32 protein-coding genes and 1 pseudogene are annotated in these 44,586 nt (G+C 59.9%); 8 read left to right on the top strand and 25 right to left on the bottom strand.

Annotation, left to right across the window (positions count from 1 at the left end):
• The 5 genes and pseudogenes from X744_RS143890 to X744_RS143870 all read right to left on the bottom strand — a co-directional run.
• Positions 1–1,207: pseudogene (locus tag X744_RS143890) on the bottom strand (OmpA family protein); the annotation flags it as partial.
• A gap of 7 nt (positions 1,208–1,214) precedes the next feature.
• A complete protein-coding gene (locus X744_RS143885) occupies positions 1,215–1,880 on the bottom strand; it encodes a hypothetical protein (protein ID WP_023762156.1) in 666 nt (221 codons plus the stop codon).
• 720 nt (positions 1,881–2,600) lie between these two features.
• Positions 2,601–3,281: a redoxin domain-containing protein gene (locus X744_RS143880; protein ID WP_023762157.1), complete on the bottom strand. Its 681-nt coding sequence runs from the start codon at positions 3,279–3,281 to the stop codon at positions 2,601–2,603.
• Positions 3,282–3,299: 18 nt separating this feature from the next.
• Complete coding sequence (locus X744_RS143875; protein WP_031261055.1) at positions 3,300–6,599, bottom strand: adenylate/guanylate cyclase domain-containing protein; 3,300 nt, start codon at positions 6,597–6,599, stop codon at positions 3,300–3,302.
• Between the two features lie 464 nt (positions 6,600–7,063).
• Positions 7,064–9,406 (bottom strand): mechanosensitive ion channel family protein, encoded by a 2,343-nt coding sequence (locus X744_RS143870; RefSeq protein WP_023762159.1) that lies wholly within the window; start codon positions 9,404–9,406, stop codon positions 7,064–7,066.
• Positions 9,407–9,659: 253 nt separating this feature from the next.
• Here X744_RS143870 and X744_RS143865 point away from each other — a divergent pair, with 253 nt between their 5' ends.
• Positions 9,660–9,902, top strand: a complete 243-nt coding sequence (locus tag X744_RS143865; protein WP_023762160.1) for a glycosyltransferase family A protein — start codon at positions 9,660–9,662, stop codon at positions 9,900–9,902.
• Between the two features lie 6 nt (positions 9,903–9,908).
• Positions 9,909–12,869, top strand: a complete 2,961-nt coding sequence (locus tag X744_RS143860; protein ID WP_023762161.1) for a trifunctional glycosyltransferase/class I SAM-dependent methyltransferase/polysaccharide deacetylase — start codon at positions 9,909–9,911, stop codon at positions 12,867–12,869.
• A gap of 75 nt (positions 12,870–12,944) precedes the next feature.
• Here the strand turns inward: X744_RS143860 and X744_RS143855 are convergent, their stop codons facing one another.
• The 3 genes from X744_RS143855 to X744_RS143845 form a co-directional block, all read right to left on the bottom strand.
• A complete protein-coding gene (locus tag X744_RS143855) occupies positions 12,945–14,330 on the bottom strand; it encodes a hypothetical protein (RefSeq protein ID WP_023762162.1) in 1,386 nt (461 codons plus the stop codon).
• Positions 14,330–14,854, bottom strand: a complete 525-nt coding sequence (locus X744_RS143850) for a GNAT family N-acetyltransferase (RefSeq protein ID WP_031261059.1) — start codon at positions 14,852–14,854, stop codon at positions 14,330–14,332. The genes X744_RS143855 and X744_RS143850 overlap by 1 nt, the downstream gene beginning before the upstream one ends.
• 74 nt (positions 14,855–14,928) lie before the next feature.
• Positions 14,929–15,753 (bottom strand): hypothetical protein, encoded by an 825-nt coding sequence (locus X744_RS143845; RefSeq protein WP_023762164.1) that lies wholly within the window; start codon positions 15,751–15,753, stop codon positions 14,929–14,931.
• A 204-nt stretch (positions 15,754–15,957) separates the two neighbouring features.
• Here X744_RS143845 and X744_RS143840 point away from each other — a divergent pair, with 204 nt between their 5' ends.
• Positions 15,958–17,373, top strand: coding sequence for an adenylate/guanylate cyclase domain-containing protein (locus X744_RS143840; protein ID WP_023762165.1), 1,416 nt, complete (start codon positions 15,958–15,960; stop codon positions 17,371–17,373).
• Positions 17,374–17,403: 30 nt separating this feature from the next.
• Here the strand turns inward: X744_RS143840 and X744_RS143835 are convergent, their stop codons facing one another.
• The 8 genes from X744_RS143835 to X744_RS143800 all read right to left on the bottom strand — a co-directional run bounded on the left by X744_RS143835 (position 17,404) and on the right by X744_RS143800 (position 28,310).
• Positions 17,404–17,883: a class I SAM-dependent methyltransferase gene (locus X744_RS143835; RefSeq protein WP_023762166.1), complete on the bottom strand. Its 480-nt coding sequence runs from the start codon at positions 17,881–17,883 to the stop codon at positions 17,404–17,406.
• Positions 17,884–18,057: 174 nt separating this feature from the next.
• A complete protein-coding gene (locus X744_RS143830; RefSeq protein ID WP_023762167.1) occupies positions 18,058–19,140 on the bottom strand; it encodes an ABC transporter permease in 1,083 nt (360 codons plus the stop codon).
• On the bottom strand, positions 19,137–20,135 hold the full coding sequence (locus X744_RS143825) for an ABC transporter permease (protein ID WP_031261060.1): 999 nt from the start codon (positions 20,133–20,135) through the stop codon (positions 19,137–19,139). Before X744_RS143825 ends, X744_RS143830 begins: the two co-directional genes overlap by 4 nt.
• 2 nt (positions 20,136–20,137) lie before the next feature.
• The gene (locus X744_RS143820) at positions 20,138–22,036 is read right to left on the bottom strand and encodes an ABC transporter substrate-binding protein (protein WP_023762169.1); all 1,899 of its coding nucleotides are present in this window, start codon (positions 22,034–22,036) and stop codon (positions 20,138–20,140) included.
• Complete coding sequence (locus tag X744_RS143815; RefSeq protein WP_023762170.1) at positions 22,033–23,928, bottom strand: ABC transporter ATP-binding protein; 1,896 nt, start codon at positions 23,926–23,928, stop codon at positions 22,033–22,035. Before X744_RS143815 ends, X744_RS143820 begins: the two co-directional genes overlap by 4 nt.
• A gap of 160 nt (positions 23,929–24,088) precedes the next feature.
• Positions 24,089–25,429 carry an adenylate/guanylate cyclase domain-containing protein gene (locus X744_RS143810; RefSeq protein WP_031261062.1) on the bottom strand — a complete coding sequence of 447 codons (1,341 nt, stop codon included), beginning with the start codon at positions 25,427–25,429 and terminating at the stop codon, positions 24,089–24,091.
• Between the two features lie 261 nt (positions 25,430–25,690).
• Positions 25,691–27,034 carry a nucleotide sugar dehydrogenase gene (locus X744_RS143805; RefSeq protein WP_023762172.1) on the bottom strand — a complete coding sequence of 448 codons (1,344 nt, stop codon included), beginning with the start codon at positions 27,032–27,034 and terminating at the stop codon, positions 25,691–25,693.
• Between the two features lie 115 nt (positions 27,035–27,149).
• Positions 27,150–28,310, bottom strand: coding sequence for a DUF3095 domain-containing protein (locus tag X744_RS143800; RefSeq protein ID WP_031261064.1), 1,161 nt, complete (start codon positions 28,308–28,310; stop codon positions 27,150–27,152).
• A 92-nt stretch (positions 28,311–28,402) separates the two neighbouring features.
• Between X744_RS143800 and X744_RS143795 the strand changes: the two genes are divergently transcribed.
• The gene (locus X744_RS143795; protein ID WP_023762174.1) at positions 28,403–29,491 is read left to right on the top strand and encodes a glycosyltransferase family 4 protein; all 1,089 of its coding nucleotides are present in this window, start codon (positions 28,403–28,405) and stop codon (positions 29,489–29,491) included.
• Positions 29,488–30,249: a polysaccharide deacetylase family protein gene (locus tag X744_RS143790; RefSeq protein ID WP_023762175.1), complete on the top strand. Its 762-nt coding sequence runs from the start codon at positions 29,488–29,490 to the stop codon at positions 30,247–30,249. Before X744_RS143795 ends, X744_RS143790 begins: the two co-directional genes overlap by 4 nt.
• A 1-nt stretch (position 30,250) precedes the next feature.
• Here X744_RS143790 and X744_RS143785 read toward each other — a convergent pair whose 3' ends face one another.
• From X744_RS143785 to X744_RS1000000174075, 4 genes are all read right to left on the bottom strand, one after another.
• Entirely contained in the window at positions 30,251–31,105 is an 855-nt protein-coding gene (locus X744_RS143785) for an MBL fold metallo-hydrolase (protein WP_023762176.1), read from the bottom strand.
• Between the two features lie 186 nt (positions 31,106–31,291).
• A complete protein-coding gene (locus X744_RS143780; protein ID WP_023762177.1) occupies positions 31,292–31,741 on the bottom strand; it encodes a cyclic nucleotide-binding domain-containing protein in 450 nt (149 codons plus the stop codon).
• An 83-nt stretch (positions 31,742–31,824) separates the two neighbouring features.
• A complete protein-coding gene (locus X744_RS143775) occupies positions 31,825–34,539 on the bottom strand; it encodes an ABC transporter ATP-binding protein (protein WP_023762178.1) in 2,715 nt (904 codons plus the stop codon).
• A gap of 17 nt (positions 34,540–34,556) precedes the next feature.
• Positions 34,557–34,820 carry a hypothetical protein gene (locus X744_RS1000000174075; RefSeq protein ID WP_156938620.1) on the bottom strand — a complete coding sequence of 88 codons (264 nt, stop codon included), beginning with the start codon at positions 34,818–34,820 and terminating at the stop codon, positions 34,557–34,559.
• Between the two features lie 83 nt (positions 34,821–34,903).
• On the opposite strand from X744_RS1000000174075, the gene X744_RS143770 reads away from it, so the two are divergent.
• Complete coding sequence (locus X744_RS143770; protein WP_084025676.1) at positions 34,904–35,575, top strand: SAM-dependent methyltransferase; 672 nt, start codon at positions 34,904–34,906, stop codon at positions 35,573–35,575.
• A 75-nt stretch (positions 35,576–35,650) separates the two neighbouring features.
• Here X744_RS143770 and X744_RS143765 read toward each other — a convergent pair whose 3' ends face one another.
• The 5 genes from X744_RS143765 to X744_RS143745 form a co-directional block, all read right to left on the bottom strand.
• Positions 35,651–37,585: a mechanosensitive ion channel domain-containing protein gene (locus X744_RS143765; protein ID WP_084025678.1), complete on the bottom strand. Its 1,935-nt coding sequence runs from the start codon at positions 37,583–37,585 to the stop codon at positions 35,651–35,653.
• Between the two features lie 192 nt (positions 37,586–37,777).
• Positions 37,778–39,007, bottom strand: coding sequence for an alpha/beta hydrolase (locus X744_RS143760; RefSeq protein WP_245266829.1), 1,230 nt, complete (start codon positions 39,005–39,007; stop codon positions 37,778–37,780).
• Between the two features lie 70 nt (positions 39,008–39,077).
• Positions 39,078–39,986, bottom strand: a complete 909-nt coding sequence (locus tag X744_RS143755) for a formylglycine-generating enzyme family protein (RefSeq protein ID WP_050589591.1) — start codon at positions 39,984–39,986, stop codon at positions 39,078–39,080.
• Positions 39,987–40,114: 128 nt separating this feature from the next.
• Positions 40,115–41,620, bottom strand: a complete 1,506-nt coding sequence (locus tag X744_RS143750; protein WP_023762183.1) for an arylsulfatase — start codon at positions 41,618–41,620, stop codon at positions 40,115–40,117.
• 71 nt (positions 41,621–41,691) lie between these two features.
• Entirely contained in the window at positions 41,692–42,765 is a 1,074-nt protein-coding gene (locus X744_RS143745; RefSeq protein WP_245266828.1) for a transporter, read from the bottom strand.
• Positions 42,766–42,898: 133 nt separating this feature from the next.
• Between X744_RS143745 and X744_RS1000000171125 the strand changes: the two genes are divergently transcribed.
• Together X744_RS1000000171125 and X744_RS1000000175500 are read left to right on the top strand one after the other, a co-directional pair.
• Positions 42,899–43,795: a helix-turn-helix domain-containing protein gene (locus X744_RS1000000171125; RefSeq protein WP_023762185.1), complete on the top strand. Its 897-nt coding sequence runs from the start codon at positions 42,899–42,901 to the stop codon at positions 43,793–43,795.
• A gap of 194 nt (positions 43,796–43,989) precedes the next feature.
• Positions 43,990–44,262 carry a hypothetical protein gene (locus X744_RS1000000175500; RefSeq protein WP_245266830.1) on the top strand — a complete coding sequence of 91 codons (273 nt, stop codon included), beginning with the start codon at positions 43,990–43,992 and terminating at the stop codon, positions 44,260–44,262.
• Positions 44,263–44,586 lie beyond the last annotated feature (324 nt).

A 44,586-nucleotide genomic window follows, 5' to 3' on the forward strand; every position in this document is an offset into this window, starting at 1 on the left:
GCGTTCCAGACAACAGCGACTGCGGGTCGGCGCCAAGCGGGTCTCTCAGGCCGGCAATATAGAATTGGCCGCCGCGCATCTTTTGTTCTGCAACGATGATGCCAGGCTGGGTCTCCAGTCGCGACACATAGGCCTGCCAGCGCTGCCCGGATTGCCAGGAAAGAAAGAACCAACCGCCTGCCGGAATCAAAATCAGCAGGGCTGCAGCCACCACCAGCCACGGAAATCCCTGGTTTGATTCCTCCTGCTTCAGTTCAACGCAGGTCTGCAACTGCGCTTCTATGCCGGCCAACTGCGTACTGTCGCCGTCAAACTGCTCTAAAGCCTGCGAGCATTCATCATGGATGCGAAGCAATACATCGCGAACGATTTCATGCAATTCCTCTGGCGGATTTCCTCGGATCACCGAAACCAGGGTCGCAAACGGTCCAACTTCCGACCAGAGACGAAGGTCGCCAAAACGAATTGTGTCCAGGCCGCTCTGCTCTTTCTCGTTAAATGAATCTTTCACAAAATCTTGAATTGCACTGAGCATCGAAGAAATAAGTTGAGGATCTTCGCTAGTTGCATTATCGGCAGTTACATGCGCTATCAAAAGCCCGGAATTGCGGTTAATGAGAAAGACATGCTCCACACGATAGATAAGAGAATGCTTCAGAACAACTTCTGAGAAGCTAGCTCCAGTTCTCCACGATTCAAATCTCCACTTGAGCCCATGCCAGGTAAAGATATGTCTCAAAGTTTCATTCAACGACTGAAAGGTCTGGTCGATCTTTTCCCCGATCGACTTGCGAATTGCCGGCAGAAACACTGGGTATAAAATATCCGTCAGCGTGCGCGGGCTCTTCTGGATTGACCGTTGCACAGCCCTTTCAACAGCTGGCGCAAGGGCCTCGCCGAGTTGCGCATGAGGCGCTCGTGCGGCCGCACTGGAAAGAACGTCGCCCACGGCTGCCGCGAGCTGCTCCGGTTCGTCCAGCAGATGGGTAACTCGTGAAAGCTCTGAAATTTCGCGGCTGACCAGCAACTGGCGCAGCGTTTCCATGCGAGGATCGGCGGTTGGAACTCCGTCGAAACGCGCGCGGTAGTCCGGATCAACATTCCGGGCAATTTCGATCAAAAGGCGAGCCAGAGCCTCGCGATCAATCTCTGTATCGTTCGAGGCTGTTCTTTGCGGAAGGGTGATCGGGTCGACGGTTGACGTCAAGGTCCCATCAACTCACTTTCCAGCTACGGTCCGAGTTGCTCTTGCTGCCGACCGGGTCCTGGTTCAGACATTTTGCAACCTCGACAAACAGGCCAGCCAGAAGATTTCGGTCGGTCTTGACGTTGCTGAGGTCGGCAAACATTTTCTCTATCAGCAACTGAACGCCTTCATTCTTCTGCTTGATTTCCTCACGCAGCAAATGATCGTTTCGATTTATCCGGTCCGCAACGTCGCGCTCAAGCTCGCTCAATTGGTCCGACAACGCGCGCACCTGCTTTTCAAGTGCCTGGTTTTGCTCGCGAAGATTCCGGTCAATCTCCTTGTCGGCATCGGCTCGTGAATCTTTTTCGTTCCGCAATTGCCCCGCAAGCGAATCGATCTGCTTCTTTGCATTTGACTCGTACATTTCGAGATTGCGCTTGGCTTCCGATTCGACATCCTTGAAGCGCTGCAAGACCCGTTCTTCAAGCTTGGAAAAGCGGCGGTCATAGTCCTGCATCTGGTTGCCGAACAGCAGATCGCGTATCTTGTCGACACCTACAGCGTCGCCCGAGGCCCCGCCCTCGCGAGCCTGGCCCACCACGAAGTTCAGCCCGTTTCCCTCTGCATTACCGATCAGGTTTCCGTCCACTTTATTTGCCGAAGAAGCGGCATTCGAAGATTCCTTAGCCATCCAGACGCCCCATTGACCAGAACAAAACTTGAAAACGCGAAATCATGTCAGACAAATACCAGGTCTGCAAGCCGGAATCCCTTGGCGCAATCCGATTCGTGCGTCCCTTGTTCGTCTTTTGGGCAATGCACAACCTACGATTGAGTTCGCTCTTGGTACCTATTTTTGACTACGGAAATAGCCGGCAAATCCAATTGACCACTCGGCAATCTACGCCGAAATGAGTAGTGATACGTTATATGAAATGAGGTCGATATGAATTGCGACTAACCTATAGCTTCATTGAAATTCTATGAGCGCTTGCCTTAAGGCCCGTCTTCAAGGCTTTTTCGCGTGGCTCTAATTCGCCCCGATCTTGACAGAGCTGTGCTGCAGTTCGGCACCCATCGCGCGACCGACGGTCTGTCGAGCTCTGAGCTTGTCGCCGAACTCCTGCGCTCTCTTGTAGTTATTGAAAAGTGGACCCAACCACGACGTTCGCGGCAACCCTTCTCTGTCACCGACCGACGGCTTGGCAGGCTAAGGAGTGCGGCTATCGAACCGGCTTCGGCAGCAGACATGGGTCGGCGGACCGTGCGGGAGCATGGCGTTCCTGCCACAGGCACCACAACGATGCTGCGTGCAGACCTCGGTGTCGAGGGCGATGCAAATGTCTATCGCATCATGCGGGGATAGACGCGATTGCGTGCGCATCGCCGCAACTTACTGCTGCAAGGGTCTCTATTGGGCGACTTGGGACACTGCTGACATCAATTCCTGCGGGTTTGGCGCTCCAAACATGTATCGCCCACCCTCTGGAACCTCCGTGAAGCTCCACCGGACGATCCCCTGCCGGTCCAGCAGGAACTGACCTATCAATTGTCCGTGTCCCGTTGCCATCATCTGCTCGTCGGCTTCGGTCACTTCGTAATTGTCCTTCTTGCCGAGGAATTCGCTGGCCGCAAAAGGATCCATGGGACCGGGCAACTCGCCTGGTAAGTCGACCCGCATATCCTTCGCCATTGCCATCGAGACCTTGTACGGCCAGTTCGTCTCGTTTTCGGTGAATTCGAGATTGGGCAGTCCAAAAGCACGATGTGAAGCGCGTTCAGGATCGGAGGCCGCAAGCAGATTTGGCATCGGGTGGTAGCGGAAATAGAGACGCGCCCGTTCGATCGGCGTGTTGACCACCGTCAGGCTCTGCACGCCCTTTTCACGCAGTTCCGGATCAAGCCGCGCCTGGGCGGCGATATGGCGTCGGCAAAACGCACAATGCAGACCTCGAAACAGGCCAACCAGGACCGGTTTATGTCCGCGAAAGTCGTCAAGCGCGATCTTGCCTTCCTGGGAAATGGCGTCGAGTACCACGTTTGGCGCCCGGTCGCCCGGTTGAAGCGGTACCAAGTCACTGCGCGCGGACATTTCAACCTCCAACCCCGGCTAATCGAGAAAAGGCAGCACCACAAGCGTCTCCGGGTCGAGCCCGTGCTGGGCGCATACACCCTGCGCCAAGGAAAAGTAGCGTTCGGCCTCGGCCAGATTGTCGAGGTCGAGATTAAGCGTTGCAAGACCATCATAGCACGGAAACAGCAGTTGGGGTTCGGCCGTTTCGCGGGCTACCTCCAGTGCTTCGTTGAACAAGCCAACCGCCAGTTCCGGACGGCCGTTGCACTGGTGGATCTGCCCAAGCACGATCAACGGCACCGGCAGGTGCTCGCGCTGGTCGAGTGCCCGGTCGATCTCGATGGCCTTCTCGGCAGCAGGCACGCCCTCCGTTGGACAGCGATCCGTGAAGGTACAACAAGCGACCGCCAAATTGGCGAGGAGGCGCGCCTGAAAGCCCAGATCACCAATATGGCGCGCCACTTCAAGACCGCGCCGACAGACCTCCATCGCCCGTGCCGGATCGATGGTCGTGTAAAGCACACCGAGATTGGTGTAGCCGCGGCAGGCCGCGCCCAGCAGACCGGCGGCTTCGGCCAATTCAATGCTACGCTCAACCTGACGCACGGCTTCACGGTTTCGCCCAAGACGAGCCAACGCCACAGCCTTGGTATTGAGTGCCTCGGCGGTCACAAGAGTGGCACCACGCCCCACCTCGGAGACATGTTCCGTCGTCAGGGTGCCTACGCAATCCAGCGCTGCGTCTGCCCATTTTGCCGCGAGAGCATGATCTCCGCTACGGAATGCCTGTCGGCCACGTTCTTGCCAGAGATGCGCCTGCTCGACCGGGGCATCCGCTCCATCGAGGAGCGCTGCCGCTTCAGCATAGCGGGATTCTGCGTGGTCCCGCTTGCCGACGTCCCAGAGCAGCCGGCCGATCTTACGCAAAACTCGCGCTGAAGCGACACGATCGCCTGACTCGCGGTATGCCTGCAACACCGTGTCGTAGTGGCTGTGCGCGATCTCGCGGTGGCCTGCCGGGCCGCTCAGATCGGCAATGCACTCTTGAATTGCCAGTTTGAGCGGTGTTTGCCCGACCGCGCCCAACGCAGTCAGGGCTCGCTCGTAGAGACGAAGGGCGTCATCGTTGGCGTATATCATTCGAGCGCGATCGCCCGCTGCCTGCAGGTAATGCGCACCCTTCTCCCGTTCGGCGCTCTGTGCGAAATGATGACCGAGCACTGTCAAATCCTCGAGTCGTTCCGGCTTGTCGCCGCACATTTGCTCCAAGGCAGCGCCGACCCGCCCGTGAATGTCGGTGCGGCGTTGCAGGAGCAGATTCTGGTAGATCACGTCCTGCAGCAACGTTTGCGTAAAGCGGTAGCTTTGCGACGAGACCGAGCCTGATCCGGCAACTTCCTCGATGATTTCCGCATCGCATAGTATTTCGCAGGCGGCTTCTAGCCGGCCGGGGTCGGCTGTCACGGTTTTCAGAAGTGTGGCATCGAAGCGCGGGCCGATTACCGCGGCTTCCTGGGCCAATCGGCGCACCTCTTGGGGCAGCCGGTCGACGCGAGCAAGCAACATTGCCTGGATAGTGGCGGGAATGCCGGTTGCGACTTCGCCTGCCACAGTCCGCCATCGCTGGCCCTCGCGCATCAGTACACCGCGATCGATAAGGCCGCGAACGATCTCCTCTAGAAAAAGGGGGTTGCCGCCCGCGCGCTCGAGGATTTGCTCGAGAAGCCCGCCTGCAGAGTTTACCCAGCTCTCGCCGAAAAGCGCCGCCAGCAGGCTGCGGCCGTCATTCCTGTTAAGCGGCGAAAGTCTCAGCGCTGTATGACTGACCCGACTTGAGTCGAGCTGGCCGCTGTCCGGCGCCGGACGATGGGTGACCAGCAACATCAACCGCGTGCGTTCCAACCTGTCCATCACGAAACGTAGCGCCTCAAGCGACACAGCGTCGGCCCAGTGCAGGTCTTCGACGACAATCAACAGCGGTGACAGCGCAAGCCGCCGTTCGATGATCGTGCGGACTGCGTAGAGAATTTGCCGCCGCAACTGCTCGGGCTCGACATGCTGCAACGTGGCTTCGGGGTCGCCAAGGCCAAGCACATGGTAGAGCAGAGGCATCAATCGCTTTGCCTCGTCGCCCTGCAGGCCGAGATCGGTAAGCAAGGCTGCGAGCTTCTCCCGCATTTCGTCCCCATTGTCGTTTTGCATCATCCCGGCAGCGCTGCGCACCACCGCGCCCAAGGCGCCAAATGATTGTTCGCCCAGTGGTGAGCAGGTGGCCTGCCGCACAGCGACGTTGCGAAAACGATCCTCATCGCCGACGCGGGCGACGAACTCCTTCACCAGCCGCGATTTCCCGATACCGGCTTCTCCGACGAGGCGGACAAGTTGGGCCGAGCCGCCACACGCCTGGTCAAGGCTCGCCAGCATTCTATTGAGCTCCGCACCACGACCTATCATCGGCGCGCTGAGGCCGAGTGCCTCGAGCCCACGCGCTGCACGCGGCGCCGCTAGCGGGGCATCGAGTCGATGGACGAGCACACTGCCAGCCTTGCCGCGAAGCACGACATCACCCAGCGGCTCGTAAGAGAAGGCATGCCGCGTCAGCCTGTGAGTGAGCTCGCCTACCAGCACCTCACCCGGCGCGGCGAGCGATTGCAGGCGTTGCGCCGTATTCACCGTGTCGCCGGTAACCGAATAGGATTTGGCGGTGCCGATGCCCAATCCGCCAGTAACAACCGGACCCGTGTTAATGCCGATGTGGAGTAACAGAGGCGAGCCGAAGTGGGAGGTGCCTTCGCCCAACCGCGCCGTGCGGGCGATCATGTCAAGAGCGGCGCGAAGCGCACGCTCCGGATCGTCCTCATGCGCGACCGGCGCACCGAACAAAGCGAGCAGTGCATCGCCGATGAATTTGTCGACGAAACCACCAAAGTTTCGGACGGCCGCGGTCAATTCCTTGAACAGTTCGTTCTGCAGCGCTTGCATGACCTCGGGGTCGAGTTGCTCACTGAGTGTCGTGAAGCCGCAAAGGTCGGCGAACAGGACCGTTACCGTCCGGCGATCGGCGTCAGAGACGGGATGCAGCCCTTCTTCGCGTTCGATGTTCGCAAGAAGCGACGGAGTCCGAGAAGGCGGCACAATGGTCTGGCTTGGTGTCGGAGCAGGCCGTTCGACGGCTTTTGCGGACGCACCGACGCTTGCCCCACATTTCGGACAGAACTCGAAATCAGGTGCGCAGGGATAGCCGCAACTGGCGCAAAGCACGGGCTGGCGCCTGCCACACCTCGGACAGAAAGCGTAACCGCTCTCAACCTCGAAACCGCAGCCTGAGCAGTCCATAGAACAAGACCTCGCTAGGGACCGTGACGGTGTGATCTAGCTACGCACTTCACGGCCAGGGTATTCACAAGGATGAACCGATCGCCGTCGACCAGCAAGCGGCAGTGCAAAATGGGCATCGAGCGATCGGTGCGGGTCCTGGGGCAGAGCGCTGCCGATCCGGACGGCGCCGTGGCCATCGTTTGCGAAAGTTTCCTCTTGCCACCTGCTAGCGTTGAGATGAGGAGACGCGTGATCAAGGCCACTCATCCTGACTTTCAATATCGACCGCCATAACGGCAAGATCGCTGCCGTACCGGCATATAGAGTTTGACGCAAAGGCCACGTCACTGCCGGCAGCTGTCAGAGTATAGTCGGGATCGGCGAGGCTCGTTACACTTTTTTCGGCTTAAACAGTTGAAGATAGAAGGCGATCCCTACCATGGGCGATGCGCGCAAAGCCGCCGGTAGGTGTCACAGTCTTCCTACTCCGTTGTGCTGGCTTTTTTCCTGCGCCGATTGGTGTGCGACTGCGCGACAGCCATTTGCAACTCGGGTGTGACCTCCAATGGCGCATTCTCTGCCTCATGTGGGGTCTGCAGCCCCTGGATGTGGACGGTCGGGAATGGGAGCTCGATGCCCTGTTCCTTGAAGACTTGGCGCAGGCGCACATAGAATTTGCGTTTCATACCGAAGGCGCCTCCCGGTCTGGTCATGGCCTTGACCCTCAACACGATGCCGTATTCGCCGAACTCCTGCACACCCTGCATCTTGATTGGGTCGAGCACCCAGTTTTTGAACTCCGGATCTTCCGCCAGTTCGAGGCCGATGCGCTTGATCAGCTTGCGAGCGAAGTCGATATCGGTGTCATAGCCAACGGTGATGTTGAATTTGTCGATAACCCAGTCACGGCTCTGGTTCTGGACTGCCCCGAGTTCACCGAAAGGTATCGTGAACAGCGGGCCACGATGGTGGCGCAGCTTCACCGAGCGCAGCGAAAAACTTTCCACCGTCCCCTTGTAATTGCCCGAGGAAATATATTCGCCGACACGAAACGCATCATCGAGCAGAAAAAACACGCCTGAAATGACGTCCTTGACGACGGTTTGTGCGCCAAAGCCCACCGCGACGCCGACGACGCCAGCGCCAGCGATCAGCGGGCCGATCTGGATACCCATGGAGGCGAGCATCATCAGCACCGCCATCACAACGATCAATGCGAGCAGCATGTTCTGGAGGATCGGCAAGAGCGTGTTCAGCCGCGCCTGCTGCGGATCGAGGATCGGGACGTCCTCGTCGCTGATCACAGGGTGCGGTATTTCGATGCCCAGCTTCCGTTCGATCAAAGCCTTGATGATCGACCAGCCGAAATCGGCTGCGAGGGCAATGACCACGACATTGATCAAGCCTCGCAAAATGAACATCGTCGTCGTATCGCTGTCGCGCATCGATTGCATGTTCAGACCCCAGACACCCGCGAGAAAGTAAGCCGCCGCCAGGATCAAAATCATCCGGATTCCGCGATCGATGACAGCGATCGTCACCGCCGGGATCGTAGGCCGGCCGACATCTTCCGAACCCGGCCGCAGGACGAAATTAACCCCGCGCTGTGTCAGCACGATTGCGAACGGCAGGAAGAATGCGGCGAAGGTAAACCAGAAGTATATATAGAGCCCGGCTACACGCTGCAGGAACAGGACGACGAAATAAGCAGTCAACAACCATGTCACTTCCGTGTGACCGCTGTGGCGCACACCGTCTCGCTGCGTTCTTGGCCGACGCCAGATGGCAAGCAGCAACAGCAGCAGCAGCACGAAATCGGCGCCCAGTGACAGGACCATCATTCCGTCCTGATCGATGCCGAGACCCGGCAAGAGGATAAACGCGGCGCCGAAAAAGGCGAAGACGCCGACGATCCGGGGCAGCCAATAGGACCAATGGTCCGCCACTACGTTGGTGATCGGCAAACCCCGAACCTCGACGGCGTTCTCGACGTTCATGAAGGAAGGGACGAGCATGGCCATGACGTACATGCGCACACCCCATGTGAGGACCGCCGCCATCAGGAATGTCAATACAATCTCGCGGATAAGCATCGGCCAGTCGAACAACATAAACGCGCCGGCGCTGCCCAGTGCGAAAGAGACAATCAGCATGCTGGAATAAAGCGCGCGACCACCAATCTTCTTGGCTCGCCCGATTGGCGTATCCTTCGGTTGCACGATAATCCAAAGACGAAATGGACGTGTGACTTTATACGTTGCCCAAGTGAGCGCCAGGCCGGCAGCAATGAACATCGCAATCAGCATAAATACGCTTGCGGACCCCTTGCTGGACATGTCCTGCATCGTCTCTGCGCGTACGCGCGCGAACTGGCCTGGCAGCAGGGGCAAGGTTCGCACGATTCGTTCGATATGGTGCCTGACCCGATCGAGCGTCGAGGATGCCATCGTATTCATCTGGCCCGGTGCGGCCACGGCGCCGGACGATGCGTCGGTCGGCGAAGCCCCTGCCTCGGCAGGCGTGCCCGTCGATCCGGCGTCCTGATTTCGTTGTTCAGCCACCCAGGCCTTCACTGTTGGATCGTCGAGAAGCTCGAACAGCTGTTTGACCCTTTCAGGCGGGACGGTCGCCGGCGCCTGCGCCTGTGCCTGGCCAGCCAACAAGAGGGCGATCCCAAAGACGAGCGGCCTGGCAACCAGGACCAGCATCGCCGTCAGGTACCCGAGACGCTGCGCCGGGCGCGCCAGGTTCGTGGCTCCCGATCGTCCAATCATGAGTGGCACCGTGCTGTTAACCTTCTGGTCAAAATCGACAAGCGACGACATTATGTCCGTTGTTGCCCTACCTTGGAGAAACAGATGTTGAGGTGCAAGACTTCATCGTTGCGAGCTAGACCGACGCCCGGCACCAGGATCCCAAGCCTATACCACGAGGGCATGAGCGCTTGCCATTCAGCCCTGTCTTCAAGCGTTTTTGCCTGCCCTAATTCGCCCCGATCTTGACAGAGCGGTGCTGCCATCCGATGCCGTCATCCGTTTTTGACATTCGCCGACTGTTGCCGAAGAAAACGAAAGCTCGATGATCCAGGACAATGCTACTGCGGCCGGTGTGGTCTCGATTTTCGATGCCGAGCAAACCATCGGCGCAACGCTTGCCAGCATCCGCCGGCAGACCTACCACGTACTGGGCATAGTCGCGGTAGAAGAGGGGTCGACGGACGGATCGGCGTTGAACAGCGTCCCTGACGACCGCTTCCTTTGGCAGGCAATCGCCGGCTATGTCTCCGGACTTTTGTTCTGCCTTCGAACCAGGCGCGGGTAAGACGGCGTGGCGCATAATCCTTTGGTTTCAATCGTGGTTCCTGCGCACAATGCGGAGGTGACGCTGGCGCGCGCACTCGATTGCCTTCTCGATCAGGAAATATTGGATTGGGAGGCAATCATCATCGACGACGCCTCCACGGACAGCACCCCTGCCATCATCGCCGGTTATGTGGAGCACGATGCCCGATTTCGGACGTTGAGGTCTTGCGCGTATAGCGCCGCCGGCGCGCGCAACAGCGGGATTTCGAGAGCGCGCGGCCACTGGCTCATGTTTCTGGATGCTGACGATTGGGTGGATGCCAGCTTCCTTGCAAAAATGCTGGCCGCACTGAAAACCGCGCCCGATGCAGTGGCCGCCTATTGCGGTTCTCGGCGCGTGATGCCCGATGGCGAACTCACTCCTTCGAGCATTTCAACGGAGGTTGCGATCCAGCCCTTCGAAACATTCGCCCGCCGGTGTGCCATTCGCACTCACGCGCTTCTGGTCGATCGGGAGGCAATTGTCGAGTTGGGCGGTTTCGATGTGTCGCTGCGCACCTGCGAGGACTGGGATCTGTGGCAGCGCCTCGCACGTCTAGGCAAAAATTGGGTGATGGTCGACGAGCCGCTCGCTTACTGTCGGATCAGCCCCAACGCGCTCTCCCGCAATTCGACACAGATGATGCTAGATGCGGAAATCGTGATCGCCCGCGGCTTTTCTGCTGATCCCAGGGTCAAACACCCAGCACCGGCACACGCCAATGGAGCGATCTCGGCGAACGGCAGCACCGCTTCCGAAGCACTCGCGTGGTTCGCGTTGTGGAACGCCGCGTCGGATTGCGGCCGCGGCTGGCACTCGATCAACCCGCAGTCCCTGCGCGCGCTCCCGGCAGGACGTAAGTGGGCGCGTGAGATCGCCACGGTGGTCTTCGATGGCCTTATGGTTGGAAGCCTTTCGGTGCCAGCGCAATTGGCTGCCAGTTGGGACAGGTTCGGCGGCTCCCTCACCGAGTTGATCATCGAACTCGGCAAGGTCTGGGACAATCCCGGCGCCGCTCGCCGCGTCCAGTATCACCTCGAGCAAATGCTTCTCGACGTCGACGATCTTGCCGCGCCGCGCAGACTGGCGCGGACACTCGGAATTCGTGTCGACGCTCGAAATCCGACCTCGATCGACCTTCCGGAAGGAATCGATCAAATCTACGCCTATCTGATGATCGATGGCCAGATCGAGGCTGTCGTGCAGTTCGGCGTACTCGGGACAGTGACCGGGGATCATTGGATTGAATTGATCCTGGATATCGTGCCCCCTGAGCGGCTTGTAGACAGTGCCGCAAGGCTTTCGAGACGATCGCCTGTACCGCAAAAGGGCGCTGGTGCCGACACGTCAAACGCGCTTGCAGCCGAGGCATTGTTGTCCGCAGCCGAACGTCGGCCCGATCCGGACAGCCACTTCGGCAAACTCGCCCAATTGGCCGCTGAAGCGCGGGAGCTGGTTCGATCAAGCGCCGAACCTGCACCACCTCCTGCAACGCCGCGCCGAGCACGGACCGCGGACAGGAGTGATCGCACGGCGTTCTGGGACAGCTATTTCGCGACCGAGGACCCGTGGAAGTACGGCTCGCTCTATGAGCAGGAAAAATATCAGCGGCAGCTCGAAATCCTGCCTGCTGGTCCCATCGGACGGGCGCTTGAGCTGGCCTGCGCGGAGGGCCACTTCACGCGGCAGCTGGCGCCGCGTGTGGGCCATCTGACTGCAACTGACATCTCCGCCATAGCCATCGAGCGGGCCCGTGCGCGATGCAGCGATCAGCCGAACATTGAATTCGGCGTACTGGATTTCTCCGCCGACGCGCTGCCGGATGGGATGGATCTGATCTTCTGTTCGGAGGTGCTCTACTACCTGGATGATCTCGCCGAGTTGCGGCGCATCGCCAAAAAATTCGCTGGGGCGTTGGCGCCTGGCGGCAGTTTCATCAGCGCACACGCATTCGTGCTGCGTGACAATCCTGAAAGGACGGGCTTCGACTGGAACACATTCGGTGCGCAAGCGATCTCGGAGACGCTGGCGGCGACCGAAGGCCTCGTCCTTGAGCAATCGATCCAGACCGAGCTCTACCGCATAGACCGCTTCCGCCGCCTGTCGCCGGACGATGTGGCGACGGAACCGGTGATCGATCATGTGCCAATCCGCGCGCCCATCGAAATCGGGGTCGCGCGAAATATCGTCTGGGGCGGGGCGCGGGCCTTGCGCCGCGACGTCGCGCGTAGCGAGCGGCGGCAGCGTATCCCTGTCCTGATGTATCACAGCATCGCCGATGATGGCCCGGCCGCGCTGGCCCGTTTTCGGCTCACGCCCGCCGCATTCGCCAGCCAGATGGCGTGGCTGCGCGCCAATGGTTTTCACGCGATTGGGTCCGAGCAGTTGGAACAGTCAATCGCCAACCGTCACCCTTTCGTTGGCCGCCCGGTGCTCATCACTTTCGACGACGGCTTCCAGAACTTTGCCGACCATGCCTGGCCGATCTTGCGCGCTAACGATCTGACCGCGGAAGTGTTCCTGGTGACGGATCTGGTGGGCGAAAGTGCAAAGTGGGACGCCGATATCGGTCCGCCGACGCGGCTTATGGACGCCGGGACGGTGCGACGCCTCTCCGCCGAAGGTGCGTTTTTCGGAAGCCATCTGGCGACGCATCGCGCGATCGATGGCCTGCCGAGCTGTGACCTGGCCGCCGAGCTCCTGCGCTCTCGTATGTTCATCGAACGTTGGACCGGTCGGCCAACCACGGCGTTCGCGGCACCCTTCTCCGTCACCGACCGACGGCTCGGACGGCTTGCCAAGGAGTGCGGCTATCGGATCGGCTTCGGCGGTAGACATGGGCCGGCGGACCTCGATTGCGATCCCATCGACCTTCCACGCATCGAGATTCGCGGGGATCGCTCGCTCGATGACTTTGTCGCCATTGTCGAGGCGGTGCTCGAATGAAGCGGTCGGTCGCTCACCGATAGTCGCCGTCGATTACCATTGTGCACCAACCTGGAAAGAGGCCTTAAGTGAGGCTCAGGTCCCCTTGATCACTGCTTGGCCGATCTTGCGCCATCGGGCGTTTTCGCGAACCAATCTCAGGTCGTCGGTCGTCTCGGCAAATGTGCGCGATCGGTATTGCCGGAGCAGGTCCGGGAAGAGCGCCCCTTCCGGCAGGCCGGCAAGCTGCTCGCGGACCGAGATCTTTTCATCGATGACCCGCATGCCCCAGGCATTTTCCCGAACCTGCAGCTCCGCAGCCAAATCGTGCTCTTCCGGCGCGTTTTCGTCCAGCGCAGCCAGCAGAATCGAGTGGAAAAGCGCTACATAGCCAATCTGTCTCAGGCCGCCCACAACCCGGACGCGCGGCAATATGGCAAGGACGAGGAACGTCAGGAACAAGTTCGGCAGCAGCACGCCGTCCAACAGCGCCTGCCTGAGATGCGGCCGCTCGAACGGGATGGAAAGACCATGCGGCCTGTCAGGCTCGATCAGACGCCCGTTCTCAAGGACCAGCTTGCGCACGCGCTCCTCGCGGATGCCCCAGAAATGGGCCGTGGCATTAGGCAGGAATCTGCCAAATGGGCTCGATTCGGCCTCTTGCATGGCACGTTCGAGACGCTGCCGCCTTGCGGGCTCAATGAGCAGCTTGGAAAGAAGGCTGCCGTCATGTTCTAGATGCCGCGCCATGGCAGAAGCGGCGAGCCGATCATCGATGAAAACCGGCAGGGCCATGCCGGAACGATCCCAATCGGCGACCAGATCCTCGTTGAGGGCTGTCAGCGCATCGGCGGCTGTTCCAAACACCTTGTCCTGGCTGGCAAGCAATGTGCCCAGCCAGCGGCTGGCATCCGTTTCATCGCCCACCGCTTCGAGCGCGCGCTTGTTGAGGGAGACGGGACCGGCCACGCAGGCGCTTTTGCGGCACAGTTTGTGGCGCCCCATGCCAAACAGGTTGACCTTGTCGTCACCGACATCCAGCCATCCTGGCCCCTCCCGGCCAATTGTCTCCATGGTCATCGTCGTTCCCATGAAACCGAAGAAGGCCGACAGCCCGTTTTCGACCGCGCCGAGCCAGGCAAGCAGGAGGGCATCGAAGGTAATCCTGTCCATCAGAAGCAGGCAGTGCAGGCCGGACTGAATCACCGGTCTGTCCTCGAACTCGTCGAGGGCCTTACCGATCTCTTCAGGCTGCATGATCACGCCAAGGCGCTGATGCAGGACTTCGCGCAGGATCGAGCGGGCAGCGATCGCCGGGGCCGATGCAGGCCTTGCCACCGGCCGCCACAGATGGCGGGCGTAATCGGAAACCGGCGCATTCCAGTTCTGCTCGATGTCACGCACGACTTCCGGGCAGAGTAGCGACAGCACAGCCAGAATTTCCACCGGAGGCGTAGCGGTTGGGTCAAAGACGGCAGTCATCAGAACCGCAGCCGGGCCATGCTCAGGAGGTCGTGGTACTGCCCGTCGGTAAAACCGGCCTTCACATGCCGGCCTTCGACCTCGAAACCGTGGCTTGTATAGAGGCGAATGGCTGGTTCGTTGTCGGCATAGACGGTCAACTCGACCCGCTTCAGGGCCCGCCAGTTGTCGGCCACGTCAAGCAGCGCGCCAAGTATGGCAGAGCCGATGCCCTTGCCGACAAAGGCATCGTCAAGGCCGATATTGATCTCGCCGATATGCGAACGGCGCGGCGAACCCTGCACGACCAGGCTGCCATGGCCGACGACCTTGCCGTCCAACTCCGCAACGATCCAGGTGGTTTCCTGGCCGGACTTGGCGATGCGTCGCTCTACCTGCTCGACCATCTCGAAGGGCATCCTGAGCGTGCCCCAGCGGAAGCCCGGCATGTTGAAGATAGCGCAAAGCGCCTCAGCATCGCTTGGCCGGACGGATCGGAGCTGCGGCTGGATTTTGTCGGAAGATGGCGAGGTCGTACTGGTCATGGCGTTCCCGGCGAAGGCAATCGGCCCGGCACGATGCACCGGACGTCATCTGGAAATCCAGCCTTCTCTGCAACCTATGATGCCGATTGCGAGCCAAAATACCGGGAGGCGGCGTAGAGTTTGAAGGCGCCGCTGATCCCGATCCAGCCGAAAAGGGCGAGCCAGAACAATGTCCCGGTCGCCGTCCAGTCGATCCGGTGCACCGCCGCGTCGGTGATGACGAGGCCAAGGATGGCAAGCAGGCCAACCAGAAACTGCGCCAAGCCGAGCACCAGCAGTTCCTCGGGCGGCGCGCTTTTCCAGACGAGATATGTGCCGCCCGCACCGGCGAGGAAGATGGCGCTGTAGACCTGAGCGTGGAAGGCATCGACCGGCCAGGGCCAGATGCTGTTGAATGTCAGGGGAAACAGCAACAGGCCGACGCCATAGAGCCCGAGGACCGCCGATTCCATCCGCATGTAGCCGCGCCATGCGGGGTTTAAGATCGCGCCTTTTGCAGAAGGACGGGCCCTTGCCCGCCACAGGAACAGCCCGGATACCGCGACCGAAGCAAGATAGACCAAAAACCAGAGCCAGGGCGCTTTGCGCTCGAAGTTGAAATAGCCGAGATTGATGAACGAAGCCACCGAGACGATGACGGTGAAGATGAAGGCCATGACGAGCACGAGCCTGCCGGGCGACCAGCGATTCCAGAACAGCAGCGCCGCCATCACGACCATTTCGGCGGTGTAGAAGCCGCCGAGAAAGCGGGCATTGAACGGCGTGACGGCCCAAGGCCAGCGCGGCTTGACCAGCACAGGCGCAAAAAACAGGCCAGCGCCCACGATCAGGACGATGATGACCGCCGCGGAGAACAGGCGCAGGGCCGCGGGAAATGGCGGGTTGTTGGATGTCGGCATGGGAGAAAGCCCCAAAGATGAATGCCCGTGAACCACCATAGTGCCGCTTGCCGCCGATGAAAATCCGCCGAATGGAAATTGAACTGCCACCAGGGCTTATCCATTCGATAGCCGTACGGTCCGTTTCGAAGTAAGATTGAGCACTTGGACCAAAGACCGGTCCGGTCAACACGCCCCGAGGGCGCATTTTCCGGAGCCTGCACGATGAACGAAGCTCAGGATCTGTTCTCGCTTCTGCGGCAATCGACCGATGTCGATCCACTGGCAATCGACGCGATCAAGCGGACCATCTCGGAGGGCAAGGACCGCGAACTTTGCCGCATCAATGCGCCAGCCTTCGCCAGCAAGCATGGCCTCGACGAGGAGCGGACCATAGGCGCCTTTCTCCACGCGGCGCGGGTGGGCATCTTCGACATTTCCTGGAATGTTCTGTGCCCCGGCTGTGGCGGCGTGCTCGACACCAACGCCACGCTGAAAACCCTGCAGAAGGACGAATACACCTGCGCGCTGTGCTCCGAGGGCTATTCGCCGACCCTCGACGAGATGGTCGAGGTGACATTCACCGTGAGTCCCCGCGTGCGCAGGATTGCCGCCCACAATCCACACGAACTGCCGATGGTGGAATATTTCAGCCAGATCTACTGGGCGTCCGGCGTTGATCTGCCGGAAGAAGATTTCGCGAAGACGATCGAAGCGTTCTCGCTGGAGGATATAGAACTTGCGCCCGGTGAAAAGGCGGTTCTGCCCATACAGCTTCCGTCCGAATTCATCATCGTCTTCGAGCCGGTCACCCATTCAGCGCAGTTCATCGACGTGAAGGGCGAACCGACAAAGGAGCGCCGAAGCCTCTCTTTGGTCTTCGACCGCGACCATGTCCAAAACCAGACGCTGGAGATGCAGCCCGGCCCGTTGCGCATTTCGCTGGAAAACAGGACCGACACCCGCGTGCTGCCGACGGTCTTCATCGCTGGCCAGGCATTGCATGATTTGCTGGGCAAACGCCGGCCCTTCCTCACCGCCAAGCGCCTGCTCACCAACCAGACGTTTCGCGATCTCTATCGCACGGATACGCTCGACATCAACCAGCGCCTGAAGATCACCAGCCTGACCTTCCTGTTCACCGACCTGCGCGGATCGACCGCGCTTTACGAGCGGGTGGGCGACCTTTCCGCCTTCGATCTCGTGCGCGCGCATTTCCAGGTTCTGCACGAGATCGTCGCCGCGGAGGCAGGCGCGGTGGTGAAGACGATCGGTGATGCAGTGATGGCGACCTTCGCGACGCCTGATCGTGCGATTGCCGCTGCCCTCAGGATGCGCGATGCCATGCGTGCACTCAACGACCAGAGCGGGCGCGAGGATCTGCTGCTCAAGATCGGCATCCATGCCGGCCCCTGCATCGCCGTGTCCATGAACGAGCGACAGGACTATTTCGGCCAGACGGTCAACATTGCTTCGCGGGTCCAGAACCTTGCCAACGCACAGGCGATCTTCGCCACCCGTGCGGTGGTCGACGACAATCTCACCGCCGATCTGTTGCGCAGGAACGCGCTGACGCCCGTGCCTCACGAAGTCTCGCTGCGCGGCATCGAGCGAGAGATAGCAGTATATACGATCCCCTGAAGATTGGGCCCCTGGGTCCGTCTCCGCCCTTCACACGCGTCTAGCGATAAAATAGCGATCGGCGGGTACCGAAGGGGGCGGCGGGAGGCGTTGCAACTGTGGGTGATCGAGCGGCGTGCCACTGACCGCGATGCCGCCGACGCGAAGCAGGCGGGCGGTCAGATCGGGAAGCCAGGTAGAAGTCACTGCATCGCGATCTTCATAGCCGGTGCCAAGGTCGGCATGAACCAGAGCGGCGTCGATGCCAATGAACCTGCTCGCCGTCTCGCGTATTTCGCCGAGCACGAGGTTCTCAGCTTCGGGAATTGAGCTGGAGTGGGCGGCGAGTGCGCGGTCGAATGCCACGATCCGGCGCCCGGGCAGGCGCTCGCGCAGATGGTGGAACGTCCGTCCATTGCCGAGGCCGAGCTCGATCACGGGGCCCTCGATCTTCGCCACCTCCGCGCAGACTTGATCGAGAATGTCGCGCTGTGCGGTCATCCTGCGGATGAAACTCTCGAGGCGACTCATATGCGTTTGCGTGTCCTGAACCAGCTCAAGAGATCGGCAATGCCCGCGATTAAACCCCGATCGAGCCTCGTCGCATATAGAGGCCAACGATGAACACTGCAACAACCGAACAGGCTGCCGACGAGGATCGTAACGGGTCGACTTGGCGGCCCGGCGCGCGGCGGAATAGCGATGTCATTTGTATGGGTCTGCGGCGTCCCGCAAGCCGTCGCCGAGGAAGTTGAACGCCAAGATGACGAGAATGACGGGGAGCATCGGCAAAAGCAGCCATGGATAGAACGCGATGACGCTAACGCTGCGCGCCTCGGTTAGCAGGATGCCCCAGCTGGTTGTCGGCGGCCGCAGGCCGAGCCCGAGGAAGCTCAGCGCCGTCTCGCCCAGGATCATGCCGGGTATGGAGATCGTCGCCGTCGCGATCAGATGCGACATGAAGCCGGGAATGAGGTGCCGCCGGATAATGCGGCTGCTGTTGGCGCCCATCAATTGCGCTGCCAGGACGTAATCCTCCTCGCGCAAGGCCAGAAGCTTTGAACGCACGGCCCGCGCCAGTCCGGTCCAGTGGAGCAGCCCGAGGATGACGGTGATGCCGAAGTAGATCAGGATCGGACTCCAGGTTATCGGCATGATCGCCGCCAGGGCCAGCCATAGCGGAATACTGGGGATCGATTGCAGAACTTCGATTATCCGTTGAACNATACGTGCGCCATAGATGATGCGCGAGAGCACATCGCGCCCCAGCCTGTCAGTGCCGGCCAGAAAGAGCTGGCCGTTTTCAGCAGGGCAGACAAAATGCCTGTCACCTTCGATCAGGCCCCAGAACCGGTAACTGTCGCCCTTGCAGAAGAAACGGATCCGCTGAACATCATCCGGTTTCTCGATGTAGTTCCGCTTGAGCGTATCCATGTCCAGCGTCATCTGGCGGCCATAGACGAACGGCCCGACGAGTTGGCCGTTGTGGAACAGGTGCACCCGCTGCGGCGGCGAATAGATGTAGTCCATGTTGCGCGTGTGCAGATTGTAGGGCGCCAGGAACTCGCAGATCAGTATCCCGAAATAGAGCGCTGCCAGGAATATGCCGGATACAAGCGCAAGCCGGTGCCGTCGGAATTTCCACCACATCAGGCGCAACTGCGACGCCTGAAAGACCTTCGACTGCTCCGCCGTCATCGCCTCGACCGATTGCAGATCAAAGGGCGCGATGGAAACGTAGTGTTGCAGTGGGGCACCCGGAGCGGGCAGCGGCGATTGCGTGTTCATTTTGTGCTGCCGCCCTGCAAACGAATTCGCGGATCAAGGAGCGCAAGCGCCAAGTCGGAAATCAGGACACCGATGACCGTCAGGAAGGCGAGGAACATCAGGAACGACCCTGCCAGATACATATCCTGGCTTTGCAGCGCTCTGATCAGCATCGGCCCGGTCGTTTCCAAAGACAGCACTATCGCGGTGATTTCGGCACCGGAGATGATGGCCGGCAGGATAGAGCCGATGTCGGAAATGAAGAAATTGAGCGCCATGCGCAGCGGATATTTGACGAGCGCCCTGAAGGGATGAAGGCCTTTGGCGCGCGCGGTCACGACATATTGCTTGTGAAGCTCATCGAGCAGATTGGCGCGCAGCCGCCGGATCATGCTTGCCGTGCCGCCAGTGCCGATGATCAAGACTGGGATCCAGAGATGGGCGAGGATCGACTTTGCCTTGTCCCAGCTCATCGGCTCACTGAGATATTGCGGGTCCATGAGGTGGCCGATGGAGGTGCCGAACCAGATATTGGCGAAATACATCAGGATCAGCGCCAGCATGAAATTCGGAATGGCAAGGCCGAGAAGGCCGAAGAGAGTAAGGCCATAGTCGCCCCAACTGTATTGATGCGTGGCGGAGTACATGCCGATCGGAAAGGCGATGAGCCAGGTGAATATGATCGTGACGAAGGAAACCAGCACGGTCAGCCACATTCGGTCCCCGACGACGTCGCGAACCGGCAACTCATACTCGAAGGAATAGCCGAAATCGCCGTGCAGCATCCCGCCGACCCAGTAGAAGTAGCGAATGACCGGCGGCTGGTCGAAACCATATTCCTTCCGCATCATTTGGATGCGATCGGAATCCACCGCTTCGCCCTGAGCCCGAAGCTCGGAGACATAGCTGTCGAAATAGTCGCCTGGGGGAAGTTCGATGATCGTGAACACCAGCGCCGATATGATCAGCAGCGTTGGAACCATCACAGCGATGCGCCAGACAATATATCGAAACACGCTCAGGACTCTCCAAGCCAGAATGTATCCGGCATGTAGACACCGAAATAGGCGGTCGGGTCATAGCCGTAGAGCGCCTTGTCAGGCAGATTGCGCAGTCGTGAGGACGCCAGAACCGGCTGATGTGTTCCGTTCACCGTGCCGATCGAAAACACCTGATCGGTGTAGATCGATAGCATTGAATTCCAGATTTCGGCGCGCTCCGCGGCATCGGTCGATGCGTTCCAGCGTTTGAGTAAAGCCACCAACTCGACCACTTCAGGAAGATCGGGCGCCTCACCCATCTTGCCATGGGACAGATAGTAAGCACCCCAAAGCGGCCATTGCAGCTGGTCGTCGATGGTGGGGGCCAACTGGTACGGGTTCATGTCGGGGGTCGGCACGCCATTGTCGATGCCCGACCATATCGACATCATGATCTGGCCGCCAAGCGCGCGGCTGCGGAAGATGTCGCGCTGAGAAGTCCGTACGAACAGGGCGATGCCAATCTGGCGCCAGTGATCGGTGATGAGTTCGAGCGCGTCGGTTTCCAACGTGCTTTCGCCGGCCGTTTCCACTATGATCTGCGCCGGGCGTCCATCGGGAAGTATCCGCAGGCCATCAGCGTCGCGCGCCTGAAGCCCGACCTCGTCGAGCAGGGCGTTGGCCTGGTCGGGATCATGGGCGACCCAGGCCTTCGCGAATTCCGGCCGGTAGAGCGGGCTCTCCGGCAGGACCGTATCTGCACTTTCCTGTGCCAATCCGTAGAACACGGCCAGATTGATCTCGCGCCTGTCCACAGCGAGCGACAGTGCGCGGCGCACGCGCACGTCACGAAAAAGGCCACGCCACACCTGATCGGCACAATTCAGATTGGGCAGCAGCGCCAGCCGCGAACCCTGAGTGCGTTTCCAGAGATGCATCTTCACCGGATAGCGCTTCTCCGTATCCTTCAGGAAGGAGTAATCGGCGAAGTCAATTCCCATGGCTTGCAGGTCGCTCTCGCCCGCACCGGTCTTGGCGGAAATGATGGCCGACGAGCTGACGTTCAAGACAATCCGGTCAACATAGGGCAGTTGCCGGCCATTCTCGTCTGTCCGATGGAAGAACGGGTTTCGCTCGAAGATGAACTGCTCAGCCGGCGGTTTGGTCCGGTTCTGCCAGGGATCGAGCGTCGGCAGTTCCGGGTTCTCCGGGCGATACTGCCGCGACATGCGGATATGCAGGAGCGTCCATTTCTGGACCCGGTTCTCCGTCATGAGGCCGGCGAGCCGGAATGGATCCTGGTATTTCTTGTGGAACTGCTTGAGATAGGCGGCCGGCAGGACAAGCGATAGCGGCGAGGCGGCAGCGAGCTTGGGCAGGAAGTCGGGATTTGGCGCCTCCCAACTGTAGCGGACCGTCAACGGGTCGACGATCTCGAAACGTGGCGGCTTGCCATCCGCCAGCAGGCCCGGGGCAAGGCCGCCTTGCGAAAGCTCATCGTTCAGCCAGACATCTTCCCAGCAATAGCGAAAGTCCTCCGGCGTCAACAGGCTGCCGTCAGACCATTTATGTCCTTCCCGCATCTTGAAAGTGAAGACGCGATCATGGACTACGTCGAAACTTTCGAGAATGTCGGGTTGCATGTTAAGCTTTTCGTCATAGCCGACCAGGCGAGCATACCCATAGATCGTCATCATCCGGATGTCTTTCTGGCTGCCGATGATCGTGCGCAGCGTGCCGCCATACTGGCCGGGCTGCCGGCCCATCGCAGCGAGATTCAACACGCGCGGGCTCTTGGGCAGGCGCTCAGTGAGTCCCGGCAGCGCCCTGGCCTTCAGCTGCGGCAGAAAAAATTCCGGCTCCAGGTCGCCTGCGTGCAACGTGCCCGGCAGAAATGCCGAAGTCATGAGCCCAAGGACGGTGCGCCGGCTGATCAAGGGCGTAGCTCGCTGACATCGGCCGAACGTCGGGCCAGCACGAGGTGGCCGCCGCCAAGATCGAGCGGCGACAGCATACCCTCGTCGCCCTCGTCGCGGAATTGCGGTCCCCATGCGCTGGTGTCGGAGGCGCCGCTGAGCTTCAACGTCTTGAAATCCATCGGTCTGTCGAGATCGGGAAAAGGCACCGCGGCGACCAGTGAGCGCGTGTAGGGGTGGACCGGTTTCCTAAGCAGAATTTCGCGCGGGGCAAGCTCGACTATACGCCCGCCGCACATCACTGCGATGCGGTCTGCCATGTAGTCCACCACCGCCAGGTTGTGGGATATGAATAGGTAGGTCAGGCCCAGTTCCTTCTGCAGGTCCTTCAAGAGGTTCAGGATCTGCGCCTGGACAGAGACATCGAGCGCCGAAACCGGCTCGTCGCAGATCAGGAGTTCAGGCCCCAGCGCCAACGCGCGCGCGATGCCGATACGCTGACGCTGCCCGCCGGAGAAACTGTGCGGATAACGCTTGATGAAGCGCGGATCGAGCCCGATTGCCTGCATAAGGCTCTTGACCGTGGCTAGTCGGGATGCGGCATTGCCCCGTTGATGGATTTCCAACGGCTCGCTCAAGATGTTCTCCACCGTCATGCGAGGTGAAAGCGACGAAACCGGATCCTGGAAGACCATTTGGATTTTCGCTCGCAGCAGGCGCAGGGCGTCTCCCTTGCCTTCCAAGACGTCGATCGGTCCATCGCGGCCGTTGAAGATCACAGAGCCGCCGCTAGGGGTGACAGCCCGCATGAGGATCTTGCTGACGGTGGTTTTGCCGGAGCCGCTTTCGCCGACCAGACCCAGGCACTCACCCCGCCTGATATCGAAGCTCACGCCATCTACGGCGCGAACAGAGGTTTGATGATCGCCGCCGAACCATCCGGACTTGCGGATGGTGAAGGTCTTTTCCAGATCCCTGACCGATAGCAGGATGTCGTCCGGCCCCTTCGATGCCGGCGCCGTCTGTTTGCCGAGCAGGTTCCCGACATTCACAGGCACCTCGCGGAGCGCCTTTAGCCTTTCACCAGGCTTCAGGTCGAAATGCGGAACGGCTGCCATCAGGCCCCTCAGGTAAGGGTGACCTGGCCGGCGGAATATCGCCTCGACAGGTCCCGCTTCCATGATCTCGCCATGGTAGATAACCACAACCTCGTCGGCGACATTGGCGACCACGCCGAGGTCGTGCGTGATCAGCAGCATCGCCATGTTCAGCTTGCTCTGAAGCCCGCGCAGCAATTGCAGGATTTGCGCCTGGATGGTGACGTCCAACGCCGTCGTCGGCTCGTCGGCGATCAACAGGGCGGGCCGGCAGATAAGCGCCATGGCGATCATGGCGCGCTGACGCAGTCCTCCCGAAAGTTCAAACGGATACATGTCATAGGCGCGCTTGGGATTAGGAAAGCCGACAAGGCTGAGCATTTCCTCGGTCCGCGCCTTGCGCTCTGCCCGAGGCAGGGGCGTATGAATCTGCAGGGATTCGCTAACCTGGTTGCCGATCGTGTGCAGCGGCGACAGCGATATCATCGGCTCCTGAAAAATCTTGCCGATGCGGCTGCCTCTCAACGCCCGGATTTCGGGTCCATCACGCGGCATCTGCAGGATATCCTGCGTCGTGCCAGGCTTTTCAGGATCGGAAAATAGGATACGGCCACGAACATGGGCTGTGTTCGGCAAAATGCCCATCACTGCCTGGCTAAGAACCGATTTTCCGGAACCGGACTCGCCCACAAGCGCGGTAACCTTGCCGGGCAGGACGCGAAGATTTGCACGCCTGACGGCATGCAACGGTCCCCCGACAATGGCAAAAGAGATGCCAACATCTTCGACCCGCAGTAGATCAACACCCGAATTCATTCTCACACCAGCCCCACCCTGGCGGCCTGCCGAGCGGCAGGCCCAGAAAGCGAGACTAGCGCATTACCAGCCTAGAGCAACTTGGATTCGAAGCGGTCGCCAGTGGCGAATCCGGCGACCGGACCGGTTACCAAAGGTGTTCGGATCAGATTGGGGCGAGCTACTGGAGCTTCCTCGGGTCGCCCGCCGACAGCCGAGCGGCATCGCGATGAAGCAGCATGACCTGCTCGGCCTCCGATCTCCGGTCGTAAGTCGGCTCCAGCGCACGGTCTTCATCGAGTGCGAGAGCGCCCGACAGATCGGGTGAAAGCACCGTCAGCTTCTGCTTGACCCCCGCCAGTTCCTCGTTGCCGAGCGTTAGCCAGCTGTTAGCGCCGCAATAGCCGGCGAAGTCCTTGCTGGCGAGAACGCAGTGCGGATATTTCTTGGTCAGGGTCTGGAGGCGCTGGACCTCGTTTACTGCCGAGCCGAAGACAGAGAATGTGAGCCGGTCGGTAAGCCCGACATTGCCGAACATCACGTTGCCGACATGCAGGCCGATGCCAAATTTTATGTCGGCCAACCCCTGTTCCTTCCTTCGCAGATTGAGATCGATCATGCGCGCAGTGGCTTTGTGCGCTGCCGCCAGAGCAGACTGGCAGGCGATCTCGGACTGCGAGCGATGCCTTTCGCAAGGGTAGACGGCAATGAAGCCATCCCCTATGAAACTCATGATCTGCCCGCCTTTGCGATTGAAAGGTGCAGCAATGGCATCGAAAAACTGGTTCAGAGTATCGATGTAGATTTCGCGGCCGGAAGTTTCGGCAAGCCTTGTCGACCCGCGCATATCGGCCATGACCAGCGCGGCTCGGATTGTGTCGCCCTCGCCGCGCTTGATCTGGCCGTCCAGCACGCGTCTGCCGGCGTCGCCGCCTAGATAAGTGGTCATCATGTTGTCGGCCAGCTTGGTGAGCACCGCCATTTTGGTTGCGATGGCGAGATGGTTTTGGATACGCAGCAGCGCCGAAATCATGCTGTCGGTGAAACCTGAAGCACTGTCGGTAGACCAGGACCCGATCATGCCCTGACTGGTATTGCCGTTAAAAGGATGGACGAAAGCAATGTAATCGGTCACGCCCATAAGCCTGAGTTCATCGAAAACAGGAAATTCCGACGGGACCGACGGGTCGAGCCGACGCCGCAGATGGTCGAGCTTGTTGCTGAGCAGATGGTAGTATGGGCTGGTCAGGAATCTGTCAGAATGGACACCGTCCTTTTTGCGGAAGCCTTCCACTTCCATGCCTTGGCCGCGAACCCAGGTGAAGCCAAGCGCGTCATAGAGCGGATGAAGCATCGAAAAGCTCAAATGCACCCGCTTCAGCGGCAGGCCGGCAGCAGCCAGCCGTTCGCAAAACCCCTTTACCAATGTTTCCAGCTCGTTGCCCGCCAGCGCCGACTGAGTCAGCCAATCGGCAACCTTATCCATGAGAATTGTGGAAATTTCTGCTTGCGCCGTACTCATACCACCTCGAAACCCGTCGAAGACGGAGCCATTATCCTTCGATCCGCCATAACACAGTCCGCCAGCGACCCAAAGATACCCCAAAGTCAACGAGGCCGGCTTCGGCGGCAGAACGGCGAAAGAATTTCCCGAATGACCGTCCTTGCAACCAAGGAACAGGCTTAACTGCATTCATGTCTTGTGGCGTTATGTGGCGAAGCTGCGGGCGGAGTGCAATCACGATCCTGACATCGCCCAGAAAATTCGCCGGCTGGGGCGCAGTCAGGCCTTCACCACCGTCTCTCGGACGAGCCCGAGACGGCCAAAAACATTGCGTGTGTCGACGATCAGAAGGGCGTGATCAGCGATTGTCTGATAGTCGATCGCGTCATGGTCGGTTGCAACGACGACAGCATCGAAATCCTTCAAGGCCGCCTCGGTCAATTCGACCGAGCGGCGCCCCTTGATCGCCATATGCTCCCTTGTGGTCGGGATCTCGGGAACATGCGGATCGTGGAATTCCGCCTTGCCGCCCCATTCCTCGATGAGTTCAATGAGCCGCAATGAGGGGCTTTCGCGTATGTCGGGCACATTCTTCTTATAGGCGAGCCCGATGATGAGAATGCGCGAGCGGCTGAGCGCCTTGCCGCAGCGCCGGTCCAGCGCTTTCGCCAGTTCATCGACCACATGACGCGGCATGGCAGTGTTGATCTCTGCCGCCAGCTCGATGAAGCGGGTCGGCAGTTCGTATTCGCGCGCCTTCCACGTCAGGTAGAAGGGATCGATCGGAACGCAGTGCCCGCCCAATCCGGGGCCAGGATAGAAAGGCATGTAGCCGAAGGGCTTGCTCTTGGCCGCCTCGATCACCTCCCAGATGTCGATGCCCATCGCGCCGAGCACGACCTTCAATTCGTTGACGAGGGCTATGTTGACCGAACGGAAGATGTTTTCCGTCAGCTTGACTGCCTCGGCGGTCGCCGTGGTGGAAACCGGAACGACGGTTTTGACCACGCCTTGGTAGAAAGCCTGCACGAGCGTCGCCGCTTCAACGCCGTCACCTGCCACGACCTTCGGGATCGTCGCGACTTCAAAGCTGCGGTTGCCGGGATCCTCGCGTTCGGGCGAGAAGCCGAGGAAGAAGTCTATCCTCGACTGCAAGCCGGTTTCTTCCAGCATGGGCTTGATCACGTCGTCGGTGGTGCCGGGATAGGTAGTAGATTCCAGCACGATGAGGTGGCCGAGACGCAGATACTTTGCGATGGTGCCAGTGGTGTTCCTGACAAAGGAGAGGTCCGGCTCACGGTTTTTCGTCAGCGGTGTCGGAACGCAGATGATGATGATATCGCAGACGGACAGTTCGGCAAAATCCGCGGTGGCGCGGAACCGTCCACTCGCCACGTGGCCTGCAAGGGCTGTCGACGTCACCGCCTCGATGTAGGATTGGCCGCTGTTCAGGCTCTCGACTTTCTGGGCTTCGATGTCGAAGCCGAAAACCGGGAAGCCGGCGCGTGCGACCGCAATTGCCAGCGGCAACCCGACATAGCCCAATCCGATCACGCCGACTTGCGCGGCGTGCGTCGAGATACGGTTCAGCAGACGGTCATATGCCGATCGTGAAGCGTCCAAAAATCTGCTTCCCCGTTAATTCGGATAGGCTGGCCGTTCCCATGGCGCGGCTTACCATGGTCCCAGGAACCATGGCCGAGGCATATTGCGGAAAAAGGATTCCCGCAAGCCGTCATCAGACCGGCAACTTTGCCTTCAAGCTTGCGGCAGCCATCGCATAGCCGCCGGCGGCACCATCTATGAAATGAACGTGATCGCGCTGCAGAGGCGAGGCGACGAGGCATGTCATCAAGGCCGATTTCTGGCGGTGTAGGCCATAGTTGCAGATGCCCGCCTCTTCCGCCTGTTTCAGCCGGTTCTCGATCCGTTGCAACACATCAGCGTCAACGTCGATGGTCATCTTCAAGCCGTCATCGAATTTCCGGAAATCCGAATTGCTGGCCACGTCGCGTTTGTAGATTTTCGGATCGAAACTGCCGATCGTCCAGCCATATCTATCGGTGACGGCCGTAAGCGTCATCAGGAACACTATCCACACCTTCGACAACCACCGCCGTCCCGCCGGCGCCGTGGCTCGCGCCTCGATATCCAGGCCGGCGGGCAGCAAACTGTAGTCCGGTCCGTTCACCGGCACCGGGTGGCCATCGCGTTCCTGCCTGCGGGCAAGGGCGATGATGTCGGATGCCAGATACTGAAAACCGCGCAAGTCGCGCGACGCCCCCGGTATGGCTATGATCGAGACGATTTCGCCATGCCGGGTCTCGATCGGGTTCCAGCGGCAGGAGAGGCCGGTCAGATCCGGTCGCGCGCCGGCTGGCGCAGGATCGACACGGTAGCGCCCCGCTTTCATCTCGGCTTCCGCCCAACTGCCGCCACCGCCGGCGAACATGGCATAGAAGACCGCATCGGAGGCTTGGAACCTTGCCACCCGAACGTCGAGGCCTTGGGCTCGAATATCCTTTATCGGCACGATTGCGGCTCGCAAGGTCAGGTCCAGTTCGTCCGCCACCCATCTTTGGACAGCCGCCAGCGCGTTGCGGGTGATCTCCAGCGCCGAGCCGGGAAACGCGACGAGCGCGCCGTCGCCGCCGAAGACAAAGGGCAGATCTTGCCGACCCAGCGCATTGAGCAGCGCCGAAATGACGCTGGCGCCGGCCATATTGACTGTTTTGTAGCGTCCAGCCTCGATCGCCTTGGTCGAGCCGACAATGTCGGCGGTGGCCAGCGCCCAGCCATCGGGGAGAGGCCGATAGTTGTCGATATCGGCAACGCTTTCGAACTTTGCGAAGACCGGCAGAGAAGCGACAAACGGGTCGGACGCGGCAGCTGTTTCCATGAGCATCAGATAGCACATTCCACTGCTTGAAGGTGAAGTCGATCATGCTTCGAAATTGACTTGCGCATGCTTTCCGATGATAGGGTCGCGCGATGCGAATTGCCTTCTACGCGCCGCTGAAGTCGCCCAATCATCCCGTCGCCTCCGGCGACCGCCAGATGGCACGGATGCTGGTCAAGGCGCTGGAGCATGGAGGCCACAGCGTCGAACTGGCATCCGAATTGCGCTTCTATCTACGCGAACCGGAGCCGAAAAGTTTCGATGCGCTCAAGATAGAGGCCCGAGGGGAAGCCGCGCGGCTGACCAGGCTTTGGGATCGTGACGGCAAGCCCGATCTATGGTTCTGCTATCATCCCTATTATAAAGCGCCCGACCTGATCGGGCCCGAGCTGGCGTCGACCTTTGCTATCCCATATGTGACAGCGGAAGCTTCCTATTCGAGGCGGCGCAATGCCGGTTTGTGGGCCGATACGCAAGCGTTGGTGGTGCGAGCCGTCGAGCAGGCGGCGCTGAACATCTGCTTCACGCAAAGGGATCGTCAGGGACTGGCAGATGCGATACCCGACGTCGCTCTTGATATGCTGTCGCCCTTCATCGACACATCGGTATTCCGGGAAATGCCGGGACGAGGTTGTCCGACGCGCCTCGTCACCGTTGCCATGATGCGCCCGGGCGACAAAGTCGAAAGCTATCGCATGCTGGCGCAAGCGCTCGGCGTGATCGGCCACCTGCCCTGGACCATGTCGGTCGTCGGCGACGGGCCCGCCCGTGACGAGGTCAAGGCGCAATTCGCCGGCTTGCCCGCCGACCGTATCGAATGGCTTGGCGCGATTGAGCCAGCCGCCGTGCCGGATGTCCTCTATGGTGGAGGAATTTACGTCTGGCCGGGTTTCGGCGAGGCCTATGGCGTTGCCTATCTTGAAGCACAGGCCGCCGGGCTTCCGGTGGTGGCTCAGGACATCGCCGGCGTGCCGGAAGTCGTGCGAGATGGCCAGACCGGGTTTCTCACCCCGCCGAGCGATGTGGCGGCGTTCGCTTCTGCCATTGAAAGGCTTCTGGCCCGTAACGACGAAAGAACCATCATGGCCGCAGAAGCCAGACGTTTCATCCTCGAAGAACGTTCCCTCGGCGTTGCAGCGGCGCGTCTGGCCGAACTTCTTCCGAAGGTCTCCGTTTCATGACATCCGATCGGATCTGGCAGCCCTTGGTGGAAGAACTGGCGGGCCGGCAGCGGGCGGGTCGTAAGGCAGAGTTCTGGCTGCGCGACGATGATGCCGTGGATCCGACACCTTCGCTTGATCGGCTGCTCGACCTCACCGGCGAGTTCGCGGTTCCGGTCACTCTGGCCGTCATTCCGGCCCTCACCGACGAGAAGCTTGTCGCCCGGCTTGACGAGGCGCCGCAAACCACGGTCGCCATCCATGGCTGGCTGCATCGAAATCATGCGCCCGAGGGTCAGAAAAAGCAGGAACTCGGCGCCCATCGGCCACGCGAGGCGGTGCTCGATGAACTGGCTGGCGGGCTGTCGCACGTAACCGGCCTGCACGGCGCGCGCACCATTCCGATGCTGGTGCCCCCCTGGAACAGGATCGACGCCGGCCTGGTATCCGACCTAGGATCGATAGGATTTGCGGCATTGTCGGTCTATGGGCCGCCGAAACCGGCCTCACTGGCGGTCATCAACAGCAATGTCGACATCATGGATTGGCATGGCACGCGCGGCTGCCGCGATCATGGCTTATTGGTCCAGGCTATCATCGCGCACTTGCAGCATGCATTCGACGACGAACCGGTCGGCCTGCTCACCCACCATCTCGTACATGATGAATCGGCCTGGCTTTTCCTCGAACGGCTGTTCACAGTCACTGCACAGACTGACCCCTGCGCATGGCTTCCAATCAGGACATTGATCGGGCGCAGCGCCGGCAAAGGAAAATAGCTCAGCGCTTTTTGTGCAATGAGACTGGAAATTCGAGCGTCTGGCCATCCCGCGCGGCAAAAGCGCCGGCAAACCTGTCTTTGGCCAGTTTCTCGATCTCATCCAGTTCCTCGTCGGTGCGTGTCGCATCGTGGTGAAACAGCGCAAGCCCTCGCGCACCGGCCGCCTCACAGAGTTTGACGCCCTGTTGCCATGTCGAGTGCCCGTTACCGCGGCGTCGTTCCATTTCCTCCTCGGTGTAGGTGCAGTCGTAGATGACGAGGTCGGCATCTTCGATGAGGCCGAGCACCGTGCGATCGAGTTTGTCCGGCTCGTGCTCAGTGTCTGTGATCACTGCCACGACGCGGCCGCCCCATTCGACCCGATAGCCGATACAGCCGCCTGGGTGAACAAGACTGCCGGTTCGGACCACCACCCCTTCGCGCGGCCGAAGCACGTCTCCGGGCATGAAATCGCGGCAGTCGAGGCTTGCCTTGCAGACATCCAGTTTCACCGGAAACCACGGCGGCCGCATGAACTCATCGACCATCTGCCGGGTCGTCATGCGTCCTGCAAGATGCCCGGACCAAATCGTAACCTTGACGCCCCGGTCGTAGATCGGCGCGAAGAAGGGCAGCCCGATGATGTGATCGTAGTGGCAATGGGTGAAAAGCAGGTCGAAATCGGCCACTCCCGACTTCCGAAGCGCCCCGCCGGCAGGCCGCAGGCCAGAGCCCGCGTCGAACAGAAGCGTATGCTTACCACATCGCAACTCAATGCAGCTTGTGTTGCCGCCATAGCGAGAGAATTCTGGCCCCGATACCGGAATGCTGCCGCGCACACCCCAAAACCTGACCAGGAAAACGTCGTCGTCCATGGTAGTCCCTTCGCGGTTCCCGTCGCTCATCGTAGCCAAACAACTGCTGCTAGAGCAATTCCAGGAACAGTGTGAACCAGTTTTCCGTCCGAATTTGCGTCCAAACAAGAGGCGAGACTGGTTTCCTCCAGTGACCTCAAGAGGCCAGTGCTATCACGACGGGGAGGATCGACCGCACGTCATTCGCTATTTGGCGCTTCGTGCGTCGATCAGATCCGCAGTGGTGTGGCTCAGGCGATCGGCAAGAACCCGCAATATCTCAATGGTCATTTCCGGCGACTCCTTCATAAGCCTCAGGAAATGTTCCTTGCTGATTCTTAAGGCTTCCAGCTGACTTGCCGCTCTGACGGTGGCAGTGCGGGAGCTGTTGCACAGTATGGCGATCTCGCCAACAATCGAATTTGGCACCATTTCGGCAACTTTTATCGGTCCGCTGTCGGAATCGACCAGAATATCTGCCCTGCCCGAAAGGATGACATAGGCGGCATCTCCCTCGTCGCCCTGCCGGAAAAGGACCTGGCCGGCGCTGTAGCTCACGCGATCGGATGTGAACGCAAGCAATTTGAGCTTTGTCAACTCGATGCCAGAAAACAAGGGAACGCGTTGCAGCATTCCAACTTCATCCTTGAGCAGCATTGTCGCAAACCTCAAAATTCGCGCTTGCCAGACTAGAGCAACGGGCGCCCAGATGGAATTAATTCCGTCTTCGGGACATCGCTCTACGACACCAGTTCCTTGAAGATACCGTTCTCTGCCAAAAGTGTCTCGTGTGTTCCGTCTTCCACCAATTGACCCGAGTCGAAGACGATAACGCGATCGAACATCATCGCCATTGACGGATTCGTAACGACCCACACAATTGCCGGCGAATGGCCGTCGCGTCTGGCTTCCTCGAGCACGTTTCGCAGCACCCTATCCTGCATGCGTTGGTCGAGCGCCGATAGTGGCCGGTTGAGAATGAGAAAATCGGGACGCTTGAGCAAGGCTCGGGCAACATCGAGCTTCTGTCGCTGTCCACCGGTCAGCCGCCTGCCGCCGGAGCCGACGTTGAAGTCCAGGCCAACATCCAGAAGTTCGGCATAAAGCCCCAGCTCGTCAAGAATGTCATAGAGGATGGAGCGTATGCGGTCCGGCGCGTCGGGATGATTGTTGCCCACACGCCCGAACAGGACATTATCCATGACGGTGGCCGCGGCAATGTATCTGGCAGGGTCATACCGTTCGACCGCAGTTTGCAGTTCGGGCGGCAGGTTTTCATAGAACCGGTTGCGGGCAGCGACGATCTTGCTCATCAGCTCATCGCTCAGCAGGCCGAAGCGGTGCCGAGGCTCGATGTAGGCAAAACTCAAGGTGACGATCATGGCACGGTCGTTCTCCGAAACCGCCTCGTAGGGACGATTCTTGAGCCGTTGCAGCAAGGTTTCGTACGCGGGTATCTCGTCGGCGCTCATGAAGGCGAGCTGCTGGAAGAACTGGTGATCGGGTGGCAGGTCGGCAAATAGCTCAATCGCCTGTTGGGCGATTTCCATGCCCATTTCGTAGAGCGTTCGGTCGAGGCCGGCTTGTCTCAGCACAGAAGCAAAATAGGGATTGGCGGCAAGAGCCCTGTCGGCCAGTTCGGGGCCGGCGGCAGCGCCGAAGAGCAGGTTTTGGCCGATCGTTGCTTCCTTGTTGTAGGCGCCCGGTTCGAAAGGAACCACCAGTCCGCTCAGCCCTTCCTGGTCCAGCCGGGTTCGCAGCGCCGCACGCAGTTCGACGATCCGCCTGGCAAGCTCAGTGTGACGCGCGAGGTCGGCCGAAGAGCGCAAACCAAGATCCAGAATATCGCGCGACAGAACAACCGCGTCGAGCACCCGGCGCACGGCTTCAAAGAGGTCGTGCGGGCCGGTAGCGCCAGCGGAAGCATAGTTGATCCAGTCGCTGTGGATATCAAAATCCGGATTGCCCGACCGGCGCGCCTCGTGGATGTTCCAGCGATGCTGGTCCGCCGCGACACCGTCATAAGACGCCGATGTCAGCGGCGCATGCTTCAACCCGTAGAGCAGGTTATCGCGAAGGCTTGCCTGGAACAGGAAAACATCCGACGAGGCATAGGACATGCGCCGGCCGGTCACTGCTTCGGGGAGTTCAAGCAGGTCGTCTGCGCCCGAAGCGACTCTTCCGCTGTCCGGCCAGTTCAGCCGCGCGAAAGCTTCTGCAAGCGCCTCCGCTCCACCTGTTGCGGTACTGACCAGCGCCACCGTCTCACCCGGCTTGACCTGGAGGGAGACACGGTTGAGGAGCATCGCACCGCCATCGTCTGCTATGGACAGACCGATCGCCGACAGGGGGTTGGTCATCGGTTCGGGATCGTCGATCGTCAATGCCCCGATTTTCGGCGCGATGAGACTCTCGACGGTGAACTGTTCAACCACCTGTTGATATTTGACCTGGACATCCTGCCGATCCTGATCCCAGTCGATCAGTTCCTTCATCGGTCCGGGCAGGTCCTTGTAGGCGCCGATCACGGCCACGAGCTGGCCGACGTCCAGTCGCCCCTGGATGACCAGATACCCGCCGATCATGTAGAACAGAAAGGGCGTGAGCTGCGCGAGAAAATTGTTGAGGAACTTCACCATGAATTTCCATTGGTAAAGATCGAAGCGGATCTTGAAGATGAGCCCGAGCCGGGCAGCTATGTCGGCGCGCTCGTAGTTTGATGTGTCGTGGACGTGAACCGCGCCGATGCCGTCGACGATTTCGCCAACCCGGCCCGAAAGCGCGCGCGCCGTCAACTGCCGTTGGCGCCCGAGCACGATCAGCCGCCGCCGCATTCGCGGGATGAGCACGATCTGGATCACCACGATCACGACCGCTATCATTCCGAGCCAGACGTTCTGGATCATGATGAACAGCATGGACGTCAGCGCCTGGCCGCCGAGCAGTACCGGCTGCAGGAAGGCATCGCCGATGAAGCCGCCCAGCGGCTCCACCTCGTCCTTCACCATGGTCGCCACTTCGGCGGATTTCACCCGCTTGAAGTAGACCGGCGGAAACCGCAGCACACGATCGACCAGATCGAAGCGGATACGCCGCAGCATACGTTCGCCGAGGCGGCCCTTGTAGGTGTTGATGTACAGTTTGAACAGGCCGTTGATGACGACCAGCAAGAGGAACACAAGGCTCAGGGCAAACAGCGTCTCCTTGCGGTCGAGCTGAAAACCGGAGAAGAACTGGACCTCTCCAATGAACGGCACGTTATAGTGTAGCCTCATGAATGGCTGGGTCGCGCCCGGTTGCTCGAAACCCTTGCCTTGGATCGGGCCGTTGACGATCAGCTTCGGCAGGTCGAAGGACATGAAATACGGGATCATCGAAAGCAGGACGATCATCAATATCCAGAGCTGCTGCTTCTTGGTGTGCGTCCAGATATAGCGGGCTAGGCTGGGTTCCATATGAGACTGTGGATCCTTCATTTGGAAGGATGCGGGATGGAGACGCACCTGCTGGCGAATGGGATATCGGCAATTTCTTCGTTGCCAACGACAATCTCAGGGCTGCAGTGCAGGGAGATTGTCCTGCGCTCAGACGGTTCGCGGCTTCCGTAGGGTTTTGGCGAATAGGCGAGCACGAGGCTGCAGCTGCGCGGCTGGTACTGGCGGATTAACCCCGATGGTCCGGACAGACGCAGCCGGCTCTCTCCGGCATCGGGCAATGGCGAAGCGGCTTGCAGCATGATCACGTCCGCGGAACGAACAGCCTTGCGGGAGGCAAGATTGCGTTGTGTCGCCCGAAATCCCAACATACAAGACGAATATGATGGATGTCACGCAACCGCGCAATGCCGGCATGGACTGGCACGAACAAGCCCTGGACCTGACGCGGGGAATTGCCGCCTATGTCAACGACCCTCTCGTTGCCGGACTGGCGCGCGTCATCAGCAAGCATCCGAAGGCCGATATCGCCAACGCCTTCAACCACAAGCAGGTCGCCTGCAAGATGTGGGCGCTCGATAGGCTGTTCGAAAGCTGCGGCGGCCAGTTCGGGCGCATATGGGTTCTGGGTGGATGGTACGGCGTATTGCCCGCAATGCTTTTCAACGACGCTCGCTTCGACATCGTGGCGATCGACAGCATCGACATCGATCCCGAAGTCGCGCCGGTCGCCGGGACTCTCAACCGGGACGCCGGCGACCGGTTCCGGGCGCTGACGGCAGATATGTACGCGCTCGACTATGCGGCCGGGCGGCCGGACCTGACGGTCAATACGAGCTGCGAACACATAGCCGATCTGCGCGCCTGGCTTGCTCTGCTTCCGCGGGGCACGAATGTACTGCTGCAATCGAACGACTATTTCAGCGAGCCGACACACATCAACTGCGTGGCTTCGCTGGCAGCCTTCGAAGCAATGGCGGCGCTACGGGAGGTGCGGTTCTCCGGCGAATTGCCGACAAAAAATTATACGCGCTTCATGCTGATTGGATCTGTTTAATGCAAGACGCGGATTGAAGGCAATCCGATCCGATGCATGTCAGCACGCCGCATATCGAGCGCCCCAGTCTTACCTCTATGCTCCGGGATTAGATGTCAGTGGCTTTGAGACGGCCTTAATGCCGTTATCCTGAAATGCCTGGTGCACGGCGAGCAAAACGGCGCGGCGGATCATGAAGTTCTTGCCGGCTTTCGCCTTGAATTTGGCCCGGATGACCAGCGTACCGTCCTCAACCTCGCCAATTCCCTGACTCTTGAACGGCTCGAGCAGATCTCCAGCAAGTTCCGGGTTGGCCGAAATATCCTGGCCGATCTTCTTGAAAATCTTTCGGACTTTTTCGACGTCGGTGTCGAATGCAACGCGAAAGGTCAGTTTCTCGATCATCCAGTCGCGGCTGAAATTCTGGATCTTGCCAATCGCGCCATAGGGAATTGTCGCCAAGGCACCGCGCTGATGGCGCAGGGAAACCGATCGGACCGAGATTTTCTCTACCGTCCCCTTGGCGCCTGACGTTTCGATATATTCGCCGAAGCGGAATGCATCGTCGATCAGGAAAAACAGCCCAGAGACCAGGTCTTTCACCAGCGTCTGCGAGCCGAAGCCGATGGCCAGCCCGAACACGCTCAAGCCGGCGATCAGCGGCCAGACATTGATCCCGATCGACACCAGGATCGAGAGCAGCGCCAAGGCGAGAATGCTCGATTTGCCGACCGCGCTGAGCAGCGGCACCAGCGTGCCCAGCCGTGAATGCGGCACACCCAGTACCTCCTCGTCACCACCTACGGCGGGCAATTCCGCGCGCAAGGCGCGAGCCGTCCCGGTGCCGACCACGTTCCACAGAAACGCCGCCATCAACATGATCAGCGCCACACCGGCTGCGCCCTTGGCGACCTCTCGCAGATCTATGCCGAACCCGGCAGCCAGCGGTGTCGCCCAAAGCGTTCCCAGCATGGCAATCGAGATAGCCACGACGGTGAAGCGGGCGGTCTGTCGCCCTGCCGCTGCCAAGATCGAGATATCAGGAGACTCCAACCCGCGCTGCGCCCAGTTCCCGATCATTGCGTCGAGGTGCGGCGCGGCGAGAAACATCAACGCGGTCAGCAGAACGGCCGGCCCACGAAGCGATGCTCCCAGCGTCAGCGCGGCCTGTGCGCTGAGAAAGGTGATTATCAGGAACGCGATCACGATTGCCGGCCACATTTTGGCGAGACGGGTGCGCCAGCGGCTTCTGGGGCGCGGACCGGCGACGGCGGCTGCCATTGTGCGTCTGTGCCGCCATACCGCCCATGCAAACAGAAGGTAGATCGGAATTCCCAAGCCTGTTCGCAGCAGATCCTCCAGGGCCGGCCCGACGCTCCAGAGCCGCAACGTCGCGAGCAGCGCAACGACGATGATTGCCAAACCAATGCCAAGCGAGAGGTCGCGCACGAGCGCCGACAGATGGACGGAGCGCTTTGCGAACTCGGTTCGCCGCGATGCCATCAAGAGCGACCTGACGGCGGCGAGGATGATGGAGCCGAGCACGGTCACCACCGTCCAAAGACGAAGGGTTTGCAAAGGCACGCCAGAACCGGCCAGCAGCCGCGCAGCAATGAAACCGATCACCAATGCCGCCACGGTAGCCGTCGCGCCCGCGAAGAATCTGCGCCATGCGCCACTTTTGGCGGCGCTCGCCTTCTTGAACCGCCGGGCGAGCAGGATGAACACGGCCGCGACAAGCGCAACAATCAAGGCAATCTCGAAAAGGAGCACGAGGAGAGATGTACCCCCGGCCGCGAGCGAGGCCCTCAGGTTTTCGAGCTCGACGGGGACGCCGCTCAAAGCGGCAAACCGCGCGAACAGTCCGGAGACGAAACGCTCGGCGAGCTGTTCGAAGCCCCAAATCAAAGAAACAACGTCCGTCTCCGCCGTCGTGTCCACAATTTCTCCCCCCTTCAGCGCCTCGGAAGCCAGTTCCGGCGGTCGGTCGTCGGCTGCTGTCTCGCCATCCAGCGCCCGACCGTCGAACAATTCAAGCTTTTCTGTCCGGCCCTTGCCCCGCGCGGGGTCCGATGGCAATCAGGCAGGCTCAACCGATTTGACATTGCCTTCGGTTTCCACGAGGCAGCTTCTCTTCTTGCCGCCTGCATCGAACTCAACCTGCTAGGTTTTGGAATCGAGCTTGCTCGGCGCGGCGAACGTGCGTCGGTTCTCCAGTACGGATCACTCGGTGGTCGCATCGCCCTTCAGTATCGTCTCCAGTTCGTCGGGCGCGGGTTTGTCCGCTTTCCCCTCCACGGCCGTAATGGGAGCACCGACCGTCGTTGCCGCGACGTTGCCGACCGTGTCGATGGTGCCGGCAATCACTATGCCCAACCCGTCGCCAAGGCCCACTCTCGAGTCTGTCAGCGTTTGTCCGGAAGCCAATTGTGTCCCCAGCAGCTTCACGATTTCCGGACTTTCAGCGAATTTGCTATGGTTCAGGCGGTCGTTCGTCTTCACGTTGGTCAGGTCGATAACTGTTATTCCGGCTGCCTGCAGCTTTGATTTGTACGGCTCAGCCGATGGATCAACCTGTCCCACCCGGTCGACATTGCCTGAAATCAGACGCGAAACAGCAAGTGCCCGGTCGTCCCGCGAAACGATGATTGTAAACTTCGGCTTCTTCGGACCCAGTTCGGTCCACTCCCGCCCGAAGACATCCACATCGAGGTCGGGAGATGCAAGAATTACATTTTTGATCTTAGGAGAAACCTGCCCGTCCTGCAGGGCCATTTGCCTCAGCGATTCCATGGCAAGCCATGTTCCCATTGAGTGGGCCATGACGGTAACATCCGTGACACTGCGGTCATCGGCCAAAGCCTTTAGCGTTCGCTCGAATGCGGTGCGAGAGAAATTGGTGCTTTCCTTGTCGTAATTGTAGCCGAGGACGCTCGCGCGCGATGGCCACGTAAAAAGGACAGGCGCGACCTTTGCTCCCGAGTCGTGAATGAATTGCGCGAAGCGAAAAACCGAATCCTCATAGCGGTTGTTGAAACCATGTACGAATACGAGAACATGGCCGTTCGAATTGTGAGAATGCAGCCAATCTCGAGCTTCGGGGATAGAAAGGCCCTTGGCGGCAACAACGGCGAATTCCTTTTGGGGATTCGGCGGCAGCTTTTTCGGCCACTCGACCGTGCCGGATGCACGGTTCGGTGGAATTGAAATGGTCAGGTCGGTCAAGGAAAGTGCCGGGCTGCGCTCGCCTGTAAACAGCGTCGCCGGGTCGCCGGAAGGTTTGCGGCTGGTCGCAACCAGCATTGTCACATCCGATGCCGCCGGCGACACCAGGTTCGCGGAAATCGGCGTGAGAACGCCTTCCGGCCCTCCGCCGCACGCCGTCAGCGTAAGCAGAAACAGAGCTGAAATACTTCCCTTACCCCTCCGCTTAATTGACTGAGACGGCGCCATCATTCCCCTTTTGCGTCCCGTCGGCTCACTCTCGGCGCGATGGTGCTTGTCAATCATCGGGCAAGCTTCTTCACGCCGAACGCGTGATGCAGCGGAAGCCGAGGTGGCAAGTGGACGTGTCTACAGGCTGTGCCATGCGCGCGGCCGGGCGGTAACGCCGACAGTAGCTAGGCGCGCATAGGAAAGACCCACCCTTGGTAACCTTGCGCGGAATCCTCATGTCGGGCGTAGCCGGATCGTAGCTCGCCTCGCGCAAGCCACCGCGCGGATTGGTCATCGTGCAACAGGGACTCTCGATGCGGCTGTGCTCCTGGTACCAGTCAGTCGTCCACTGCCAGACATTGCCGGCCATGTCGTAGAGCCCATAGCCGTTTGCCGCAAATGAGCCGACGGGAGCAGTCCATTCGTAGCCGTCCTCGCAATTGTTGCGAAACGGGAACTCGCCCTGATACGTGTTGGCCATATGTTGACCACCTGGGGTGAGTTCGTCGCCCCATACGAACTCGGCGCCATCCAGTCCGCCGCGAGCGGCAGACTCCCATTCGGCCTCCGTCGGCAGCACCTTTCCGGCCCAGTTCGCATAGGCTTGAGCATCCTCAAAGGCGATGTGGACTACGGGGTGATCGTCGAGACCCTTGATCGAACTCGCGGGTCCGCGTGGATGGCGCCAATTGGCGCCCTTCACATAGGCCCACCACTGGTAATGGTTGCTTCGATCGGTGCCAGGTGGCGGCCGGACGAATATCGCCGATGCGGGGGCAAGCATCTCCGCCGGCGCGCTGGGATAGTCGGCTGCATTAGCAGGACGCTCGGCCAGCGTGGCATACCCCGTCTCGGCGACGAACTTCGTAAAATCCCTATTTGTGACAGCCGTCACATCCATCCAGAAACCATTCACCACGACGCGGTGAGCCGGGGCTTCTTCCGGATAGTGGTGGTCCGAACCCATCAGGAATTCCCCACCGGGGACCCGCACCATATTTTGGAATGGCGGGCTGTGCCCAGGAACGGAACGGACTCGATCCAAATCCCCTGTAAATAGCACAGCCGCGCCCGCCTCATTCATGACTTTGTTCCATTGGAACTCCGGACTTCGATCTGGCGCAGCTAGTCTCCGAGCTCATTGAACAACGACGACGAATCGGCGGCGATCGGCGGCGCGCCGAAGGTTAGCTTGATCGCTTCCATCATCAGCAGTGGCGGCGCCATTTGTTTGGCGAGATCCACGATTTTCCCTTTCAATTCCTTGACCTTATCGGGATTCTTATCGGCCAGATTCGTCTTCTCGGACTTGTCAGCGGCAAGATCGAACAGTTCGATTCGCTCCAACACGCCGGCCGACCATACAAGCTTCATATCGCCTTCACGGATTGCGCCGCCGGTCGGGTCGACATTGTAGACCAGGTCGCTGCGGGGCGAAGGCTTCGCTTCGCTGATCGTTTCCCAGACATCCATGCCATCGAGCGGCTTGTTCTTGGTCATTTTCGCTCCGGCAACCCCGGCGAGAGTCGGATAGATGTCCGAGACATGTATCATGCCGTTCACATCACCCGCCTTTACCTTGCCCGGCCAGTTCACCAGGCCGCAGACGCGGGTGCCGCCCTCATAAAGTGTGCCTTTGCCACTGCGGTACGGCCCATTGTCGGCCGGAAGGCTGTTGCCGACCTTCGATTCACCCGCAAACATCGCATCCCGCACGCCGCCATTGTCGCTCTGAAAGATGACGATGGTATTGTCGCGCATCTTCTTCTTCTCAAGCGCGGCAACAACCCGGCCGATCTCGTCGTCCATGACGGAGACCATGGCGGAATAGAGCCGGCGTTGCTCGTCGGCGACATGAGCATATTTTTTGATGTACTCTTCGGGTGCTTGGAACGGCGCATGCGGCGCGGTGAATGCCAGATACAAGAATAGCGGCGCCTTGCCGTCATGCTTCTCGATAACCTTGGCGGCTTCCTTGCCGAACAAGGTATTATCGAAGCCAGGCTCCTGCAGCGGCTTGTTGTTGCGGTACCAGTCCATCACGCCATGCGAAGCGTGCTTGAAATGATCGATTTCGCCGACCAGGGCGCCGTAGAACGAATCGAATCCGCGCTGGCGCGGCCAGTATTCGGTCTTTGCGTGACCAAGATGCCACTTGCCGACCATCGCGGTCTTGTATCCTGCGTCCTTGAGCATCTGGGGTAGGAGATACTCATCGGTGGCAAGACCGTAGCTGCCACCCGACGGGATAACGCCCATCTGCAGCCCGTAGCGTAACGGATAGCGTCCCGTCATCAGCGCAGCGCGGGTGGGTGTGCACATCGGCTGGGCATAGAATTGTTCCAGCCGCGCGCCTTCGGCCGCGAGCTTGTCGATGTTGGGCGTCTTGATGTCCGAGCCGTGGAAACCCACGTCCTTCCAGCCCTGATCATCGGAAATGATGTAGACGATGTTGGGGGCTGCCGGCTCGGCCGCCGCAGGCTGAACCCCAGCAAGGCCGGCGAGGGCGCCCGAAAGGCCGACCGGAGCGGCAAACCGCGAAACGACAGCCGCCGTGCCGGCCATCAATGCATCGCGCCGCGTGATTTTGGAGCTGATACCGGTTTCCGGCAAGTCCTGATCGTTATTCACTTTTTAGCCCTCCCTTGATCTGTCGGCGCTGGCTTGGCTTGGACCGACCGAACGTGCGCGCCCTCTTCCGGTCAGTGCCCAGCCACCCAAAGCGGCATGGCAATCGTCAGGAAGACCGAGTCGCCTTCCAGACGATTCTTGGCATCGAACTCGTGGTAATATTTGATCCGGGTCGAGACTGGCAGCTTGCCAACCTGAAAGTTATAGCCCGCGGTGGCTCCGATCGCCGCCACTTCGCCTCTAAACCCGCCAAGCACCGGGGGGACTCCGGACCCGCTATCATCGGTCAGCTGGTTGTAATAGTAGCCAACCAAGCCAACGTCGAAGGCTTTGCTGAAGTGCTGGTCGATCGTTCCCTCGAAGTGGAAATCCGTGCCGTTCTTGTAGTGGGTCGCCGTATCCTCGCCGTTGAAGGTGATGCCGGTTGCCGCCGAGAGTTCAAGGCCTGTAGCGGAGTTCAGCCACGTGCCCGATGCGTAGATGTCGGCGGCCCAGTGGTTGAACGAGAGATTGGCGATGTCTCCCTCATGGTAATCCCCCACCGGCACGTTCACGCTCACTCCGGTCTGCCAGTGAAAGTCTCCGTTGTGCCAGCCGACGAAAGTTCCAAGCACCGGATCGCCAAATGTCGTGATGCTGTCGGATGCCGACAACGGGCTCGGAACAATTCTGCCCGTGATATCGGGGCCGCCGATCGGCACGGTCGCCGTGAACGCCAAATTGCCGCCCATGACCTGCCAGGGAGTAACCCAAAGTGCGGTCGAGAGGTTTATAAGGGCTTTCGCATCGACGTCGGCCACCAGCCTTCCGCCGAGATCCAGATTGGCCTTTGCGTTTCCGGAATAGATGTAGAAATCGTTCTGGAAGAAGACGCCTGGCGGCGGGGTGAAGCCCGCCATGGGGCCGCGCGAGCCGAGCAGATAGAAGCTCGCGCCGCCTTCCGCTGCGTGGACGCTCGGAACTATCGCCAAGCTGGCCAGCACCGTGACCGCGCCTAGGAAGGCTTTGGGTCCGCAGCGGGTCATAGTCCCGGCACTGGTGCTCAATATTCTAAGCGCACCCTGCCGAAATTCTCTGTCCATATTCCCCCACCAGCCGTGTCTCGGCAGTATTCCCGCGCAATTGATTTCGCGCAATTTGAACATACGCTATACCTAATAGAATGGTCCTGCTATCCACTTTGCGCAAAGGACGTACATTTTGACATCCTGGCCATCATCGCCTTCACACAGGGATGTGCAGCTTGGCCCAGACCAGCTTGCCAATGCAGCCTCAGGAATGCTGGTGAAGGTCGATAGGCTCTCGGCCGGGGGCCTGCCTTCGCGCATCCGGCAAATCCAGTCCCACGGCAAGTGGGCAATCGATTTGGCCGAATTCAACTGCGCCTTGCGGGCCAGTGGCGAGCTGGATCGCGGCTCCGTGGTGATTTTGGCTGTCGAGCGCGCCTGCGATTCGACAATCTGTGGCATTCCGCTCGAAGACCACATGATCGTGACAATCCCCGCCGGCACGACAGTGACGGCAAGCGTCCAGCCCGGTCTCAGCTATGCGGGCGCCGTTGTTCCGGCGGCGAAATGGGCGGAAATCCAGGCGGGTGCCACGGGAGTGATCGTCGAGCAAGCGGCAGACCACCCCAGCGCCGTTCGGCTGACTCCCAACTATGCACGAACCATTCGGGGTCAGATCGAGTTATTGGCAGACCGCTTCGCGACGGCCGCAAGCGCTGGGGTTCAAATGGAGGACCCTCCCGTCGCATTCGTAGAATATTTGGGGTCACTTGCCGAAGCTCGTGCGGTCGCGGACGATCGCGACCCCGGTATCGACCGTTCTGCCCGTCGGCATCTTCGCCAAGCATCGGCCGCCGAGGACTTCGTTCACGCCCACATTCGGGAAGACATGCCGATCATTCGGTTGTGCAGGGAAGTCGGGGTCAGCCGTCGACAATTGGAGTATGCTTTTCGTACCACCTTCGCCGTGAGTCCGCTCGAATTCATCAGGGCGCTCCGTCTCAATGAAGCCAGGCGGCAACTGGCGACTGCGCGTGCGAATGGCCTAACTGTCACAAAGGTGGCGATGGACCTTGGGATCACCCATTTCGGCCGTTTTGCAGCGAGCTATCGCTTGCTCTTCGGCGAGTCCCCCAAAGAAACATTCTTTCGTGCCGGCAGGTCGTGACCGGCGCGAGTTGAGCCGTGTCATCATGGATCAGCTCAATCGGATTTGCGCAATTCGGATAGTAGTTGCACGCGAAAATTAGTATCTTCTAAAGGAGAGATGCTTCTGACTCGTAATCCGCTCAGGGACAGGGAAGTTGAACAATGACAAGAATTAGCTTGAGATTGACCGGTGCTGCCGGGATCGTCGTCGCTATGATGTTTGCAGGCTTGGTCGACACGGTTGCACCTTTCGCCTCCTTCGTTGGCGACGCGCAGGCGAGAGTTGGTCATCCGCTCACGCCTGGCAGCGCCGCGGGGGTCGCAAGGCGTACCACACGCCGAGTGATCCGTCGTTCGACCATCTATGTGTCAAGGCTCCCGGCGGCATGCGTGAAAACCTCGGTCAATGGCACCGTAATATGGCACTGCGGCAGTACGTATTATCAGGCCTATAGCGGACGCTACGTCGTCGTCCACATACAGTGAATTGAGACAGAGAATCGGTTTCCGAAGCTCCGTTGTCCTGCCTTAGGTTCCAGGGCTACGAACTCGGGTTAACGGGTTCCTTCGGAGCCTTCGCCGGCGCGTAGGCTGACGGAGCATAAAACGAAAAACCCGCCTGAGCGGCGGGTCACTGGCGCAAATCAGCACCATGGACGAATATCTACCATAGCTGAGGGCACAGAGTCAAGAAAAAATTCCTATCGCAAAAAGCTACCGGCAGACGGGAACTAGACTAGTTTCCGTCCATAAACGCGCCTATTTTGCAGCTTTTGCAAGCACTTAACCTCGTCCAGTGAAGCCGTTGAA

It is taken from the genome of Mesorhizobium sp. LNHC252B00 (genome assembly GCF_000502955.1).
In the GTDB taxonomy this organism is placed as follows: Bacteria; Pseudomonadota; Alphaproteobacteria; order Rhizobiales; family Rhizobiaceae; genus Mesorhizobium.

Bases quoted from the DNA above. Each gene is read 5' to 3' on its own strand.
- X744_RS143885 (WP_023762156.1), bottom strand. From the start codon at position 1,880: ATGGCTAAGGAATCTTCGAATGCCGCTTCTTCGGCAAATAAAGTGGAC.
- X744_RS143880 (WP_023762157.1), bottom strand. From the start codon at position 3,281: ATGTCCGCGCGCAGTGACTTGGTACCGCTTCAACCGGGCGACCGGGCG.
- X744_RS143875 (WP_031261055.1), bottom strand. From the start codon at position 6,599: ATGGACTGCTCAGGCTGCGGTTTCGAGGTTGAGAGCGGTTACGCTTTC.
- X744_RS143870 (WP_023762159.1), bottom strand. From the start codon at position 9,406: ATGTCGTCGCTTGTCGATTTTGACCAGAAGGTTAACAGCACGGTGCCA.
- X744_RS143865 (WP_023762160.1), top strand. From the start codon at position 9,660: ATGATCCAGGACAATGCTACTGCGGCCGGTGTGGTCTCGATTTTCGAT.
- X744_RS143855 (WP_023762162.1), bottom strand. From the start codon at position 14,330: ATGACTGCCGTCTTTGACCCAACCGCTACGCCTCCGGTGGAAATTCTG.
- X744_RS143850 (WP_031261059.1), bottom strand. From the start codon at position 14,854: ATGACCAGTACGACCTCGCCATCTTCCGACAAAATCCAGCCGCAGCTC.
- X744_RS143845 (WP_023762164.1), bottom strand. From the start codon at position 15,753: ATGCCGACATCCAACAACCCGCCATTTCCCGCGGCCCTGCGCCTGTTC.
- X744_RS143840 (WP_023762165.1), top strand. From the start codon at position 15,958: ATGAACGAAGCTCAGGATCTGTTCTCGCTTCTGCGGCAATCGACCGAT.
- X744_RS143835 (WP_023762166.1), bottom strand. From the start codon at position 17,883: ATGAGTCGCCTCGAGAGTTTCATCCGCAGGATGACCGCACAGCGCGAC.
- X744_RS143815 (WP_023762170.1), bottom strand. From the start codon at position 23,928: ATGAATTCGGGTGTTGATCTACTGCGGGTCGAAGATGTTGGCATCTCT.
- X744_RS143810 (WP_031261062.1), bottom strand. From the start codon at position 25,429: ATGAGTACGGCGCAAGCAGAAATTTCCACAATTCTCATGGATAAGGTT.
- X744_RS143800 (WP_031261064.1), bottom strand. From the start codon at position 28,310: ATGGAAACAGCTGCCGCGTCCGACCCGTTTGTCGCTTCTCTGCCGGTC.
- X744_RS143795 (WP_023762174.1), top strand. From the start codon at position 28,403: ATGCGAATTGCCTTCTACGCGCCGCTGAAGTCGCCCAATCATCCCGTC.
- X744_RS143790 (WP_023762175.1), top strand. From the start codon at position 29,488: ATGACATCCGATCGGATCTGGCAGCCCTTGGTGGAAGAACTGGCGGGC.
- X744_RS143785 (WP_023762176.1), bottom strand. From the start codon at position 31,105: ATGGACGACGACGTTTTCCTGGTCAGGTTTTGGGGTGTGCGCGGCAGC.
- X744_RS143780 (WP_023762177.1), bottom strand. From the start codon at position 31,741: ATGCTGCTCAAGGATGAAGTTGGAATGCTGCAACGCGTTCCCTTGTTT.
- X744_RS143775 (WP_023762178.1), bottom strand. From the start codon at position 34,539: ATGGAACCCAGCCTAGCCCGCTATATCTGGACGCACACCAAGAAGCAG.
- X744_RS1000000174075 (WP_156938620.1), bottom strand. From the start codon at position 34,820: ATGCTGCAAGCCGCTTCGCCATTGCCCGATGCCGGAGAGAGCCGGCTG.
- X744_RS143770 (WP_084025676.1), top strand. From the start codon at position 34,904: ATGGATGTCACGCAACCGCGCAATGCCGGCATGGACTGGCACGAACAA.
- X744_RS143760 (WP_245266829.1), bottom strand. From the start codon at position 39,007: ATGGCGCCGTCTCAGTCAATTAAGCGGAGGGGTAAGGGAAGTATTTCA.
- X744_RS143755 (WP_050589591.1), bottom strand. From the start codon at position 39,986: ATGGTGCGGGTCCCCGGTGGGGAATTCCTGATGGGTTCGGACCACCAC.
- X744_RS143745 (WP_245266828.1), bottom strand. From the start codon at position 42,765: ATGTTCAAATTGCGCGAAATCAATTGCGCGGGAATACTGCCGAGACAC.
- X744_RS1000000171125 (WP_023762185.1), top strand. From the start codon at position 42,899: ATGCTGGTGAAGGTCGATAGGCTCTCGGCCGGGGGCCTGCCTTCGCGC.
- X744_RS1000000175500 (WP_245266830.1), top strand. From the start codon at position 43,990: ATGATGTTTGCAGGCTTGGTCGACACGGTTGCACCTTTCGCCTCCTTC.